General features: G+C 65.9%; 53 protein-coding genes (2 of these 53 only partly in view). 23 read left to right on the top strand and 30 right to left on the bottom strand.

Annotated elements, in window-relative coordinates:
- Together BHE01S_RS24790 and BHE01S_RS24785 are read left to right on the top strand one after the other, a co-directional pair.
- On the top strand, positions 1 to 599 hold the 3' portion of the coding sequence (locus tag BHE01S_RS24790) for an ArnT family glycosyltransferase (RefSeq protein WP_042268667.1). 1,156 nt of this gene lie to the left of the window's left edge; the window shows 599 of its 1,755 coding nt (coding positions 1,157–1,755); its start codon lies beyond the left edge, outside the window; its stop codon occupies positions 597 to 599.
- 7 nt (positions 600 to 606) lie between these two features.
- Entirely contained in the window at positions 607 to 1,974 is a 1,368-nt protein-coding gene (locus tag BHE01S_RS24785) for an MATE family efflux transporter (protein WP_245639847.1), read from the top strand.
- A gap of 44 nt (positions 1,975 to 2,018) precedes the next feature.
- Here the strand turns inward: BHE01S_RS24785 and lipA are convergent, their stop codons facing one another.
- From lipA to BHE01S_RS24755, 6 genes are all read right to left on the bottom strand, one after another.
- On the bottom strand, positions 2,019 to 3,017 hold the full coding sequence (gene lipA / locus BHE01S_RS24780; protein ID WP_042268665.1) for a lipoyl synthase: 999 nt from the start codon (positions 3,015 to 3,017) through the stop codon (positions 2,019 to 2,021).
- Between the two features lie 2 nt (positions 3,018 to 3,019).
- Positions 3,020 to 4,141, bottom strand: coding sequence for an acetoin dehydrogenase dihydrolipoyllysine-residue acetyltransferase subunit (locus tag BHE01S_RS24775; RefSeq protein ID WP_042268664.1), 1,122 nt, complete (start codon positions 4,139 to 4,141; stop codon positions 3,020 to 3,022).
- A gap of 4 nt (positions 4,142 to 4,145) precedes the next feature.
- Positions 4,146 to 5,150 (bottom strand): alpha-ketoacid dehydrogenase subunit beta, encoded by a 1,005-nt coding sequence (locus tag BHE01S_RS24770; RefSeq protein ID WP_042268663.1) that lies wholly within the window; start codon positions 5,148 to 5,150, stop codon positions 4,146 to 4,148.
- A 46-nt stretch (positions 5,151 to 5,196) separates the two neighbouring features.
- Complete coding sequence (locus BHE01S_RS24765) at positions 5,197 to 6,174, bottom strand: thiamine pyrophosphate-dependent dehydrogenase E1 component subunit alpha (protein WP_042268662.1); 978 nt, start codon at positions 6,172 to 6,174, stop codon at positions 5,197 to 5,199.
- A gap of 68 nt (positions 6,175 to 6,242) precedes the next feature.
- A complete protein-coding gene (locus tag BHE01S_RS24760) occupies positions 6,243 to 7,019 on the bottom strand; it encodes an SDR family NAD(P)-dependent oxidoreductase (protein ID WP_042268661.1) in 777 nt (258 codons plus the stop codon).
- Positions 7,020 to 7,068: 49 nt separating this feature from the next.
- Positions 7,069 to 8,136 carry an ATP-NAD kinase family protein gene (locus BHE01S_RS24755; protein WP_042268660.1) on the bottom strand — a complete coding sequence of 356 codons (1,068 nt, stop codon included), beginning with the start codon at positions 8,134 to 8,136 and terminating at the stop codon, positions 7,069 to 7,071.
- A 488-nt stretch (positions 8,137 to 8,624) separates the two neighbouring features.
- On the opposite strand from BHE01S_RS24755, the gene BHE01S_RS24750 reads away from it, so the two are divergent.
- From BHE01S_RS24750 to BHE01S_RS24740, 3 genes are all read left to right on the top strand, one after another.
- On the top strand, positions 8,625 to 10,649 hold the full coding sequence (locus tag BHE01S_RS24750) for a sigma-54-dependent Fis family transcriptional regulator (RefSeq protein ID WP_042268659.1): 2,025 nt from the start codon (positions 8,625 to 8,627) through the stop codon (positions 10,647 to 10,649).
- Between the two features lie 218 nt (positions 10,650 to 10,867).
- Positions 10,868 to 11,470: a ComEA family DNA-binding protein gene (locus BHE01S_RS24745; protein ID WP_042268658.1), complete on the top strand. Its 603-nt coding sequence runs from the start codon at positions 10,868 to 10,870 to the stop codon at positions 11,468 to 11,470.
- A gap of 118 nt (positions 11,471 to 11,588) precedes the next feature.
- On the top strand, positions 11,589 to 12,029 hold the full coding sequence (locus tag BHE01S_RS24740; protein ID WP_042268657.1) for a YidB family protein: 441 nt from the start codon (positions 11,589 to 11,591) through the stop codon (positions 12,027 to 12,029).
- A 111-nt stretch (positions 12,030 to 12,140) separates the two neighbouring features.
- On the opposite strand, the gene clpB is transcribed toward BHE01S_RS24740, so the two are convergent.
- Together clpB and BHE01S_RS24730 are read right to left on the bottom strand one after the other, a co-directional pair.
- A complete protein-coding gene (gene clpB / locus BHE01S_RS24735; protein ID WP_042268656.1) occupies positions 12,141 to 14,738 on the bottom strand; it encodes an ATP-dependent chaperone ClpB in 2,598 nt (865 codons plus the stop codon).
- 251 nt (positions 14,739 to 14,989) lie between these two features.
- On the bottom strand, positions 14,990 to 15,490 hold the full coding sequence (locus BHE01S_RS24730) for an Rrf2 family transcriptional regulator (RefSeq protein WP_042268655.1): 501 nt from the start codon (positions 15,488 to 15,490) through the stop codon (positions 14,990 to 14,992).
- A 210-nt stretch (positions 15,491 to 15,700) separates the two neighbouring features.
- On the opposite strand from BHE01S_RS24730, the gene BHE01S_RS24725 reads away from it, so the two are divergent.
- A complete protein-coding gene (locus BHE01S_RS24725) occupies positions 15,701 to 16,261 on the top strand; it encodes a group III truncated hemoglobin (protein WP_042268654.1) in 561 nt (186 codons plus the stop codon).
- Between the two features lie 111 nt (positions 16,262 to 16,372).
- Here the strand turns inward: BHE01S_RS24725 and BHE01S_RS24720 are convergent, their stop codons facing one another.
- The 6 genes from BHE01S_RS24720 to BHE01S_RS24695 all read right to left on the bottom strand — a co-directional run bounded on the left by BHE01S_RS24720 (position 16,373) and on the right by BHE01S_RS24695 (position 22,774).
- Entirely contained in the window at positions 16,373 to 16,858 is a 486-nt protein-coding gene (locus tag BHE01S_RS24720) for a molybdenum cofactor biosynthesis protein MoaE (RefSeq protein ID WP_042268653.1), read from the bottom strand.
- A gap of 16 nt (positions 16,859 to 16,874) precedes the next feature.
- Positions 16,875 to 17,132 carry a molybdopterin converting factor subunit 1 gene (moaD, locus tag BHE01S_RS24715; protein WP_042268652.1) on the bottom strand — a complete coding sequence of 86 codons (258 nt, stop codon included), beginning with the start codon at positions 17,130 to 17,132 and terminating at the stop codon, positions 16,875 to 16,877.
- 25 nt (positions 17,133 to 17,157) lie between these two features.
- Positions 17,158 to 18,435, bottom strand: a complete 1,278-nt coding sequence (locus BHE01S_RS24710) for a molybdopterin molybdotransferase MoeA (RefSeq protein ID WP_245639846.1) — start codon at positions 18,433 to 18,435, stop codon at positions 17,158 to 17,160.
- Positions 18,436 to 18,681: 246 nt separating this feature from the next.
- Entirely contained in the window at positions 18,682 to 20,133 is a 1,452-nt protein-coding gene (gene thrC, locus BHE01S_RS24705) for a threonine synthase (protein ID WP_042268650.1), read from the bottom strand.
- Between the two features lie 21 nt (positions 20,134 to 20,154).
- Positions 20,155 to 21,486 (bottom strand): homoserine dehydrogenase, encoded by a 1,332-nt coding sequence (locus tag BHE01S_RS24700; protein ID WP_042268649.1) that lies wholly within the window; start codon positions 21,484 to 21,486, stop codon positions 20,155 to 20,157.
- 49 nt (positions 21,487 to 21,535) lie between these two features.
- On the bottom strand, positions 21,536 to 22,774 hold the full coding sequence (locus BHE01S_RS24695) for a pyridoxal phosphate-dependent aminotransferase (RefSeq protein WP_042268648.1): 1,239 nt from the start codon (positions 22,772 to 22,774) through the stop codon (positions 21,536 to 21,538).
- A 570-nt stretch (positions 22,775 to 23,344) separates the two neighbouring features.
- Between BHE01S_RS24695 and BHE01S_RS24690 the strand changes: the two genes are divergently transcribed.
- The 12 genes from BHE01S_RS24690 (at position 23,345) to BHE01S_RS24635 (ending at position 36,724) form a co-directional block, all read left to right on the top strand.
- On the top strand, positions 23,345 to 23,719 hold the full coding sequence (locus BHE01S_RS24690) for an Mth938-like domain-containing protein (RefSeq protein WP_042268647.1): 375 nt from the start codon (positions 23,345 to 23,347) through the stop codon (positions 23,717 to 23,719).
- 166 nt (positions 23,720 to 23,885) lie between these two features.
- The gene (locus BHE01S_RS24685) at positions 23,886 to 25,589 is read left to right on the top strand and encodes a glycosyltransferase family 39 protein (RefSeq protein ID WP_042268646.1); all 1,704 of its coding nucleotides are present in this window, start codon (positions 23,886 to 23,888) and stop codon (positions 25,587 to 25,589) included.
- A gap of 109 nt (positions 25,590 to 25,698) precedes the next feature.
- Positions 25,699 to 26,070 (top strand): SMR family transporter, encoded by a 372-nt coding sequence (locus BHE01S_RS24680; RefSeq protein ID WP_028204911.1) that lies wholly within the window; start codon positions 25,699 to 25,701, stop codon positions 26,068 to 26,070.
- 134 nt (positions 26,071 to 26,204) lie between these two features.
- On the top strand, positions 26,205 to 27,377 hold the full coding sequence (locus BHE01S_RS24675; protein ID WP_042268645.1) for a DegT/DnrJ/EryC1/StrS family aminotransferase: 1,173 nt from the start codon (positions 26,205 to 26,207) through the stop codon (positions 27,375 to 27,377).
- Positions 27,378 to 27,558: 181 nt separating this feature from the next.
- Positions 27,559 to 28,665: a glycosyltransferase gene (locus tag BHE01S_RS24670; protein WP_084069174.1), complete on the top strand. Its 1,107-nt coding sequence runs from the start codon at positions 27,559 to 27,561 to the stop codon at positions 28,663 to 28,665.
- Complete coding sequence (locus tag BHE01S_RS24665) at positions 28,662 to 29,618, top strand: formyltransferase (protein ID WP_042268644.1); 957 nt, start codon at positions 28,662 to 28,664, stop codon at positions 29,616 to 29,618. Before BHE01S_RS24670 ends, BHE01S_RS24665 begins: the two co-directional genes overlap by 4 nt.
- On the top strand, positions 29,615 to 30,664 hold the full coding sequence (locus tag BHE01S_RS24660; RefSeq protein WP_052406078.1) for a bifunctional UDP-4-keto-pentose/UDP-xylose synthase: 1,050 nt from the start codon (positions 29,615 to 29,617) through the stop codon (positions 30,662 to 30,664). The genes BHE01S_RS24665 and BHE01S_RS24660 overlap by 4 nt, the downstream gene beginning before the upstream one ends.
- Positions 30,665 to 30,688: 24 nt before the next feature.
- The gene (locus BHE01S_RS24655) at positions 30,689 to 31,585 is read left to right on the top strand and encodes a polysaccharide deacetylase family protein (protein ID WP_042268643.1); all 897 of its coding nucleotides are present in this window, start codon (positions 30,689 to 30,691) and stop codon (positions 31,583 to 31,585) included.
- A 140-nt stretch (positions 31,586 to 31,725) separates the two neighbouring features.
- Positions 31,726 to 32,187, top strand: a complete 462-nt coding sequence (locus tag BHE01S_RS24650) for a peroxiredoxin (protein ID WP_042268642.1) — start codon at positions 31,726 to 31,728, stop codon at positions 32,185 to 32,187.
- A gap of 399 nt (positions 32,188 to 32,586) precedes the next feature.
- Positions 32,587 to 34,428, top strand: a complete 1,842-nt coding sequence (locus BHE01S_RS24645) for a PhoH family protein (RefSeq protein ID WP_042268641.1) — start codon at positions 32,587 to 32,589, stop codon at positions 34,426 to 34,428.
- A 234-nt stretch (positions 34,429 to 34,662) separates the two neighbouring features.
- Positions 34,663 to 35,781 carry a C40 family peptidase gene (locus BHE01S_RS24640; protein ID WP_042268640.1) on the top strand — a complete coding sequence of 373 codons (1,119 nt, stop codon included), beginning with the start codon at positions 34,663 to 34,665 and terminating at the stop codon, positions 35,779 to 35,781.
- A gap of 136 nt (positions 35,782 to 35,917) precedes the next feature.
- On the top strand, positions 35,918 to 36,724 hold the full coding sequence (locus tag BHE01S_RS24635; protein ID WP_042268639.1) for an SDR family oxidoreductase: 807 nt from the start codon (positions 35,918 to 35,920) through the stop codon (positions 36,722 to 36,724).
- 68 nt (positions 36,725 to 36,792) lie between these two features.
- On the opposite strand, the gene BHE01S_RS24630 is transcribed toward BHE01S_RS24635, so the two are convergent.
- From BHE01S_RS24630 to BHE01S_RS24585, 10 genes are all read right to left on the bottom strand, one after another.
- Positions 36,793 to 37,803, bottom strand: coding sequence for an inorganic phosphate transporter (locus tag BHE01S_RS24630; protein ID WP_042268638.1), 1,011 nt, complete (start codon positions 37,801 to 37,803; stop codon positions 36,793 to 36,795).
- A 10-nt stretch (positions 37,804 to 37,813) separates the two neighbouring features.
- Positions 37,814 to 38,440, bottom strand: a complete 627-nt coding sequence (locus BHE01S_RS24625; protein ID WP_042268637.1) for a DUF47 domain-containing protein — start codon at positions 38,438 to 38,440, stop codon at positions 37,814 to 37,816.
- 205 nt (positions 38,441 to 38,645) lie between these two features.
- Entirely contained in the window at positions 38,646 to 40,028 is a 1,383-nt protein-coding gene (locus BHE01S_RS24620) for a replicative DNA helicase (protein ID WP_042268636.1), read from the bottom strand.
- 168 nt (positions 40,029 to 40,196) lie between these two features.
- Positions 40,197 to 40,649, bottom strand: coding sequence for a 50S ribosomal protein L9 (gene rplI / locus BHE01S_RS24615; protein WP_042268635.1), 453 nt, complete (start codon positions 40,647 to 40,649; stop codon positions 40,197 to 40,199).
- Between the two features lie 27 nt (positions 40,650 to 40,676).
- Positions 40,677 to 40,952, bottom strand: a complete 276-nt coding sequence (gene rpsR / locus BHE01S_RS24610; protein ID WP_035526157.1) for a 30S ribosomal protein S18 — start codon at positions 40,950 to 40,952, stop codon at positions 40,677 to 40,679.
- A gap of 2 nt (positions 40,953 to 40,954) precedes the next feature.
- Positions 40,955 to 41,254: a primosomal replication protein N gene (gene priB / locus BHE01S_RS24605; protein WP_042268634.1), complete on the bottom strand. Its 300-nt coding sequence runs from the start codon at positions 41,252 to 41,254 to the stop codon at positions 40,955 to 40,957.
- Between the two features lie 34 nt (positions 41,255 to 41,288).
- Positions 41,289 to 41,660 (bottom strand): 30S ribosomal protein S6, encoded by a 372-nt coding sequence (gene rpsF / locus BHE01S_RS24600; RefSeq protein ID WP_027818337.1) that lies wholly within the window; start codon positions 41,658 to 41,660, stop codon positions 41,289 to 41,291.
- A gap of 219 nt (positions 41,661 to 41,879) precedes the next feature.
- Positions 41,880 to 42,806 carry a zf-HC2 domain-containing protein gene (locus BHE01S_RS24595; protein WP_042268633.1) on the bottom strand — a complete coding sequence of 309 codons (927 nt, stop codon included), beginning with the start codon at positions 42,804 to 42,806 and terminating at the stop codon, positions 41,880 to 41,882.
- On the bottom strand, positions 42,796 to 43,590 hold the full coding sequence (locus BHE01S_RS24590) for an RNA polymerase sigma factor (RefSeq protein WP_157025609.1): 795 nt from the start codon (positions 43,588 to 43,590) through the stop codon (positions 42,796 to 42,798). The genes BHE01S_RS24595 and BHE01S_RS24590 overlap by 11 nt, the downstream gene beginning before the upstream one ends.
- Before the next feature lie 124 nt (positions 43,591 to 43,714).
- Positions 43,715 to 44,623, bottom strand: a complete 909-nt coding sequence (locus BHE01S_RS24585; protein WP_042268632.1) for a LysR substrate-binding domain-containing protein — start codon at positions 44,621 to 44,623, stop codon at positions 43,715 to 43,717.
- A 322-nt stretch (positions 44,624 to 44,945) separates the two neighbouring features.
- Between BHE01S_RS24585 and gcl the strand changes: the two genes are divergently transcribed.
- From gcl to lysM, 4 genes are all read left to right on the top strand, one after another.
- Complete coding sequence (gcl, locus tag BHE01S_RS24580; RefSeq protein ID WP_042268631.1) at positions 44,946 to 46,730, top strand: glyoxylate carboligase; 1,785 nt, start codon at positions 44,946 to 44,948, stop codon at positions 46,728 to 46,730.
- Between the two features lie 113 nt (positions 46,731 to 46,843).
- Entirely contained in the window at positions 46,844 to 47,641 is a 798-nt protein-coding gene (gene hyi / locus BHE01S_RS24575; RefSeq protein WP_042268630.1) for a hydroxypyruvate isomerase, read from the top strand.
- Between the two features lie 59 nt (positions 47,642 to 47,700).
- A complete protein-coding gene (locus BHE01S_RS24570) occupies positions 47,701 to 48,606 on the top strand; it encodes a 2-hydroxy-3-oxopropionate reductase (protein WP_042268629.1) in 906 nt (301 codons plus the stop codon).
- Positions 48,607 to 49,049: 443 nt separating this feature from the next.
- A complete protein-coding gene (gene lysM, locus BHE01S_RS24565; protein ID WP_042268628.1) occupies positions 49,050 to 49,556 on the top strand; it encodes a peptidoglycan-binding protein LysM in 507 nt (168 codons plus the stop codon).
- Positions 49,557 to 49,655: 99 nt separating this feature from the next.
- Here lysM and BHE01S_RS24560 read toward each other — a convergent pair whose 3' ends face one another.
- The 6 genes from BHE01S_RS24560 to BHE01S_RS24535 form a co-directional block, all read right to left on the bottom strand.
- On the bottom strand, positions 49,656 to 50,684 hold the full coding sequence (locus tag BHE01S_RS24560) for an asparaginase (protein WP_042268627.1): 1,029 nt from the start codon (positions 50,682 to 50,684) through the stop codon (positions 49,656 to 49,658).
- Positions 50,685 to 50,733: 49 nt separating this feature from the next.
- The gene (locus tag BHE01S_RS24555) at positions 50,734 to 51,660 is read right to left on the bottom strand and encodes a CysB family HTH-type transcriptional regulator (RefSeq protein WP_042268626.1); all 927 of its coding nucleotides are present in this window, start codon (positions 51,658 to 51,660) and stop codon (positions 50,734 to 50,736) included.
- A gap of 102 nt (positions 51,661 to 51,762) precedes the next feature.
- Complete coding sequence (locus tag BHE01S_RS24550; RefSeq protein WP_042268625.1) at positions 51,763 to 52,818, bottom strand: sulfate/molybdate ABC transporter ATP-binding protein; 1,056 nt, start codon at positions 52,816 to 52,818, stop codon at positions 51,763 to 51,765.
- A 2-nt stretch (positions 52,819 to 52,820) separates the two neighbouring features.
- Positions 52,821 to 53,789, bottom strand: a complete 969-nt coding sequence (gene cysW / locus BHE01S_RS24545) for a sulfate ABC transporter permease subunit CysW (protein ID WP_042268624.1) — start codon at positions 53,787 to 53,789, stop codon at positions 52,821 to 52,823.
- Positions 53,786 to 54,685 (bottom strand): sulfate ABC transporter permease subunit CysT, encoded by a 900-nt coding sequence (cysT, locus tag BHE01S_RS24540; RefSeq protein ID WP_042268623.1) that lies wholly within the window; start codon positions 54,683 to 54,685, stop codon positions 53,786 to 53,788. The genes cysW and cysT overlap by 4 nt, the downstream gene beginning before the upstream one ends.
- 138 nt (positions 54,686 to 54,823) lie before the next feature.
- Positions 54,824 to 55,882, bottom strand: coding sequence for a sulfate ABC transporter substrate-binding protein (locus tag BHE01S_RS24535; RefSeq protein ID WP_042268622.1), 1,059 nt, complete (start codon positions 55,880 to 55,882; stop codon positions 54,824 to 54,826).
- A gap of 292 nt (positions 55,883 to 56,174) precedes the next feature.
- Between BHE01S_RS24535 and lexA the strand changes: the two genes are divergently transcribed.
- A protein-coding gene (lexA, locus tag BHE01S_RS24530) for a transcriptional repressor LexA (RefSeq protein WP_042268621.1) crosses the window boundary here: on the top strand, positions 56,175 to 56,765 show its 5' portion. The gene runs 60 nt beyond the window's last position; the window shows 591 of its 651 coding nt (coding positions 1–591); its start codon is at positions 56,175 to 56,177; its stop codon lies beyond the right edge, outside the window.

Raw genomic sequence — 56,765 nt, 5'->3', positions numbered from 1 at the left:
TGTGGCTCGTGTGGCTCGCGGGCATGACCGGTTTCCCGGCGCCGCTCGCGCGCAATCTCGCGCGCCTCGCGCCCGGCTTCGTGCCGCAGTTCAAGATGCTCTCGTTCGTCTGCGCGGTGGCCGTCACCGTGTGCTGGATGGCGCTCGTGCGCTGGCGCGTGGCGCGCCATCCGAAGGTGCTGTGGCGCAGCGTCGTGCTCTCGAGCGGCGGCACCACGCTCATGTGGGTGCTGCTCATGACGCTGTGGCTGCCGGTCGTCAACTACAGCCGGACCTACAAGGATGTAGCCGAGCAGATCGCCGCACACCTGCCCGCTGACTATCAGTGCATCTCGCCCGTACGTCTCGGCGACGCGCAGATCGCGACCTTCGCGTACTTCGGCAAGATGCACTTCGCGTTCAACGAGGACTGCGACGTGATCCTGCGCCAGGATACGCAGGACTACGGCGAGCCGAGCTCGATGCCGGACTACGTGTGGAAGCTCGTGTGGGAAGGCCGCCGCGCCGCCGACCGCGACGAGCGCTTCCGCCTGTACGTGCGCATCGACCGTCCGACCCCGCCTATCAAGAAGCATGTCTGGCGCAAGCGTCCCGACTGAGGCCGCGGTGACGACGACGCTCGCCGGCGACGTCCGGCGCATCGCCGCGCTGGCGTGGCCAGTGCTGATCGGCCAGCTCGCGATCATCGCGTTCGGCGTGATCGACACCGCGATGGTCGGCCGCTACTCGGCGCTCGACCTCGCCGCGCTCGGCCTCGGTTCGTCGATCTACGTCTCGGTCTATATCGCCCTCACGGGCATTCTCAGCGCGCTGCAGCCCGTTGCGGCGCAGCTCTATGGCGCGCGCAAGGACACGGAGATCGGCCTCGAGGTGCGCCAGGCGTTCTGGCTCGCGCTCGTGCTGATGGCGATCGGATTTACGATCCTCTACTTTCCCGGCCCCCTGCTCGACCTCGCGCACGCGCCCGAGGCGCTGCGCGAGCGCACCGTCGGCTATCTGCGGCTGCTCTCGTTCGGGCTGCCCGCGGCACTGGCCTTTCGTATCTACAGCTCGCTCGCCAATGCCGTGGGACGGCCGCGCCTCGTAATGTTCCTGCAGGTCGGCGCGCTCGTGCTCAAGGTGCCGCTCAACACGTGGCTCATCTTCGGCGGCCTCGGCGTGCCGGCGCTCGGCGGTCCGGGCTGCGCCCTCGCGAGCACCTCGATCAACTGGGCGCTCGCCTTGTGCGCGGCGCTCGCGCTCACGCGTGTAGACGTGTTCGCGCCGTTCGAAATCTTCAGGCACTTCTGCTGGCCCGAGTGGAAACGCCAGGCCGAGCTGCTCAAGCTCGGCATTCCGATGGGGCTTTCGTACCTGATCGAGGTGACGTCGTACACCTTCATGGCGATCTTCATCGCGCGCATGGGCACGACCACGCTCGCCGGACATCAGATCGCCGGCAACATCGGCGCGGTGCTCTACATGACGCCGCTTTCGATCGGCGTGGCGACTTCGACGCTCGTCGCCCAGGCGCTGGGCGGCGAGCGCCCGGCCGAGGCGCGTACGCTCGCGCGGCACGGCGTGGCGACGGCCGTGGCAATTGCCTGCTGCTACGGCGCGATCGTGTTCGTGCTGCGCCCGTTCATCATTGGCGGCTATACGCCGGACTCCTCCGTGGCGGTTGCGGCCATGCCGCTCGTCGCCATCGTCACCTGCTATCACGTGTTCGACGCGCTGCAGATCACCACAGCCTTCGCTTTGCGCGCCTATAAGGTCGCGGTCGTGCCGACCCTCATCTATGCGCTCGCGCTCTGGGGCGTGGGGCTCGGCGGCGGCTACGCGCTGGGCTTCGACGTGACCGGCACGATGCCCGCCTGGGCGACGGGCGCGCGCGGGTTCTGGCTCGCCAACATGGCGAGCCTCCTGATTGCCGGTGCTGGACTCCTGTTTTATCTCTCGCGGGTGAGTACGCGATTTTTGCGTGAGCGCGCGTAGCCCGTTGCCGCGAGATGCGCTCGGCGGTTAGTTGCAAACATGGCTCAATCCGCCTCGGCCTGCCGCGCCGCCTCCACGGTCTGGGCCGCATGATACGAGGAACGGACGAGCGGCCCCGCCACGACTTCGCTGAACCCCATCGCGAGCCCCGCCGCGCGCAACCCGGCAAATTCGTCGGGATGCATGTAGCGCTTCACCGGCAAATGAAACCTCGACGGTGCGAGATACTGTCCTATCGTCAGCACTTCTACGCGATGCTCGCGCAGGTCGCGCATGGTCTCGAGTAACGCTTCGTCGGTTTCCCCAAGCCCTACCATGAGCCCCGACTTCGTGACGAGCGCGCCATTGGCCGCTTTGGCGCGCGCCAGCAGATCGAGCGAACCGCGATAGTCCGCGCCCGGCCGCGCTGCGCGATAGAGCGCGGGCACAGTCTCGATGTTGTGATTGAACACGTCGGGCCATGCGTGTGAAAGCGCCTCGAGCGCGCGCGTGATTCGTCCACGAAAATCGGGCGTCAGCACCTCGACGCCGATCCCCGGCACACCCTTGCGCACCTGTGCGATGCAGCGCGCGAAGTGCGCCGCGCCGCCGTCGCGCAAGTCATCGCGATCGACCGATGTGATGACGACGTGGCGCAAGCCCAGCGCCGCAACGGCCGCCGCCAGGTGCGCGGGCTCATCCTCGTCGAGCGGCGCGGGCCGTCCGTGAGCGACATCGCAGAACGGGCAGCGCCGCGTGCAAAGGCCGCCCATGATCATGAAAGTCGCGGTGCGCTGCGCAAAGCATTCGCCGATGTTCGGGCACATGGCTTCTTCGCATACCGAATGAAGCCGGTGCTCGCGCAATACGGCCGCCACGCCCGCTACGGTCTCGCTCATGAGCGGCCGTGCACGCAGCCAGGGCGGCTTCGGCAAGACCGTGTCGCTGCCGGCGGGCGGCACGATTTTCACCGGAATCCGCGCGAGCTTCTCGCGGCTGCGCAGTCCCTCCTGACCGAGCGCCGTGCTCGACACGTGGGACGTGTGGAACGTGGCGGCCTCCATGCTCAGGCTCCTTCGTCGAAAAAGGCCTTGAGCAGGCGATTGACCTCCAGCGCCGCCTCCATCTGCACCATGTGCCCCTTGCCCGCGATCACCTCCACGCGCACCTGCGACGGCAACCCCTGCGCATGGCGCGCCGGTATGATCTGGTCGGACTCGCCCCAGATCACGAGCGCGCGCGGCGCGAGCGACGCTACGCGCGCGCGGAACACGCGCCGCTGCGCACCGCCTTCGAACGCCTGCCCGGCAATCTGGCCGAGCGCGGCCTGCACGCCTTCGAGCCGCTTGTACTTCACGAGATCCTCGACGAGTTGCCGCGTGACCAGCGCCGGATCGGCGAAAAGCTTCGTCACATGCGGCTTGAGCGCATTGCGGTTCGCCGCCGCGACGAAGCCCTCGATATACGCGCCGTCGATCTCGCTGCCCAGACCCGCGCTGGAGATCAGCGCGAGCGAAGCCACGCGCCCGGGCGCCTGCTCGGCCACCGCCATGGCCACCGCACCGCCCAGCGAGTGCCCGACGAGATGCGCCTGGTCGATCTTCTGCGCGTCGAGAAACGCGAGCACGCTTTGCGCAAGCTCGTCGAGGCTCCCGCTCTCGAGCGCCTTGCCCGACTCGCCGTGCCCCGGCAGATCGAGCGCCCAGACGGTGCGCTGCGCCGCGAGATCGGTGTGGTTGAAGAGCCAGTTGTTGAGATCGCCGCCAAAGCCGTGGATCAGCACGACAGGCACGCCCTCGCCTTCCCCCTGCTTCAGGTAGCGCACGGTCCTGCCGCCGATCTGCGACTTCTCCGGTTGCGGCCCCGCGTCGGCGTCGCCCGCCTGCGCAGGCACGAAGTCGCGCTGGAATTCGGCCACCGCGGCGTCGATATCCGCGTCGGCCGCTTCGGCATCGGCGACCACGCCCAGCAGCGCGCCCACCGGCAGCGTGTCGCCCTCCTGCGCGATCTGCCGCCGCAACACGCCCTCGAACGCGCACTCGACGCCTGACGCGATCTTGTCGGACTCGACGTCGAGCAGTTCATCGCCCTTGCTGACCTTGTCGCCGGGGGACTTGAGCCAGCCGTTCACCTGGCCCTGCTCCATCGACAGGCCCCATTTGGGCATCGTGATCATGTGAATCGGCATGACTTCAGCTCCTTGCTGCGCGCGCGGCTTCGGCGATCTTGTCTGCCGAAGGGATGTAGAGGTCTTCGAGCGATGCCGCGAACGGCACCGGCGTATGCGGCGCCGTGACCATGCCGACCGGCGCCTTGAGCTCCTTGAACGCTTTTTGGCCGACGAGCGCGGCGATGTCGGTTGCGATCGAGCAGCGCGGGTTCGCTTCGTCCACGACGACGACCCGGCCCGTGCGGCGCGCGCTTTCGAGAATCGTTTCCTCGTCGAGCGGCGACGTGGTGCGCAGATCGATCACGTCCGCCTCGATGCCGTCTTTCGCGAGCTTCCGCGCGGCGTCGAGCGCGTAGTGGACCATGCGGCCATAGGTGACGATCGTGACGTCGTCGCCATCGCGCACGATGTTGGCCTCGCCGAACGGAATCGAATAGGATTCCTCCGGAACGTCGCCTTCCATCGTGTAGAGCAGCTTGTGCTCGCAGAAAATCACGGGATCGTTGTCGCGAATCGCCTCGATCATGAGGCCTTTTGCGTCATAGGGCGTGGCGGGGCACACGACCTTCAGCCCGGGAATATGCGTGAATAGCGACGTGAGCATCTGCGAGTGCTGCGCAGCCGCGCGCAAGCCCGCCCCGTACATGGTGCGAATCACGACCGGCGTGACCGCCTTGCCGCCAAACATGTAGCGGAACTTCGCCGCCTGGTTGAAGATCTGGTCGAAGCACACGCCCATGAAATCGATGAACATCAACTCCGCGACCGGACGCATGCCGCATGCCGCCGCGCCCACGGCCGTGCCGATAAAGCCGCCTTCCGAAAGCGGCGTATCGAGCACGCGCCCGGGGAACTTGCCGTAAAGGCCCTTCGTCACGCCGAGCACGCCGCCCCACGCGTCCTGTTCGCCGGGCGCACCCGCGCCGCCCGCATTGTCTTCGCCCATCACGATCACGCTCTCGTCGCGGCCCATCTCCTGGGCCAGCGCTTCGTTGATGGCCTGCGAATAGGTGATTTTCCGTGCCATTTTCGTCTCCTTGATCTGGAATCCTGATTACTTGAGCGCACGGCGCTTAAGGGTACGACACGTACACGTCGGTGAGCAGCGCCTCAGCGGCCGGCAGCGGCGCGGCCTTGGCCTGCGTCACGGCATCGTCGATCAGCTGCTTCACTTCGGTGTCCACCTTGCGCAGATCGTCGCTGCTCGCGAGTTCGGCGCGCACCACGCGCTCCTCGAAGCGCTTGAGACAGTCCTTTTCTTCGCGCAGTTTCTGCACTTCGCCAGGCGCGCGGTAGGTTTGCGCGTCGCCTTCGAAATGGCCGAAATAGCGCGAGAGTTTCATTTCCACGAGCGTCGGGCCGCCGCCGCTGCGCGCGCGTGCGATGGCTTCGCCCAGCGCCTCGTGCACGGCGAAAAAGTCGAAGCCGTCGACAATCACGCCCGGCATGCCGAAGCCGTTCGCACGGTCCGCGATGTTGTCGGCCGCGACCGACCATGTGGAAGACGTCGCCTCGGCATAGCCGTTGTTCTCCGCGACGAAGATCACCGGCAGGCGCCACACGGAGGCGAGATTCATCGACTCGAAGATCACGCCCTGGTTCGACGCGCCGTCACCGAAGAAGCACACGCCCACGCCGCCGGTTTTCTTCTGCCTGGCAGCGAGCGCCGCACCGCAGGTGAGCGGCCCCCCGGCGCCCACAATGCCGTTCGCGCCCAGCATGCCCTTCGACAGATCGGCGATATGCATCGAGCCGCCCTTGCCCCGGCACGAGCCCGTGGCCCGGCCGTAGATCTCGGCCATCATCTCGCGCACGTCCACGCCCTTGGCAATGCAGTGGCCGTGGCCGCGGTGCGTGGTGGCAACGTAGTCGGCATCGTTCAGATGGCTCATCGTGCCGACTGCGGACGCCTCCTCGCCCGCGTACAGGTGCACGAAGCCTGGAATTTCGCCGGTCGCGAATTCGACGTGCAAGCGTTCCTCGAACTCGCGAATCGTGCGCATCGAGCGATACGCGGTGAGCAACTGCTCCTTGTTCAACTGAACTGACATGGTTGTCTCCTGAATGTACGACGCTGTACCGCTCTGGTTCAAGCCTGCTGCAGGAAATGCCAATGCTCCTAATGAAACGTAAAACCGCCGTCGACGTTCACCGACTGGCCCGTGACGTTGTCCATCGTCGCGAAGAACAGGGCGAGCCGCCCCATGTCCTCCGGCGTTTGCGCGCGGCCCTGCGGGATCAGCGTGATCTGATGGCGCTGCCAGGACGCTTCGACGCTCTCGCCCTCGTTCTTCCATTCGTCGGACAGCCGGTCCCACATATACGTGCGCACGATGCCGGGACATATTGCGTTCACGGTGATGCCTTCGCGCGCGACTTCCTTGGCGAGCGCGTTGGTGAAGCCGACCACCGCGAATTTCGAGGCGCTGTAATGCGCGAGATTCGGGAATCCTTCCTTGCCCGCGATCGAAGCGACGTTGATGATCCGACCGCGCTTTTGCGTACGGAAATGCGGCAACGCAGCCTTGCAGCCTAGGAACACGCCTTTCGCATTGACGCCCATGACGAAATCCCAGTCCCGCTCGGTTAATTCGGATACCGGATTAATGGAAATCACGCCGGCGCAGTTCACGAGAATATCGAGACCGCCGAATTCCGAGAGCGCCTGCGAGACCAGCCCTTCGAGCTGAACGGCCTGGGTGACGTCGACCTTGGCGAAGGCGGCGCGTCTGCCCAACGCCCGTATTTCATCCGCAGTCGCGGCAAGCGGTTCTTCGAGCAGATCCGCGAGCAGCACGTCCGCGCCGGCCTGCGCGAGCGTGAGCGCAATGCCGCGGCCGATGCCGCGTGCGCCGCCAGTCACGATCGCGACCTGGCCTTTCAAGGGTGTGTCCATACTGATGTCTCCTTCTTTCGGTTACGAGTGGTGGAAGCAAGCCAGATCGCTAGGCACGCGCGGCGGCCTCGCGCAGCAACTGGTGCGACGCCGCATAACGCAGCGTGCGCGCGACATCGACGGTCAGCGGACCGTTCCAGTCGAGCGTGACTTCATAGCGGTCGCCGCGCGCCGGTTCGATCTCACGCTCGCCGTCGAACGCGAGCGTGCCGTGGTCCGCTTCGAGTGACAGCGCCACGCCGACTTCGAGGCGCTGGCAGGTGCGCATCGTCAGGCGCTCGACGCGGCCCGGCGCAATCGGCGCCAGCAACGGGACGCCCACGCCGCTGCCCTCGGGCGCGCCCGCCTGCGCGAACGTCATATGCAGGCCGTGTGCCGCGTCGCGCCCGACTGGCGCCCACGCCCCGCCAATCGACGAGAGACCGATGCCGTCGGGCGGCGCAAAGGTCAGAAAAAGCGATTCGATATCCGAACTTTCCGAAATCGCGCGCGCACCGATGAACAGCTGACGCGCCACGCAAATGTCGACCAGCGCGATTTCCTCGCGCCCGCGCGACGGCCCTTCCACGCAGCGCGCGACGAGCCGCTTGTTGCGCGAGAGCGCCGCCTCCGCGGGCACCGCGCCGGTCGCGACGAGCGCGCCAGCGAGGCCCGCGACGGTGGCCTCGCGCAGTTCGGGAAAGGCGTTGTTGGTGCCCGTCGAGAGCGCGAGCAGCGGCGTCGTGCCGCAATGCGCCGCGACGGCGCGATGGGTGCCGTCGCCGCCCAGCACCGCGATCAGCGCAACTTCCTCACGCACCATGTAATCGACGCCGGCGTGCGTATCGGCAACGCTTTCGCTCACGGGCAGATCGACGAACACGACCTCGGGCCAGGGCTCGTGCGCGGCAATGGCCGCGTGCGTCTCGATCGCGCGCAGGAGCAGCGCGGCCACGCCGGTGTTGTCGCGCAGCGTGAGCACGCGCGCCACGCCGAGCGCGCCCAGGCCCGCGAGCAGGCGCACCACCATGTTCGCCTTCTCGGCCGTGGGAAAGACGGATGCATGCGAAGTGAGACGGCGGATGTCGCGGCCCGATGCGGGGTTCGCGATCACGCCTACGGTCACGGGCGTCGTCACGGGTCTTGTCTCCTGATGGCGTCGCACCTTGAATTGCCGTGCGCCGCTTCTGCCGGCAGACTCTGCAAGCGTCATGCCAATGACGCCGACGGCGCGATGCTTCCGCGTAGAAGGCCGCGTGACGGGGTTCCGCGGCGGTTCTGCGACAATCGCGCGCCGTGGCGCCGGCGCGATTGGCGTCGCGCGCGGCGTCTCAGCCGCCGTCTCGCGCGGGCAATGCGCCGGTCGCGCCGGCCGCCGCCCGCGCGACGCAAAGCGTGCATCGCCCCGCGTGGCGTACCCGAGCGGCGAGCGGGCACCGCTGTCCACCGCGCCGGAATGCGCGACGCGACACGCTGAGACGATCGTCTCAGCTGTCTCGCATGCTGCGCTGCGGTGTGATCGCGCGCAAAGGATGTGCTACAAAAGACTCCCGCCGAACGCTTTCCGGTCCGACGTAACCCGACCTTACCCCGACGCTCTTTGCGAGCCATCGTCTGGAACCGCTCATGCCCTACGCCCTTGCGTCTACCCGGCACGCCGAGCGCGTGCGCGGCGCCGTAGAAGGCCGGCTGCCCGCGCCGGCCGATTCGCCGCGCCTCGTCTCGTCGTGGCAGCGCTCGTTCGAACGCTATCAGCTGGACCCCGGCTCCGTGATCGGCCCGCGCGTGCTGAGCGCCGCCGAGCTGCGCGAGATCCGCGATCGCGAAGAGTCCTTTTTGCGCGCCTCGGGCCAATGTCTCACGCGGCTGCACGACATGGTGCGCGAGGCCGATTACTGCGTGATGCTGACCGACGCGCACGGCGTGACCATCGACTACCGCCTCGACCGCGAGCGGCGCAACGACTTCAAGCACGCGGGGCTCTATATCGGCTCGTGCTGGTCCGAGAGCGAGGAAGGCACCTGCGGCATCGCGAACGTGCTCACCGATCTTGCGCCCATCACGGTGCACAAGACCGACCATTTCCGCGCCGCGTTCACCACGCTCACGTGCAGCGCGGCGCCGATCTTCGCGCCGGGCGGCGAGCTGATCGGCGTGCTCGATGCGTCGGCCGTGCAGTCGCCCGACAACCGCGAGAGCCAGCGCATCGTCAACCAGCTCGTGCGCCAGAGCGCCACGCTCATCGAAGACGGCTATTTCCTGCATCGCCTCGCGTCGTGCTGGATACTCTTCGGTCACCAGAATCGCAATTACGTGGAAGCGCAACCCGAGCTGCTGATTGCCTTCGACGAGAACGGCAACGTGGTCGCCGCGAACCGGCGCGCGCGCGAATGCGTGCCTTGTCTGGACGGGCCGCGTCACATCGACGAGATCTTCGATTCGTCGCACGTGCAGTTGCGCGACATCGGACGCATCGAAACCATCGCCGCGCTGCGTCTGCGCGCGAACGGCTCGATGCTGTACGCGCGCATTCGCGCGCCGCTCGGAGCCAGCGGTTACGGCGGACATAATGGACACAGCGCACGCAGCGGCCACGGCGGGGGCGCCGCGCATGGCGCCATGCCGCTGCGGCGCGACGCCGCCGACGCGCACGAAGACGACCGCAGCGCGCTCGGCCCCTTCCTGCGCAGCGCCGACGCGCGCGTGGCCGAGAACGCGCGCATCGCGCAGCGCGTGGCGGGCAAGCGCCTGCCGATCCTGCTGCTCGGCGAAACCGGCGCCGGCAAGGAAGTGTTCGCACGCGCCATTCACGACGCCAGTGCGCGCCGCAATCGCCCGTTCATCGCAGTGAATTGCGGGGCGCTGCCCGAGTCGCTGATCGAGAGCGAGCTGTTCGGCTATGCTCCGGGCGCGTTCACCGGGGCGCGCCGGCACGGCGCGCGCGGCAAGATCGCAATGGCCGACGGCGGCACGCTCTTTCTCGACGAGATCGGCGATATGCCGCTCGCGCTGCAGACCCGCCTGTTGCGCGTGCTGGCCGAGGGCGAAGTCCTGCCGCTCGGCAGCGAAACGCCGGTGCGCGTCGACCTCGACGTGGTCTGCGCAACGCACCGGGACCTCGCGCGGATGGCGAGTGCGGGCGCGTTCCGCGACGATCTCTACTACCGCTTGAGCGGCGCCGTGCTCACGCTGCCGCCGCTGCGCGAGCGACGCGACATCGCGATGCTCATCGACACGGTCTTCGCGGAAGAAGCGCAGGCCGCCGGCCGGCCGCTCGCGCTCGACGCCACGCTCGCTATGCGGCTCGCGAAATTCGCGTGGCCCGGCAACCTGCGGCAACTGCGCAATGCGATGCGCTACGCATGCGCCGTATGCGACACCGTGTTGGTCGAAGCGCGGCACCTGAGCGCCGACCTCGCGGCGAGCCTGCCGCAACACGCGCCGCACGTGGCGCCCTGCTCCCCAGCCGCTATTCCGCCAGCGACGCCAGCGCCGCCGCTCTCCGACGAGGACGAGCGCGCACGCATCGTCGCGGCACTCACGGCCCACCGCTGGCGTCCGAACGCCGCCGCGCAGGCGCTAGGCATCTCGCGCGCGACGCTCTACCGGCGCATGGCGAAGCTCGCCATCGTCGGGCCTCATCGCATTTGAGCCGGCCTGAACTGAAAGCCGCGCGTTTCGCGTCGCCCGATGGCACAAAAGTATTAAATATTGTGCGGTGCGATTTACTTGCCACACGTCGGCCGGTATAAATCGAGCGCCCGCGATCCACGGATGCGCCATCTGGCCTATTCTTGTACCGCAGCCCCCTTCGCTGGATGCGTCGTCCGTTCCCGGCTCACAGAAATGCCCTCAATGGAGTGATTGCCATGCTCAAGAAGCTGCTGATGCTGTTCCTCGCAATCGGCCTGTCGCTGTCCGCCGTGCTCGCCGCAGCCGTGGAAGTGAACACCGCCGACCAAACTGCGCTCGAATCGGTCAAGGGTATCGGCCCCGTCCATGCCAGGGCGATCATCGACGAACGCACGAAGAACGGCCCGTTCAAGGACGCCGACGACCTCGTGAACCGCGTCAAGGGCATCGGCCCGAAGTCGGTGCAGAACCTCGAGGCGGCAGGGCTCACGATCAACGGCTCCTCGGCGCCGCCGGCGGGCAAGACGGCTAGCGCGCAAAGCAGCAAAAGCGGCAGCAGGAGCGCCGCTGCCAAGAGCGCCGCACCCGCCGCGACCACGGCCAATCCGATGACGGCGCAGACGCCGGCGGCCGCGACCCCGACGCAAGCCGCCTCGGAAACGGCGGCCGGCAAGGCGAAACACAAGAGCAAGAAGGACAAGGCAGCCGCGGCAGCCAGTGCGTCCGAAGCAGGCTCCGCTGCGGCTGCGCCGGCCTCGGCATCCGATACGAAAGCGAAAAAACCGAAGAAGTCGAAGAAGGACAAGGCAGCTTCCGCCGCGGCCGCTTCCGGCGCCTGATTGCCGCCAACGTCCGGCGCGTGCAAGCCGCGCACCGGAGTTCGAATCGCGGCGCCGCGTGCGCCGTCCGACTTACCGGCCGCGTCCCCCGGCGCGGCCATCATCCAGAGAGATCGTCATGAGTCTGCTAGATACCCTCGGTTCCCTGCTCGGTTCGCAGTCGCAGCAGCAAGGCGGCGGCCAGGCCCAGCTCCTCGCCGCGGCGATGGAGTTCGTCAACAACCAGCCCGGCGGCCTGAACGGCCTCATCGAGAAGTTCCAGCAAGGCGGCCTCGGCGACGTGGTGCAGTCGTGGGTCGGCAACGGCGAGAACCAGCCCGTTTCGGCAGATCAACTGCACAACGTCCTCGGCTCGGACGTCGTCTCGGGTCTCGCGCAGAAGGTCGGCATGCAGCCCGACCAGGTGAGCGGGCTGCTCGCCCAGGTGCTGCCGCACGTGGTCAACGCGGGCACGCCGAATGGCGAAGTGCCGCAGGGCGGCCAGATCAACGCCGAGAGCGTGCTCGGCACGCTTGGCGGGCTTGCGTCGCTGTTCGGCGGCGGCAACAAGCAGGCGTAAGCGTTTCTTTGCAGGCGTGAAAAAAGGGCAGCGGATCGCTCCGCTGCCCTCTTCGTTTCGGCTGAGCGCGCGCCTGCCGCCACGCGCCTCACCCGAGGCTTGCTGCTCGCCTTAGTGCACCACGCGCTCGAACACGAACTTGCCGTCGTGCACGTCGACCGGAATCACATCCTTCGGTCCGAACTTGCCGGCGAGGATCAGCTTGGCGACCGGGTTCTCGATCTCCTGCTGAATCGCGCGCTTGAGCGGCCGTGCGCCGAACAGCGGGTCGTAGCCGACCTTGGCGATCTGGCCCAGCGCCTCGTCCGACACCATGAGCTCCATGTCGAGCTTCTCCAGACGCTCGCGCAGACGCTGCAGCTGGATCTTCGCAATCGACTCGATATTCGAGCGATCGAGCGCATGGAACACCACGACCTCGTCGATCCGGTTCAGGAACTCGGGGCGGAACTGCTGCTTCACTTCGTTCCACACGGCGTCCTTCACGGCTTCCTGCGGCTCGCCCGCCATCGCCTGAATCAGGTGCGAGCCGAGGTTCGACGTCATCACGATCACGGTGTTCTTGAAGTCGACGGTGCGGCCCTGGCCATCGGTCATGCGGCCGTCGTCGAGCACCTGCAGCAGCACGTTGAACACGTCCGGGTGCGCCTTTTCGACTTCGTCGAGCAGGATCACGCTATACGGCTTGCGGCGCACGGCCTCGGTCAGATAGCCGCCTTCTTCGTAGCCCACGTATCCCGGCGGCGCGCCGATCAGGCGCGCCACGCTGTGCTTCTCCATGAACTCGCTCATGTCGATGCGGATGAGATGATCTTCCGAATCGAACAGGAAGCCCGCCAGCGCCTTGCACAGCTCGGTCTTGCCCACCCCCGTCGGCCCGAGGAACAGGAACGAGCCGTACGGCCGGTTCGGGTCCGAGAGACCGGCGCGCGAGCGGCGAATCGCGTCGGCAACGGCCGAAATGGCCTCATCCTGGCCCACCACGCGCTCGTGCAGCTTCTCTTCGATCTGCAGCAGCTTTTCGCGCTCGCCCTGCATCATGCGCGAAACCGGAATGCCGGTCGAACGCGACACGACTTCCGCGATTTCCTCGGCGCCCACGAGCGTGCGCAGCAGGCGCAACCGCGTGGGATTGTTCTGCTCGTTCGCCTCGGCCAGCGTCACCTGCTTGAGCTGCGCTTCGAGTTCCGGCAGCTTGCCGTACTGCAGTTCCGCCACCTTCTCGAGCTTGCCTTCGCGCTGGAAGCGATTGATCTCCGCGCGCACGCGGTCGATCTCTTCCTTGATCTGCGCACCGCCCTGCACCGCGGCCTTCTCGGTGGTCCAGATCTCTTCGAGGTCCTTGTATTCGAGGCTCAGTCGGTCGATCTCTTCCTCGATCAGCTGCAGACGCTTTTGCGACGCTTCGTCCTTCTCCTTCTTGACGGCCTCGCGCTCGATCTTCAGCTGGATCAGGCGGCGATCGAGCTTGTCCATGGCTTCGGGCTTCGAGTCGATTTCCATCTTGATCTTCGAAGCGGCTTCGTCGATCAGATCGATGGCCTTGTCGGGCAGGAAGCGGTCGGTGATGTAGCGATGCGAGAGCTCGGCCGCCGCGACGATCGCCGGATCCGTGATTTCCACGCCGTGGTGCAGTTCGTACTTCTCCTTCAGGCCGCGCAGGATAGCGATGGTCGCCTCGACCGACGGTTCATCGACAAGCACCTTCTGGAAGCGGCGTTCGAGCGCGGCGTCCTTTTCGATGTACTTGCGATATTCGTCGAGCGTCGTTGCGCCGATGCAGTGCAGCTCGCCGCGCGAGAGCGCCGGCTTGAGCATGTTGCCCGCGTCCATCGCGCCTTCGGCCTTGCCCGCGCCGACCATCGTGTGAATTTCGTCGATGAAGACGATGGTCTGCCCTTCGTCCTTGGCGATGTCGTTGAGCACGGCCTTCAGGCGTTCCTCGAACTCGCCGCGATATTTCGCGCCGGCGAGCAGTGCGGCCATGTCGAGCGAGAGCACGCGCTTGCCCTTGAGCGTTTCGGGCACTTCACCGTTGACGATGCGCTGCGCGAGCCCTTCGACGATGGCCGTCTTGCCCACGCCCGGTTCGCCGATCAGGACCGGATTGTTCTTGGTGCGGCGTTGCAGGATCTGGATCGAGCGGCGGATTTCGTCGTCGCGGCCGATCACGGGGTCGAGCTTGCCCGAACGCGCGCGCTCGGTCAGATCGACCGTGTACTTCTTGAGCGCTTCGCGCTGGCTCTCGGCGTCCTGGCTGTGCACCTGGGCGCCGCCGCGCACCGCGACGATCGCGGCTTCGAGCGCCTTGCGCGTCAAGCCGTGCTGGCGCGCGAGACGCCCCGCTTCGCCCTTGTCCTCGGCAACGGCGAGCAGGAACATCTCGCTCGCGATATACGTGTCGTTGAGCTTCTGCGCTTCCTTGTCGGCCTGATTGAGCAGACCCGTGAGTTCGCGGCCGATCTGCACGTTGCCGTCGGTGCCTTGCACCTGCGGCAAGCGGTTGATGGCGTCGTTCAGCGTGTTCTGCAGCGCCTGGACCTGCACGCCCGCACGCGACATGAGCGAGCGCGCGGAGCCGTCCTGCTGCGCGACGAGCGCCGCCAGCAGGTGAACGGGTTCGATGTACTGGTTATCGTGGCCCACCGCGAGGCTTTGCGCGTCGGCGATGGCTTCCTGGAACTTGGTGGTGAGTTTGTCGATTCTCATTTGATGCGAGGCCTCCAGATTTCTAGACTGTCACCAAATTTGAGGGGGGACGCGCCGGTTTCAAGCGCTTTGGCGTCATTTTTTCCGATTTCCGGGATTCGGGCGCGGGCAGCGTCCAGCGTCAATGTGTTCAGGGCGTGAGAAAACCGGGAAAGCCTGCGAGGCGGCCGCTGCCGCACGAGCCGACGCGCCACAGCTGAGTGCCGCGGTGCGAAAAAGAAAAAAATGAAGAGGTGCTGCTGACGTGCCCTTCAATGCTCGCGCGAAGACGCGGCTCGAGCCGCCTGGGCGCGCGGCGTGAACTGGATCGGCGCGAGGCCGAGCAGGCCGGTCAATTCGCCTGCCGGCTGCGCCAGCTCGCCGATGGTATGGCGGTCGAGTTCCGCGAGGAACGCGTCGCGCGCCGCCGCCAGTGCGTGCTTGAGCCGGCACTGCGGCTCGATGACGCAGCTACGCCGGTCGCCGTGTTCGTCCGGAAAACAGCCGACGAGCGAAAAGTCGCTTTCGGTCTCACGAACGACTGCACCAACGCTCAGATCGAGCGAAGCCGGCGCGAGCCGCAAGCCCCCATTGCGCCCGCGAACGGTGTCGACCCAGCCAAGCTCGCCAAGGCGCTGCACGACTTTCATCAGATGATTCTTCGAAACGCCGTAGGCGTCCGAAATCTCCTGGATCGTGGCCAGGCTGTCGCGACGCAGAGCGAGATACAACATCACGCGCAGCGAATAGTCGGTGTAGTCGGTCAGTCTCATGGCGATGGCAATGACGCAGAAGGTGCGAGTGACATAATTGCATACAATAACATGCAGCTAGCATGCAGGTTTTGCCCGGACCAGGTATGATTGCCACTTCGATGGTCACTTCGCAGTGCCTGGCAGCTTGCGTGCGGCCCACTGCCGCATCGTGCCGGCGCCCCGCCGCCGCCTACACTCCAGGCACTCCAGCTATCACCCAGGCTCCAAATGATTCGTCCCGACACCCGCCCCACTGCCGCGCTGCATGCCCAGCCGACCGAAGAGAACATCCGCGAACTCGTCTACGCGTTCTACGACCGCGTACGCAGCGACGCCATGCTCGGTCCGGTGTTCGACGGCGTGCTCGCCGGACGTTGGGACGAACATCTGCCCAAGATGTGCCGCTTCTGGACGAGCCTCGTGCTCGGCACCAAAAGCTACCGCGGCAATGTGCAACAGGCGCATGATCCGGTGCCCGGTGTCGAGCCTCAGCATTTCAGCCGCTGGCTCTATCTATTCCTCGATACGGTTCAGGCCCGCTACGAGCCCGCGGCGGCGGTGCAGTTCATGGAACCCGCGCTGCGTATCGCGCAAAGCCTGCAACTCAGCCGCTTTGGCTGGGACTACACGATTCCCCCTGAGCAACAGGCGCTTCTCGATCGTGTAGCGCCGCGCAGGCACCCTGCCGGACACGGCCACGACTTGCCTGCGCGCCCGACCGGCGAGCCGTTTCCGGCGCGTTTCGTGGGCCGCCAGATGAATGTGGACGAGAACACGCCGGCAGAGTGAGGGCATCTGCTTCGATGCGATGTGCCGAAATAGGCGGTTAGTTGCGTTAGTTGGTTGAGCTGGATAGGTCACGGGTGAGCTGAATCCGGCTCCGCCGCGGCAGACGAACGCCTAGCTGCGCCCCTGCGAAGCATTTCCCGATGCCACCCCCCAGCGCGCCAGCGCCGTATCGTCACTCTCGCGGGCATCGACCCAGCGTGCGCCCTGCTCCGTCTCTTCCTTCTTCCAGAACGGCGCCTCGGTTTTGAGGTAGTCCATGACGAACTCGCAGGACGCGAAGGCATCGCCGCGATGCTTCGAGGTGGTCGCGACGAGCACGATCTGGTCGAGCGGCGCAAGCTTGCCCACCCGGTGCACGATCAGCACCTCGATGCCTGCCCAGCGCCGCTGCGCCTCTGCGGCGATCGCTTCCAGCGCCTTCTCGGTCATGCCAGGGTAGTGCTCGAGTTCGAGCGAGGCGATCGTGCTGCCGTCGTTCAGGTCGCGCACCGTGCCGACGAAGCACGCCACAGCGCCGATCGCCGGATTGCGCGCGCGCAACTGCGCAACCTCTGTCGTGAGGTCGAAATCTTCCGTTTGTACGCGCACGGTCATCATGTGTCTCCTGGCGCGCTCAGCCGCCCGTCACAGGCGGGAAAAACGCCACCTCGCAGCCCTCGGTGATGCGCGTGCGCGGATCCGTCATCACGTGATTGCAGGCCATGCGCAGCGCGCGGCCTTCCGCCAGCGTCTCGGCCCACACACCGCCGCGCGCGCGCAGCCAGCCGCGCACGTCGCCGACTGTCACGACGGCATCCGGCAGCGTGACCGTTTCGTCCGCGACGCCCAGCGCCTCGCGCACACTCGCAAAAAATTTCAACTGGATCTTCATCGCTCGGTGTTTCAAATAAGGCGTTTCAGTACAGCAATTCGGTGAAGGGAATAAAGCGCACGGTCTCGCCCGCGCTGATCGCATGATTGGGCGGATTATCGATGAGACCGTCGCCCCAGACCGTGGAGGTAAGGACCGCCGAACTCTGGTTCGGGAACAGGTCGAGACCGCCAGCCGGGTTCACGCGCGCGCGCAGGAATTCGTTGCGGCGGTCGCTCTTCGCCTGGGCGAAGTCGGCGCGCAGCGAGAGCGCGCGCGGGCTCACGTGCGTCGCGCCCGCGAGCCGCAGCAGAAACGGACGCACGAACAACAGAAAGGTGACGAAACTCGAGACCGGATTGCCCGGCAACCCGATGAAGAACGCCTCGCCGGCCGCCGCGTCCGTCGCCCCTTGCGCCCGGCGCACCGCGCCGAACGCGAGCGGCTTGCCCGGCTTCATGGCGATCTGCCACAGGTTGATGCGGCCTTCGGCCTCGACCGCGGGCCGCACATGATCCTCCTCGCCGACCGAGACCCCGCCCGAGGTTAGGATGAGGTCGTGGGCGGAGGCCGCCTCGCGCAGCGTCGCCCGCGTGACGTCGAGCTGGTCCGGCACGATGCCGTAGTCGGTGACTTCGCAGCCGAGGTTGCGCAAGAGGCCCGTGAGTGTGAATCGGTTCGAGTTGTAGATCGCGCCGGGCTTGAGCGGCTCGCCCGGCATCGTCAGTTCGTCGCCGGTGAAGAACACCGCGACCCTCACGCGGCGCACGACGGCGAGCGCGGCGCACCCGACCGATGCCGCGAGCCCGAGCGCCGCCGGCGTGAGGCGCGTGCCCGCCGGCAGGATCACCGTGTTCTTGCGGATGTCCGCGCCCTGCGCCGTGATCCATTCGCCCGCCTTGGGCGTGTGCAGAAAGGTGACGGCGTCTTGCGCGGCCTCGGTCTGCTCCTGCATCACCACGGCGTCCGCGCCCGGCGGCACCGTCGCGCCCGTGAAGATGCGCGCCGCCGTGCCCGCCGCAAGCGGCTGTGGCGCGTGGCCCGCGGGAATGCGCTGCGAAACCGGCAGATGGCGGCTGCCTTGCGCGAGATCGGCCACGCGCACCGCGTAGCCGTCCATCGCGCTGGTATGCATCGGCGGCACGTCGAGCGGCGAGACGACGTCTTCGGCGAGCACGCGGTTCAGCGCCTCGACCGTCGAAATCGTTTCAGCGCCGGCGAGCGGCTGCGCTGCGGCAAGCAGCGTGGCGAGGGCGTCGGCGGTGGAGAGCATCGGCGCGCGCGGCGCGGGCGCAGCGGAAGGCGGGGACGTAGGCGTGGACATCGAGGTCGTCTCGGACTTGGCGGTGAGGCCGCCAGCAGCGGTTGGTCTGCCGTTATTGTAGCGGCGCGACCGGCGCGCCGTGCCGCGTGCCGTGGATATCCCTGGCGTGCTGTGCATGCAATACGTGCGAGCGCGCAGGATCGGCGGGCGTGCTGCAGCGGCCGAGTCCGACCAACCCGCCGCCTGAAAGCTGATGCGATGTCGACGCGCCGGGACCGCGAGCCGATCCGGCCCCGGCTGCGCCGATCAATGCGCGGTGTGAGCGGCGATATAGTCCTTCACGCGCCGGGCGTCGGCAGGCACGACTTCGAAGCGCTGCGGCAGCGCCTCGATGCCTTCGAACGCCGCCGGACGTTCCGGCTCACGGTCCAGCGCTTCGCGGATCGTCTCGCCGAACTTCACCGGCTGCGCGGTTTCGAGCACGATCATCGGCACGCCCGGCTGCAGGTGTTCGCGGGCGACCTTCACGCCGTCGGCCGTGTGGGTGTCGATCATCGTCCTGTAGCGCGCGTAGATGTCGCGAATCGTGGCGATGCGGTCGTCGTGGCTGCTGCGGCCCGAAACGAAGCCGAACTGCTTCACGCGCGCGAAGTCGCCGCTCGCCACGAGATCGAAGCCGCCCTTCTCCTCGACGTCGCGGAACAGCTGCGTCACGCGCGCCGGATCGCGGCCGAGCAGATCGTAGACGAAGCGCTCGAAGTTCGACGCCTTCGAGATATCCATGCTCGGGCTCGTCGTGTGATACGTCTCGGCCGAGCCGCGCACGCGATAAATGCCGGTGCGGAAGAACTCGTCGAGCACGTCGTTCTCGTTGGTCGCGACCACGAGCTTTTCGATCGGCAGGCCCATCATGCGTGCGATGTGGCCTGCGCACACGTTGCCGAAGTTGCCCGAGGGCACCGTGAACGAGACGCGCTCGTCGTTCGACTTCGTCGCCGCGAAGTAGCCGGCGAAGTAGTACACGACCTGGGCCACGACGCGCGCCCAGTTGATCGAGTTGACCGTGCCGATCTTCTGCTGCGCCTTGAACGCGTGGTCGTTCGAAACCGCCTTCACGATGTCCTGGCAGTCGTCGAACACGCCTTCCACGGCGAGGTTGAAGATGTTCGGATCCTGCAGGCTGAACATCTGCGCCGTCTGGAACGCGCTCATCTTCCTGTGCGGCGAAAGCATGAACACGCGCACGCCCTTCTTGCCGCGCATGGCGTATTCAGCCGCGCTGCCGGTGTCCCCCGACGTCGCGCCGAGAATGTTCAGCTCCTGGCCGGCCTTCGCGAGCGCGTACTCGAACAGGTTGCCGAGCAGTTGCATCGCCATGTCCTTGAACGCGAGCGTCGGACCGTTCGAGAGCTCGAGGAGCGAGAGCTGCGCGCCGTTTTCCTCGCCCAGCATGGTGAGCGGCGTGATCCTGCTCGCGTCTTCGCCGTGGCGCACGTTGCGGTACGTCTCGCCGGTGTAGGTGCGGCGCGTGATATCGCGCAGGTCCTCGGCCGGAATGTCGCCGGCGAACTTCGAGAGGATCTCGAACGCGAGATCCGCGTACGAAAGGCCGCGCCAGCGCGCCAGTTCCTCCTTGCCGATCTGCGGATAACTGGCCGGCAGATACAGGCCGCCGTCGCGCGCGAGGCCGCCCAGCAGGATGTCGGAAAACGAATGATGCTCGCCGGCGCCCGCGCCGCGCGTAGATACGTAATTCATAGCCGCCGTTCCAGATTTGCCTTAGTTCAGTCCTTCCATGCGCAGCTTCGTGACCGGCGACTTCACCGTCGCGAGCTTTTCGATCTGCGCGATCGCCGCATTGACGTTCTTCTCGATCGTCTCGTGCGTGATCAGGATGATGTCGGTTTCCGCCTTGCCGTGCGCGTCGACCTGCTCGGCTTCCTTTTGCAGCAGCGCGTCGATCGAGATGCCGCTGTCCGCGAGGATGCGCGTGATGGCCGCCATCACGCCGGTCTGGTCCGCCACGCGCAGGCGCAGGTAATAGCCGCTCGTGACTTCGTCGATCGGCAGGATCGGCGTGTTCGAGAGACTGTCCGGCTGGAACGCCAGATGTGGCACGCGGTGCTCGGGGTCGGCCGTGTGCAGGCGCGTCACATCCACGAGATCGGCCACCACGGCGGATGCCGTCGGCTCGGCGCCCGCGCCCTTGCCGTAGTACAGCGTCGTGCCCACGGCGTCGCCGTGCACGACCACGGCGTTCATCGCGCCTTCCACGTTGGCGAGCAGGCGCTTGGCCGGAATCAGCGTGGGGTGCGTGCGCAGCTCGATGCCGCGGTCGGTGCGGCGCGCGATGCCGAGCAGCTTGATGCGATAGCCCAGTTCTTCCGCGTACCTGATGTCGATGGCGTCGAGCTTGCTGATGCCTTCCACGTAGGCGCGGTCGAACTGCACGGGCACGCCGAACGCGATCGCGCTCATGATCGTGGCCTTGTGCGCGGCGTCCACGCCTTCGATGTCGAAGGTCGGGTCGGCTTCGGCGTAGCCCAGTTCCTGCGCGGCTTTCAATGCGGTCGCGAAGTCGAGCCCGCGCTCGCGCATTTCCGAGAGGATGTAGTTCGTCGTGCCGTTGATGATGCCCGCGATGTACTGGATGCGGTTGGCCGTGAGGCCTTCGCGCAGCGCCTTGATGATGGGGATGCCGCCCGCCACCGCCGCCTCGAACGCGACCATCACGCCCTGGGCGCGCGCCGCTTCGAAGATCTCGGTGCCGTGCACCGCCAGCAGCGCCTTGTTCGCCGTGACGACATGCTTGCCGTTGGCAATGGCGCGCAGCACGAGATCCCTGGCGAGCGTCGTGCCGCCGATCATTTCGGCGACGATCGAAATCGAGGGATCGTCGACCACGGCGTTGAAGTCGGTCGTCAGATCGACGCTGCCGGCTTCACCGCCGAGCGCGGCCGCAGCCTTGGCCGGGTTGCGCACGGCGATGCGCGCCACCTCGATGCCGCGGCCCGCGCGGCGTCTGATTTCTTCCTGGTTGCGGCGCAGTACCGTGAAGGTGCCGCTGCCCACCGTGCCGAAGCCCAGCAGACCTACTTTGATCGGATCCATGCAGCGTGTGTTCGTCCAAGTGTTTGAAAAGGGAATGCGTGTGACGGGTTCAGGTGCCGTACCGCTGGCGATAGCCGTCGAGAAAACGCGCGATGCGGTTGATCGAATCGGTCAGATCGTCGACGTTCGGCAGGAACACCACGCGGAAGTGGTCCGGCTGCTTCCAGTTGAAGCCCGTGCCCTGCACGAGCAGCACGCGCTCCTGCAGCAGCAGGTCGAGGATGAACTGCTGGTCGTTCTCGATCGGATAGAGCTTCGGGTCGAGGCGCGGAAACATGTAGAGCGCCGCCTCGGGCTTCACGCAGGTCACGCCCGGAATGGCCGTGAGCATGTTGTACGCCAACTCGCGCTGGCGATAGAGACGCCCGCCCGGCTGGATCAGCTCGTTGATGCTCTGGTAGCCGCCCAGCGCCGTCTGGATCGCGTACTGGCCCGGCACGTTCGCGCACAGCCGCATCGAGGCGAGAATGCCGAGGCCCTCGGTGTAGTCCTTCGAGCGGCGGCGGTTCTCGCCCGTCATGCCCGAGAGGAACATCCAGCCCGCCCGATAGCCGCACGCGCGATAGCTCTTCGACAGGCTGTTGAACGTGACGGTGAGCACGTCTTCGGAGAGCGAGCCGAGCGCCGTGTGCGTCTTGCCGTCGTAGATGATCTTGTCGTAGACCTCGTCGGCGAACAGGATCAGGCCGTGCTCGCGCGCGATCGCAACGAGCCCGCGCAGCAGGTCGTCCGAATAGAGCGCGCCGGTCGGGTTGTTCGGGTTGATGACGACGATCGCGCGCGTGTTCGGCGTGATCTTCGAGCGGATGTCGTCGAGGTCGGGCATCCACGCATTCGACTCGTCGCAGATGTAGTGCACGGGCGTGCCGCCCGAGAGGCTCACCGCCGCCGTCCAGAGCGGATAGTCGGGCGCGGGCAGCAGCACTTCGTCGCCGTCGTTCAGGAGCGCCTGCATGGCCATGACGATCAGTTCGGACGCGCCGTTGCCGATATAGATGTCGTCGAGCTCGACACCCTTGATGCCCTTTTGCTGCGCGTAATGCATGATCGCCTTGCGCGCGGCGAACACGCCCTTCGAATCCGAATACCCCGAGGAGCCGGGCAGGTTCAGGATCATGTCCTGGATGACCTCATCGGGTGCGTCGAAACCGAACGGCGCGAGATTGCCGATGTTCAGCTTGATGATGCGATGGCCTTCTTCTTCGAGGCGCTTCGCGTGCTCGAGCACCGGCCCGCGGATGTCGTAGCAAACGTTCTGGAGCTTGTTGGATTTGAGAATCGGTTTCACGGCGGGCTATCGGTCAGAGAAGCGGTCAGAGAAGCGGTCAGAGAATCGTCAGGGCCACAGGCGAGTAAGACGCGGTAAAAGGGCTGGAACAGGCTGAAATGCCGTCGACCGGGCCGGCGGATGGCGCCTTGGCGGACAAGACAGGCAAGGGAGCCGGGGACGGCCCCGGCGGGACAAAAGCCGTGCATGGTCACGAGGGGAGCGCCGGGCGCACGCGCGACGCCTCGGAAAGCGTACGCTGACTGCCCGGGCACCCCAAAACCGTCCGGCAGCTTGTGGCTGCCCTCGCCCGATGCGCGGATGGCACGCTTCCCGGTCGCTTCCTGGTCTAGCGGTGGCCTACCGGTGGTCTACTGGTGGTCTACCCGCGGGCGCCGCCGCAGCGGCGGCTAAAAAGCTATAATTTAGCGGATTTTGACCAACTTCCGCAATGCGCAATCGGCCAGGAGGCGGGTCGCGAAGCGGGTGACAAGGCGGGCCGCAAGGCGGTTCGCGCCGCGGCCGGCGTCGGCACAGGATATGCGCCTCCTCGCTTGCGCACCCGACCTGTCCTTACCCCGGAACCCCGTTTTGAAACTACACCAGGACTCCAGCGCCGCGCTGAACACCGTGACCGGTTACGGCGCCGACTATGTCGAAGTGAACCTCGAACGCCATACGGGCAGCATCATCGTGATGCCCGAATCGCCGGTCACCCCCTGGCCGGTGCAGTCGTTCGACGCCCTCACGCCCGAACTCTTCGAGATGCTTCTTCCGCTGAACCCCGAAGTCGTCGTATTCGGCAGCGGAGAGCGGCTGCGCTTTGCGCACCCGCGCCTGACCGCGGCGCTCGCCGCGAAGCGCATCGGCGTCGAAGCGATGGACTTCAAGGCCGCCTGCCGCACCTACAACATCCTCATGGCCGAAGGCCGCCGCGTGGCGGCCGCGCTTCTGATCGAAAGCTGACGCGCCTTAAGCTTGCCATCAGGTCGCCGCACGGCGGCGTAGTACACTTGCGCGCCGCGTGCGTAGCGCGCCGTGTACGCGTCGCGCTGGCCGCGCGCGGCCAGCGCGCGCTTCGCACCCCGACCGCAATGACCGCAACGACTGCAACAAGAACAGGCTGAAATCCATGAACGATACGCCACCCAGGCTACCGCTCAACCGCAGCGCGATCCTGCTCCTGATCCTCGCCCTCGCCGTGATCTGGTTCCTGCCGCTCGGCTGGCGCCACCTGCTGCCGAGCGACGAAGGCCGCTACGCCGAAATGGCGCGCGAAATGCTCGCAAGCGGCGACTGGATCACGCCGCGCTACAACGGCTACAAGTACTTCGAAAAACCCCCGCTGCAAACCTGGATGAACGCGCTCACGTTCGCGTGGTTCGGCATCGGGGAATGGCAGGCGCGCCTCTACACGGCGCTCACCGGCTTCGCGGGCGTGCTGCTGATCGGCTTCACCGGCGCACGTGTGTTCAATGCCGCCACGGGCTTCTTCGCCGCGGTCGTGCTCGCCTGCGCGCCGTACTGGAACCTGATGGGCCATTTCAACACGCTCGACATGGGCCTGTCGTTCTGGATGCAGCTCACGCTGTGCGCGCTGCTGCTCGCGCAGCGTCCGAACCTGCCCAAAGCGAATGCGCGCCTGTGGATGTGGGTGTGCTGGGCCGCCATGGCGATGGCGGTGCTGTCCAAGGGCCTCGTCGGCCTGATCCTGCCGGGTGCCGTGCTCGTGCTCTATACCGCGATTACGCGCGACTGGGCGCTCTGGAAGCGCCTCTATCTCGTGAGCGGCCTGATCCTGTTCTTCGCGATTGTGGCGCCGTGGTTCATCCTCGTGCAGCAGCGCAACCCCGAGTTCTTCAACTTCTTCTTCATCGTCCAGCAGTTTCAGCGCTACCTCACGCCCGCGCAGAACCGCCCAGGCCCCTTTTACTACTTCGTGCCGGTCATGCTGGTGGGATTCCTGCCGTGGCTTTCGGTGAGCGTGCAGAGCGTGCGCCATGCGCTGCGCACGCCGCGTCAGCCCAACGGGTTCTCGCCCGTCATGCTGATGCTCGTGTGGACGGTGTTCATTTTCCTGTTCTTCAGCGCCTCGCACTCGAAGCTCGTCTCCTACGTCCTGCCGATCGCACCGCCCGTTGCGCTCGTCATCGGCATGTATTTGCCGCTCATGACGCGCGCCCAGTGGAACAGGCACCTCGCCGGCTACGCGGTCCTCGGCGTCGTGCTGATGGCAGGCTCGTTCGTGCTCACGCGGTTCGGCGACGCGCGCAATCCGAACGCGCTCTACCGTGAGTTTCAGGTCTGGGTGTTCGCCGCGGCCGCGGTGGCCTTCGTCGTCACCATGGTCGGCCTGCGCCTGAACCGGGCGAAGCGCACGCCCGAAACCGGCGCGCGCGCACCGGCGCTCGCGCTCGGCACCGCGTGGCTGCTTCTCGCGACCATTGCGGGCACGGGCCACGACGTGTTCGGCACCCTGAGTTCCGGCGCGCCGCTCGCGCCCGCGGTGCGCGCCGCCGTCGCGAAGCTGCCGCCCGGCACGCCGTTCTACTCGGTGGGCGTACTCGACCACACCATGCCCTTCTACGTGCGCCATACGATGACGATGGTCGAGGTCACCGACGAGCTGGCCTTCGGCATCTCCGAGGAGCCGCAAAAATGGGTGCCGACCATTGCCGACTGGGAGGCGCGCTGGAAGTCCGACCGCTATGCGCTCGCGCTGATTCCGGTGAAGCGCTACGAAGAACTGGCCGCGCAGGGCCTGCCGATGCAGGTGATCGCCCGCGACGCGCGGCGCGTGATCGTTGAAAAACCCGTTGAAAAGCCGCAGTCCTGAGCGCTTCCCGGCCCCAATTGACGCATGCGCGATAATTGGGCCGGGCCGCGCAGGTACACGCCGCCCGGCCCCCGCCACAACCCGATAACCTGTTGAACCGCCCTTTCCGATGAATCCGATTTCCCTCATCTGCATCCTTGCCGGCGTCGGCCTCAACGCGTGTGCGCAACTGTTGCTGAAAGCGGGTGTCAATGCCGTTGGACACTTCGAATTCAGCCGTGCGAACATCTTGCCCATCGGCTTGAAGCTCGCGACGCAAGTGCCGATTCTCGGCGGGCTCACCTGCTACGTGTTCAGCGTGGTCGTGTGGATCGTCGGGCTCTCGCGCGTGGACGTCTCGATCGCCTACCCGATGCTCTCGCTCGGCTACGTGGTCAATGCATTCGCCGCGTGGTATCTGTTCGGCGAGGTGCTGAGCGTGCAGCGGCTCGTGGGTATCGGCATCATCCTGATCGGCGTGTTCGTGCTCGCGCGCAGCTGACGCGCCGCGGCCCACGCGCCTGGCGCGACTGCTTGCAGCGCGGCGCCTTGCGCCCATATAAGCATTTCGTAAGATGCGCCGCGGCAGCCTTGTTGCCCGGCCCCACTTTCTGACGAGCAAAGAGCAAAGCACTCATGACCCAGTCATCCCCGCAGTCGGCCCTTCCGTTCCTGCCGTTCGTGCGCCCCGAAATCGACGAGGAAACCATCCAGGGCGTCGCCGAGGTGCTGCGCTCGGGCTGGATCACGACCGGCCCGCAGAACCAGGCGTTCGAGGCGGCGCTCTCCGAATACTGCGGCGGGCGTCCCGTGCGCACCTTCAACTCGGGCACGGCGACGCTCGAAATCGGCTTGCGCCTTGCCGGCGTGGGTCCCGGCGACGAAGTCATCACCACGCCCGCCTCATGGGTCGCGACCAGCAACGTGGTCTATGAAGTCGGCGCGACGCCGGTGTTCGCCGACATCGATCCCGTCACGCGCAACATCGACCTCGACAAGCTCGAAGCGGCCATCACGCCGAAGACGAAAGCCATCATCCCGGTCTTTCTCTCGGGCCTGCCCGTCGACATGGACCGGCTCTACGCAATCGCCCGCCAGCACAGGCTGCGCGTGATCGAGGACGCCGCGCAGGCGTTCGGCTCGAGCTGGAACGGCAAGCGCATCGGCACGATCGGCGACATCGTCTCGTTCAGCTTCCACGCCAACAAGAACCTCACGTCGATCGAAGGCGGCGCGCTCGTCCTCAATGACGAGGCCGAAGCGGTGCTTGCGCAGAAGTACCGCCTCCAGGGCATTACGCGCACGGGCTTCGACGGCATGGACTGCGACGTGCTCGGCGGCAAGTACAATCTCACGGATGTGGCGGCGCGCGTCGGGCTCGGCCAGCTCAAGCACATCGAGCGCTTCATCCGGCAGCGCCGCGAGCTTGCGCGGGCTTACTTCGCGGGCTTCGAAGGCGGCGCGGCGGTCAGGCTCGGCGTCGGCCTGCCGCTCGCCGATTTCGCCAACAGCAACTGGCACATGTTCCAGATCACGCTGCCGCTCGAGACGCTCGCGATCGACCGCGCCGGTTTCATGGGCGAACTCAAGGAGCGCGGCATCGGCTCGGGCGTGCATTATCCGGCCATCCACCTCTTCACGCTCTACCGCGAGCGCGGTTTCAGGGCGGGCATGTTCCCGCACGCGGAGCGCTTCGGCGCGAGCACGGTCACCCTGCCGCTCTTCACGCAGATGACCGAAGCCGACGTGGTGCGCGTATGCGGCGCGGTGAACGAGATCTGCGCAAAGTTTGCAAAGTCGTCGGTATAGAGGCAGTCACGCCAGTCGGGGACCGGGTGAAGCCGCCCTGGCGGGCATGGGACCAGCGTAAGCGCCAAAATGCGCCAAACCTGGTCGACACAGGGGAAACGCAGGCGGACGGCGCAGCGCACGCGCCGCCGATTTGCGCACGCAGTAAACCGAAGCATCCAATAACGGAATCGACGCACACATGAGTCAAACGGAACAAGGCACCTTGACCCCGGACACGCCGGAAGTCTCGGTCATCATTCCGGTCTACAACGAGGAAGCTGGCCTTCCCGCGCTGTTCGCGCGCCTGTATCCGGCGCTCGACGAGCTCGGCACCTCGTACGAAGTGATCTTCATCAACGACGGCAGCCGCGACCGCTCGGCCGCGATGCTCGCCGAGCAGTTCCGCGCGCGGCCCGACACCACGCGCGCGATCCTGCTCAACGGCAACTACGGCCAGCACATGGCGATTCTCGCGGGCTTCGAGCAGGCGCGCGGCGAGATCGTCATCACGCTCGACGCCGACCTGCAAAATCCGCCCGAGGAAATCGGCAAGCTCGTCGAGAAGATGCGCGAAGGCTACGACTATGTCGGCACCATCCGCAAGCAGCGCCAGGACAGCCTCTGGCGGCGCAAGGCTTCGCAGGCGATGAACCGTCTGCGCGAGCGCATCACGCGCATCAAGATGACCGACCAGGGCTGCATGCTACGCGCGTACGACCGCCGCATCATCGACACGATCAACCGCTGCGGCGAAATCAACACGTTCATTCCGGCGCTCGCCTACACGTTCTCGCAGAACCCGGTCGAGGTCGAGGTGGCGCACGAGGAGCGCTTCGCGGGCGAATCGAAGTACTCGCTCTATAGCCTCATTCGCCTGAATTTCGACCTCGTGACGGGCTTCTCCGTCGTGCCGCTGCAGTGGCTCTCGTTCATCGGCGTGATTCTCTCGCTCGGCTCGGCAGGCCTCTTCCTGCTACTGCTGATTCGCCGCTTCGTGCTCGGCGCGGAAGTGCAAGGCGTGTTCACGCTGTTCGCCATCACGTTCTTCCTGCTCGGCGTGATCATCTTCGCGCTCGGTCTGCTCGGCGAGTATATCGGCCGCATCTACCAGCAGGTGCGCGCGCGTCCGCGTTACCTGATCCAGACGATCCTCGAGGAGCGCCATGGCCGCGCCGTCGCCGATACGCCGCGCCAGGACTTCATGCAGGCCGCCGCGTTCGCGCAACCGGCCGAACCCGCGCGGGCGGCAGGGGCGGCGGCAAGGCCCGCCGCCACGAACCCGGCCAACGAAGGAGCCGGCCAATGAAGCCGCGCGCCGTTGTCTTCGCGTATCACAACGTGGGCGTGCGCTGTCTGCAGGTGTTGCTCGCGGGCGGCGTCGACGTTGCGCTCGTCGTTACGCACGAAGACAGCCCGACCGAGAACATCTGGTTCGGCAGCGTGAAGTCGGTGGCCGAGGAACATGGCATCGAGGTCGTCACACCCGCCGACCCGAAGAGCGCCGGGCTGCGCGCGGCCGTTTCCGCGGCGCGCCCGGACTTCATCTTCTCGTTCTACTACCGGCACATGCTGCCCGTGGACCTGCTCGCCCTCGCCGGGCGCGGCGCCTACAACATGCACGGCTCGCTCCTGCCGAAATACCGCGGCCGCGTGCCGACGAACTGGGCCGTGCTCAACGGCGAAACCGAAACGGGCGCGACGCTCCATGAAATGGCCGCGAAGCCCGACGCGGGCGCGATCGTCGCGCAAACTCCGGTGCCGATCCTGCCCGACGACACCGCTGCGCAGGTCTTCGACAAGGTGACGGTCGCCGCCGAGCAGACGCTCTGGCGCGTGTTGCCCGCGCTGATCGCGGGCGAGGCGCCGCATCTGCCGAACGATCTCACCCGAGGCAGCTACTACGGCGGGCGCAAGCCGGAGGACGGCCGCATCGATTTCGGCGAGAGCGCGCAGCACGTGTACAACCTGATCCGCGCCGTCGCTCCGCCCTATCCCGGCGCGTTCACCGACATCGGCAACGGGCGTTTCGTGATCGCCCGCGCGCGTCTCGTGCGCCCCGGCTCGCCAGACGCCGAAAGGGTCCGCCCCCTCGCCGGATTGCCCGTCGGCATCCACGTAAGCGATAATGCACTTTTCGCCGTCTGCGGCGACGCACGCGCCATCGCGATCCACGAACTGCGGCATGTGCATGACGGTCAGGAGACCGTCATCAGCCCCGCCGCGTTCTCCGAACTCATTTCATCTGTCCCCCGTCCATGACCAAAAAAGTTCTGATCCTGGGTGTGAACGGCTTTATCGGCCACCACCTCTCCAAACGCATCCTCGAAACCACGAACTGGGAAGTGTTCGGCATGGACATGCAGACGGACCGCCTCGGCGACCTCGTCAAGCATGAGCGGATGCACTTCTTCGAAGGCGACATCACGATCAACAAGGAGTGGGTCGAGTACCACGTCAAGAAGTGCGACGTGATCCTGCCGCTGGTCGCCATCGCGACGCCCGCCACCTACGTGCAGCAGCCGCTGCGCGTGTTCGAGCTCGACTTCGAAGCGAACCTGCCGATCGTGCGTTCGGCCGTGAAGTACCGCAAGCACCTCGTCTTCCCGTCGACGTCGGAAGTCTATGGCATGTGCGCGGACGAGCAGTTCGACCCGGACGCGTCCGCCCTCACCTACGGCCCGATCAACAAGCCACGCTGGATCTACGCGTGCTCCAAGCAGCTCATGGACCGCGTGATCTGGGGCTACGGCATGGAAGGCCTGAACTTCACGCTGTTCCGTCCGTTCAACTGGATCGGACCGGGCCTCGACTCGATCTACACCCCGAAGGAAGGCTCGTCGCGCGTCGTGACGCAGTTCCTCGGCCACATCGTGCGCGGCGAGAACATCAGCCTCGTGGATGGCGGCGCGCAAAAGCGGGCGTTCACCGACATCGACGACGGCATCGAAGCGCTCATGAAGATCATCGAGAACAAGGACGGCGTCGCCACCGGCAAGATCTACAACATCGGCAACCCGACCAACAACTTCTCGGTGCGCGAACTCGCGCACAAGATGCTCTCGCTCGCCGCCGAATTCCCCGAATACGCGGAATCGGCGAAGCAGGTGCAGCTCGTCGAGACGTCGTCGGGCGCCTACTACGGCGCGGGCTATCAGGACGTGCAGAACCGCGTGCCGAAGATCGACAACACGAAGCAGGAACTCGGCTGGGCGCCGAAGTCGACCTTCGACGAAGCGCTGCGCAAGATCTTCGAAGCGTACCGCGGCCACGTGGCCGAAGCGCGTGCGCTCGTCGAGCAACACTAAGCGTCAGAGAAAGGTCCTCGCCACTTGGCCCGCATCGTCCTGAAAATCGACGTCGACACGCTGCGCGGCACGCGCGAAGGCGTGCCGAATCTCGCGCGCATCTTCGACCGCTACAAGGCGCGCGCCACGTTCCTGTTCAGCCTCGGCCCCGATCACACGGGCTGGGCGCTGCGCCGCGTGTTGCGGCCAGGCTTCCTCAAGAAGGTGTCGCGCACGTCAGTGGTCGAGCACTACGGCGTGAAGCAGCTCATGTACGGCGTGCTGCTGCCGGGCCCGGACATCGGCGTGGAGGCGGCGGCCGAAATGCGCGCGATTCACGAAGCCGGCTTCGAGTGCGGCATCCATACGTGGGATCACGTGTACTGGCAGGACAACGTGCGCAAGCGCGACGCGCAATGGACCGCGCGCCAGATGCAGAAGAGCCACGACCGCTTCACGCGGATCTTCGGCACGCCGCCCGTCACGCACGGCGCGGCGGGCTGGCAGATGAACGAGGCCGCCTTCGAGCAGATCGACGCGTGGGGCATGCGCTACGCCTCCGACGGGCGCGGTCATTCGCCCTACCGTCCGGTAGTGGCGGGCCGCACGCTGAACCACGTGCAGATGCCCACGACGCTGCCCACGCTCGACGAGGTGCTCGGCGTGGACGGCGTCGATACCGATACGGTCGCGGCATGGATGCTCAAGCGGACAGAAAACAATCCGCACGACCAGGTCTTCACGCTGCACGCCGAACTCGAAGGCCAGAAGCTCGCACCGGTGTTCGAGCAGCTGCTCGCCGGCTGGCGCGCGCAAGGCCATACGTTTGCCACGATGGGCGACTACCATGCGACGCTGGACCCGGATTCGCTGCCATCGTACCCTGTCACCTGGGGCGAGATCGCCGGCCGCTCCGGCCAGCTGATCGTGCAGCCCGACTGAATCCGCCGCCCGCGCGCCGCTCAGTGCGAGGACTCGCGCCCGCGCAACACCCCTCGCCGCGGGCGGCACGCCGTCCCGGCAACGGCGCCGCGCGCAGCGGCAATGCCAGCCAATAACAAAGGGAGAGCCACGTGCCTGACGTGACCATCGCAGTCGACCACCCCGTTCCGGACTTCACCGCCCCCGCTACCGGCGGCGACTTCACGCTTTCGAGCCTGAAGGGCAGCAAGGTGGTGCTGTACTTCTATCCGAAAGACAACACGCCGGGCTGCACGACCGAAGGCCTGCAATTCCGCGACCTCTATCCGAAGTTCAAAAAGGCCGGCGCGCAGATCGTGGGCGTATCGCGCGACAGCGTGCGTTCGCACGATAACTTCAAGGCGAAGCTCGAACTGCCGTTTACCTTGGTATCGGATGCCGACGAAGCGCTGTGCACGCTCTTCGACGTCATCAAATTGAAGAAAATGTATGGCAAACAGGTACGGGGGATCGAACGCTCGACCTTCCTTATCGACGCGGCTGGCGTGCTGCGCCAGGAGTGGCGCGGCATCAAGGTCCCGGGCCATGTCGAGGACGTTCTGGAGGCTGTACAAGCGCTTTGAGGAGCGTTATATTGGGCTGCAATGAGTGCCTGTCCAACCCTTTTTACGTCGCGTTGCGGCGGTACCGCAGCCGGTCATGGCATGACCGGAAGTGCGCATCCGAGGCAACGGGACAACACCGAAATGAAGCCGCTTGCCTCGTCATCCGGGGCGGCGGCTTTTTTGTTTGTTTCATGCTGTTCTCTCCCGTTTTTCTCCCCGTTCGCGCCGGCTTTGCGACCCGGCGCGCGCAAACGTCAAGGAGCTGATCGAAAACCAGGCGAACCGGCATTTTCTGACCTGAGCGCGCACCTTGCGCAGTAACGACGGGGGCCTACCCGGCACCCGCACGCACCGCCCGAAAGCGCGCCTTACTGGGTAACCCCGCGACCACTCGACCCGATTTTTTCGAGGGACACCATGCCTTTGCCTACTCCCCCCAGCAAGCTCGGCAACCTGCTGCCGCCCGAAGAATACAAGGCGCGCGCCCGCACGACGCGCAGCACACGCAAGGCCGCGAGCGAGAACGACGCTGCCGACGTTGCCGAATACGGCCCCGGCAGCGTTGCCGAGCCGATGACGCAGGCCGCCAACGCCGCCACCACCTTGCGCACGGTGCCGCTTTCGGGCGCCAGCGCCGAACTGGCGGCGCTCGAACCGGTCGCGCCGGCGCCCGCGCGCAACAAGCGCAACAACAGCAGGCCAGTCACGGCCGCGCTGCTGCAGCCTATCGAGGCCCGCACCGGCGCCGACGAGACACCCGTTGCGCGCGGCGGCAAACCCGCCTCGGCAAAAGCCTCCGGCGGCGCTGCTGCGCCGGCTGCGCGCGCCGGCGCGAAAAAACGCGTGCACCCCGAAGAGAGCACCGAAGTCCAGAAGCTCTTCGTGCTCGACACGAACGTGCTGATGCACGACCCGACCTGTCTGTTCCGTTTCGAGGAACACGACGTCTATCTGCCGATGATGACGTTGGAAGAGCTCGACAACCACAAGAAGGGCATGTCGGAAGTCGCGCGCAACGCGCGCCAGGTGAGCCGCACGCTCGACCAGCTGGTCGCCAATGCAGGCCCGATCTCGGAAGGCATTTCGCTTGGCCGCCTCGGCAGCCGCGAAGCGCTCGGACGCCTGTACTTCCAGACCACGCTCACGCATATCGATCCGGTCGACGGCCTGCCCCAGGGCAAAGCCGATAACCAGATCCTCGGCGTGGTGCGCGCGCTGCAGCGCGACCGGCCGGATCGCCTCGTCGTGCTGGTGTCGAAAGACATCAACATGCGCATCAAGGCCCATGCGCTCGGCCTGCCCGCGGAAGACTACTTCAACGACCAGGTTCTCGAAGACAAGGACCTGCTCTACTCGGGCGTGCGCGCGCTGCAGCAGGACTTCTGGTCGAAGCACGCCAAGGGCATGGAGTCCTGGCAGGACACCAAGACCGGCACGACGTATTACCGCGTGACAGGTCCCGAATGCCTCTCGATGCTCGTGAACGAGTTCGTCTATCTCGAGCCGCAGAACGGCGAACCGGCGTTCCACGCGATCGTGCGCGAGCTCAACGGCAAGACGGCGCTCCTCCAGACGCTGCGCGACTATGGCCACCACAAGAACAACGTGTGGGGCATCACGGCGCGCAACCGCGAGCAGAACTTCGCCCTGAACCTGCTGATGAATCCGGAGATCGACTTCGTCACGCTGCTCGGCCAGGCCGGCACGGGCAAGACGCTCGTCGCGCTCGCGGCAGGCCTCGCGCAAGTGCTCGACGAGAAGCGCTACAACGAGATCATCGTCACGCGCGCGACCGTGCCGGTTGGCGAGGACATCGGCTTCCTGCCGGGCACCGAAGAAGAAAAGATGCAGCCGTGGATGGGCGCCTTCGACGACAACCTCGAAGTCCTCCAGAAAACCGACGACGCCGCCGGCGAATGGGGCCGCGCCGCGACCCAGGAGCTGATTCGCTCGCGCCTGAAGGTCAAGAGCATGAACTTCATGCGCGGCCGCACGTTCGTGGACAAGTATCTGATCATCGACGAGGCGCAGAACCTCACGCCGAAGCAGATGAAGACGCTCGTCACGCGCGCGGGTCCGGGCACGAAGATCGTGTGTCTCGGCAACATCGCGCAGATCGACACGCCGTATCTGACCGAAGGCAGTTCCGGCCTCACCTACGTGGTGGATCGCTTCAAGGGCTGGGCGCACAGCGGCCACGTGACGCTCGCGCGCGGCGAGCGCTCGCGGCTTGCCGATTACGCGTCCGATATCCTGTAATCCATCGGCTGGGCGCCGCCTGCCGGGGGCGCCTGTGCACGTGGCGAGGACCGCATCCGGGGAACCGGATGCGGTCCTTTTTTATTGCCCGGGCGTCCCTCAGGCACAACAGTTGGCGCACGAACTTCAAGTAAGTTGTGAAGAATTCTTGCGAAAGCCCTGACGGGCGGGCTACCATCCGCCCATGATCCGTTTTCCCGAAGGCGCACGCGTCGCGCGCGCCGCATTCGCTTCATGCGTCGACTCTGGCTTGCGCTTCTGATCGCAGTCCTGCTAGCCGCGTGCTCCAGCGCGCCGCAAAAGATATCGCGCAGCGGTTCGTCTGCCGGCGAGAACGCGTGGCGCACGAGGCCGCCAGGCTTTCCCAATTTCGTCGATCACAGCGTGGGCCGCGAGGAAATCTCGATCCAGGCGATGGGGCTCGTGGGCATTCCGTATCGCTGGGGCGGCAATACGCCCGATAGCGGCTTCGATTGCAGCGGTCTCGTCAAATACGTGCTGGCGCGCTCGGCCTCGGTGGACCTGCCCCGCACCACGGCCGAAATGAGCCTGCGCGGCGAAACGATCGAGCCCGACGAGATCGCCGCCGGCGATCTCGTCTTCTTCAATACGACCGGACGGCCGCATTCGCACGTCGGCATATACGTCGGCAACCTGCGCTTCGTCAACGCGCCTTCGACCGGCGGCACGGTGCGACTCGACTATCTGACCAACCCCTACTGGGCGAAGCGCTTCGACGGGATCCGCCGCATGGCACCGCCCAAACGCACGCCTTTCGAGACGCCGACCTGGCAAGCGTCCGCGCCCGCCGAACGCCTGCCCGGCGCGAACGCCACGCCGCCGGCTGCTGCGATGGCAAGCGTCGCGCCAGCTGCGGCGGCCCAGCCCGCGCCGCGAGCCGCGGCCGCAAGTCAGAACCGCATGGTCGCCGCGCCGCAGCCGGCCTATGCGGCAACGCCGGCCACTTCCGCGGCGGTTTCCGCCGCCCCAGCCGATGCATTCGAGCCGCCGCCCGCCTCGCCCGGTGCGGCGCAAATGCAGGCGCGCGACTCGGGCGCGCTCGCGCCCGCGGTTACACCCGGCAACAACGCGCCGGCCTATGCCACGGGCCCCGCAGCCAGCGCACCGCGCGACGCCATCGATGCCGCCGCCGACGCCTTCGAGCCGCCCCCGCCCACGGCAAGCGCGGCGGCGCGCCAGGCCGGCCAGCTGGGTTCGACGCCGATCCAGGCAGCGTCGCCGGCCGCAGGTGGCGCGCAGATCATACGCGCGTCGACAGCCGGCTCAGCCCCCCCCGCCCCGACCCAGTCCAGCGACGACCCCATCGCGCGCTTTGCCAACAGCGGCGATTGAAGCGGCCCCGCGGCGGCGCCGAGCGGCACGTTGCCCCTGGCCGGACGGCGAGTCTTGCTCCCAGCGGTTTGCGCCGCCCCGCGCCTCTGCTATCGTCTTGGGACCGTTTTTCATACTTTCGCGCAGCGAGGCGACGATGGATCTTGGACTGAGCAAGAAGGTGGTACTCGTGACGGGCGGCAGCAAGGGCATTGGCCTTGCCTGCGCGCGCGCCTTTGCGCAGGAAGGCGCCCGCGTGGCGATCGTCTCGCGCGACCCCGCCAATCTCGCGCGCGCCCGCGAGCAGCTGGCAAGCGTCGGCCTGCACGTGCACCTCACGCGCGCGGACCTGCACGAAGCGCACAGCGCTGCCGACGTGGTCGAAGAAGTTTCCACCGCGGTCGGCCCCATCGATATCCTCATCAACAGCGCGGGCGCGGCACGCCGCTACGACCCGGAAACGCTCGATGCGGACGCGTTCAGGGCCACGATGGAGGCGAAGTATTTCCCCTACATCTACCCGCAGCAGGAAGTGCTGCGCCGCATGGTGCAGCGGATCAAGTCGGGCGAGAGCATGGAGCCCGGGGCGATCGTCAACATCATCGGAATGGGCGGCAAGTTCGCAAGCGACATCCATATCGCGGGCGGCGCGGCCAACGCGGCGTTGATGCTCGCGACCGTGGGCCTCGCGCACTACCACGCGCGCTACGGCATCCGCATCAACGCGATCAACCCCGGCGCCACGCTAACGGAGCGGCTGCAGGAGGCCGTTCAGCTGGAGGCCCAGCGCACGGGCGTCGGCACGCAGGAGGCGTTGGCGAGCGGCGAGTCGAAGGTGCCGCTCGGGCGCTACGCGAAGCCGGAGGAAATTGCCGATGTCGCGCTCTTCCTCGCGAGCCGGCGGGCGAGCTACGTCACCGGCGCGCTCATTCCGATGGATGGGGCGAGCACGCCGCTGATCTGAACTGAGGCACATGTCAGTGCGCTGGCAAGGCCTCGAAAGCACTGCGGCGCCCGGAGGCGCCGCAGCTTTTACATGAAGCGGTGACCGAGCCACCACGCGGCCGCGGCCAGCGTGGCCGAGGCCGGTATGGTCAGCACCCAGGCCCAGACGATGTTGCCCGCCACGCCCCAGCGCACCGCGCTGAGCTTCTGCGTCGCGCCGACGCCGACAATCGCGCCGGTGATCGTGTGCGTGGTCGAAACAGGAATGCCCATCCACGAAGCCGTGAAGAGCGTGAGCGCCCCGCCCGCCTCAGCGCAAAAGCCTCCCACCGGCTTGAGCCTGGTGATCTTCTGACCCATCGTGCGCACGATGCGCCAGCCGCCGAACAGCGTGCCGAGCCCCATCGACAGATAGCAGCCGCCAATCACCCAGATGGGCGGCGCGTCCGCGCCGATCGCCGAGTAGCCGGTTGCAATCAGCAGCATCCAGATGATGCCGATGGTCTTCTGCGCGTCGTTGCCGCCGTGCCCGAGGCTGTAGAGGCTCGCGGAAAGCAGCTGCAGGCGCCTGAAGCGCCGGTCGACCTTGCTTGGCGGCGTGCGGAAGTACAGCCACGACACCGTGAGCATGAACAGCGAACCCAGGATGAAGCCGAGCAGCGGCGAGATGAAGATGAACGCCACGGTCTTCATGAGGCCGTCGAAATTGAGCGAGCCCCAGCCCGACTTCGCGAGCGCCGCGCCCACGAGACCGCCGATCAGCGCATGCGACGAGCTCGACGGGATGCCGTAGTACCAGGTGAGCACGTTCCAGCCGATCGCGCCCATCAACGCGCCGAACACCACGTAGTGGTCGACGATATCGGGGTCGATGGTGCCCTTGCCAACTGTCTGCGCCACCTTCAGGTGGAACACGAAATAGGCGATCACGTTGAACATGGCGGCGAACGCCACCGCCTGCTGCGGCTTCAGAACACCCGTGGACACGACCGTGGCGATGGAATTCGCCGCGTCATGAAAACCGTTCATGAAGTCGAAGACGAGCGCGATGGCGACCAGCGTCGCGACCGCCCAGAGAGCGAGTTGTATCGATTGCATCGCAGTTCGCTCAGGCGTTCTCTAGCACGATGCCTTCGATGATGTTCGCGACATCCTCGCACTTGTCGGTGATCGCTTCGAGCAGTTCGTAGATCGCCTTCAGCTTGATCAGCGTCTTGACGTTGTCTTCCTCGCGGAAGAGCTTCGAGATGGCGGAGCGCAACAGGCGGTCGGCGTCGGATTCGAGGCGGTCGATGTCCTCGCAGGCCTTCAGGATCTCGCGCGCCTGCTTCATGTCGGAGAGGAGCCCCACGGCCAGCTGCACGCGCTCGGCCGTGGCCGTCACCACATGCGCCAGCTGGCTCGCCTCGGCGGTCACGGCTTGCACGTCGTAGAGCGAAATGGCCGTGGCGACGTCCTCCATGAGGTCGAGGCAGTCGTCCATGGTCGTGATCAGCTTGTGGATCTCGTCGCGGTCGAGCGGCGTAATGAAGGTCTTGTGCAGCAGGTCGATCGCCTCGTGCGTGAGCTTGTCAGCGGCCTTTTCGGAGGCCTGCACATTCTGCTTGTGGACCTCGGCGTCAGCGAGGTTATCGATCAGGAGTTCGAGTTCGCGGCTTGCGGAAACGATGCATTTCGCATGCGCATTGAAGATTTCGAAGAACTTGCCTTCGGTGGGCATGAATCGACCGAACATTGGTATCCCGGAAATTGGTCTCGGATTGCCGTCACGAAGCGGTAACTTCGCGGCAACTACGCTGCATTTAAGCGGCAAAATAGGCGACAGAGCTGGCTGTCATAAAACGGCAATATTGTATCGTCAGGCGAGCGCTGCCGCATGGATCGGCAGCCGCCAACGCGGCATTTGCGCCACTTTGGCGCAAGCCGCGCAACGCTTCGCGTTATTCGCCGTAGAAGGTCTGCGCCCCGGCAAAATTATCGAACTTCGTGTATTGACCGTGGAACGTGAGGCGAACGGGTCCGATCGGACCGTTACGCTGCTTGCCGATGATGATTTCGGCCGTGCCCTTGTCGGGACTGTCCGGGTTGTAGACTTCGTCGCGATAGATGAACAGGATGACGTCCGCGTCCTGTTCGATTGCGCCCGATTCACGCAGGTCCGACATTACCGGCCGCTTGTTCGGACGCTGCTCCAGACCGCGGTTCAGCTGCGAGAGCGCGATCACCGGTACGTCCAGTTCCTTCGCCAGGCTCTTGAGCGAGCGCGAAATTTCCGAAATTTCGGTCGCGCGGTTCTCGCCCGACGACGAGCCGCTCATGAGCTGCAGGTAGTCGATGATGATGAGCCCGAGCTTGCCGCACTGGCGCGACAGACGCCGCGCGCGCGAGCGCAGTTCCATCGGATTCAGGCCGCCGGTTTCGTCGATGAAGATCTGCGCCTCGCTCATTTTCTGCACGGCGTGCGTGAGCTTCGGCCAATCCTCGTCGGTCAGGCGGCCCGTGCGCATGCGGTGCTGATCCAGACGACCGACCGACCCGAGCATACGCATGATGAGCTGCGTGCCCGGCATTTCCATCGAGAACACCGCCACCGGCAGACCATACTCCACGGCCACATACTCGCCGATGTTCATCGAGAAGGCGGTCTTACCCATCGACGGGCGCCCGGCCACGATGATCAGCTCGCCGCCGTGCATGCCCGAGGTCATGCGGTCGAGGTCCATGAAGCCCGTGGGCGTGCCCGTGACGTCGCTCGGGTTGGCCGTGTGATAGAGCGTGTCGATGCGCTCCACGACCTGCGTGAGCAGCGGCCCGATCTCGAGAAAGCCCTGGGTGCCGCGCGCGCCGTCTTCGGCGATCGAGAACACCTTCGACTCGGCCTCGTCGAGCAGCTGGCGCACTTCCTTGCCCTGTGGGTTGAAGGCGTCGGCGGAAATTTCGTCGGCGACGGAAACGAGGCGGCGCAGCACCGCGCGGTCACGCACGATTTCCGCGTAGCGGCGAATGTTCGCGGCGCTCGGCGTGTTCTGCGCGAGCGCGTTCAGGTATGCGAGGCCACCCACGTCATCCGCTTTGCCCGAGGTGCCGAGCGCCTCGTACACCGTCACCACGTCGGCCGGGCGCGTGGCGGCGATCAGCCGGCCAATGTGCTCGAAGATGATGCGGTGATCGTAGCGATAGAAGTCGCTTTGCGAGAGGAAGTCGGCAATCCGGTCCCATGCGCCGTTATCCAGCAGCAGGCCGCCGAGCACCGATTGCTCGGCTTCGATCGAATGCGGCGGGACTTTCAGCGAGTCGAGTTGGGGATCTTTCGGAGCGTTCATGGAGGGCAATTATCGGACAAGGGGATGCCTCGAACAAGCTTGAAAACTTGCAACGCGCGTCCAGGCCGCGCACAACAAAAAAGGCAGAAGCCCTGCGGCTCCTGCCCTTCCTGAGGTCTTGCGTCAAATGCGGTGTCAAACCGCGCGGCCCGCGGGGGCCGTGGGGACTTAGGCGTGCTCGCCCAGCACCGACACCGTGACGTCGACGAGGACGTCGGTGTGCAGCGAGACCTGCACCGGGTGGTCGCCCACCATCTTCAGCGGGCCTTCCGGCAGACGCACTTGCGCCTTTTCCACTGCGAAGCCTTGCTTCGTGAGCGCAACGGCGATGTCCGCGTTCGTGACCGAACCGAACAGGCGGCCGTCCACGCCGGCCTTCTGGCCGATCTGGACGGTCAGGCCGTTCAGCTTTTCGCCTTCGGCTTGCGCGGCTGCCAGCTTTTCGGCGGCGACCTTCTCGAGTTCTGCGCGGCGGACTTCGAATTCAGCGATTGCGTCCTTCGTAGCACGGCGTGCCTTCTTGTTCGGGATCAGGAAGTTACGTGCGTAACCGTCCTTCACCTTGACGATGTCGCCGAGGTTACCCAGGTTGACGACTTTTTCCAGAAGAATGATCTGCATTCTATTGCTCCTTATCGCGTCGTCTTGTTAGGCCTTGTGCTGGTCGGTGTACGGCATCAGCGCGAGGAAACGCGCGCGCTTGATAGCCGTGTCCAGCTGACGCTGATAGTGGGCCTTCGTACCCGTCAGACGAGCCGGCGTGATCTTGCCGTTTTCGCCGATGAAGTCCTTCAGCGTATCGAGGTCCTTGTAGTCGATCTGCTCGACGCCTGCAGCCGTGAAGCGGCAGAACTTCTTGCGCTTGAAGAGCGGGTTTTGTTGCTGACGACGCTTGTCGAATTTCTTACCAGTCGGGCGGGCCATGGTTAGTCCTTTCCTGTGCCTTGCATTTCGGTGATGTGAAACACCAGGGTTCGCGCATTGCGGTGCTTTTTCGCCAGAAAACCGGTGAAGAGCGCTTCCACGCCCATCTCACAGCTTTCCACGAGACCGCAGACCTTGCCGGCCGCCACCGCGGGCATCGTGAGTTCGACGAAGCGGGGAATGCCGGCTTCGACGACCTCCGTGCGGTGCTGCAACGTAACGCTTGCGATCGGAACGCCGGCGGGGGTGTACCGCACCGGTTCGCGTTCGACGACGCTCGCGGTAAGTTGAAGCCTGTTCACGCGGAGTTGCCTGAATCCTGATGGCTTACGTTAATTAAGCCTGCGCTTCGGTCGGCTGGGCAGCCGCCTTCTTGGCTTCTTCGCGCTGCACTTCCTTCATCATCGGCGACGGGCCGGTTTCGGCCTTCTTCATCTTGACGATGAGGTGACGCAGAACGGCGTCGTTGAACTTGAACGCGTGTTCCAGTTCGTCGAGCGTGGTCTGGTCGCATTCGATGTTCATGCAGACGTAGTGAGCCTTCGCGAGTTTCTCGATCATGTAGGCCAGTTGACGACGGCCCCAGTCTTCGATGCGGTGGATCTGGCCACCGTGCGAGGTGATCGTGCTCTTGTAGCGCTCGATCATGGCGGGCACCTGCTCGCTCTGATCGGGGTGCACGATGAAGACGATTTCGTAATGACGCATGTGTCACTCCTTGTGCTGACTTTTGGATAGAAGCCACCCGGGCGTCGGAACCGGTGTGGCAAGTGAGAAGCCGAAGATTGTAGCGCGAATAGGTTGCGCACGCAAGATAGATCCTGCGTGCGGTCGATGAATCGGGCGTGTTTTCAATGACTTGCGCAGCGAGGAGCACCCTGGAGGCACGCCTGAAGGCGCTCCCAAGTGCGCGTCTGAGACGGCGGCCTAGCCCCCTGCCGCCTCGCTCGCGCCGCCCGCGAGACGGGCGTCGAGCGCCGCGCGCAGGCCGTCGAGCGCATCCGCGCCGGCGTCGCTCACCGCCCACCAGGTCATGCCCGCCGCCTGCCAGCGCAGGAGCGCGTAGCCTTCGCTCGAAGCCGGCGGCGCAGCGCCCGAGACGGCGGGTCCGCTCGCGCCTGGCGGAAATACGTAGACGTCGATCACATGCTTGCCATGATGATAGACGAGCACGGCGACGCGTTCGCGCCCCACATAATCGAGACGTCCGCCCGCCAGCGCAAAACCCTGCTGCGCCAGATCGAAGACGGGCGGCGCATAGTCGATGCGACCGTTGAACCACGGCTTCACGGTATGGCGGTCCGTCGAGATCACGTCGATATCGCGGCCCGAGATCTGGGCGCGCACGTGGCTCGACACGAGGTCGTCGACGAAGGCCGTCTCAGCGGCCGGGCGGCGCAGATGCAGTGTGGCGATCACCGCCAGCGCGCCAAGGATCAACACCGCGCAACCGAACCACGCGAGCGTGGCCGCGTGCGGACCCGCGCCGACGGACTCAGTGCCCCAGCCCCGGCCGCCCGCGTTGCCTCGCGCCCCGCCGACGCTGGCTGGCCACCCGTTGCGCAGCCACGCGCGCCAGCCGCCCGATTTGCGCGCGGGGGCTGGCGAAGGCATTGCCTTCGCAGGCGGGATATCCGTCGCCGGCAATGCCGCGGCAATACGCGCAGCGAGCCCAGCCGGCGCCCGGTGGTATGGCGCGGAACGGATCATTCGGGAGATGGCCTGCGCATCGTCGGCGACACGGCGGCACGTCTCGCAGCCTGCGAGATGCTCGCGCACACGCCATTCGTCGGCAGCGGAGAGTTCGCGGTCGACGCTCGCGTCGACCAGCGGGCGCGCTTCGTTACAGTTCATCTGGCGCCTCCGTCGTTCGGCCTTCGGTGCGGGAGCAAGGGCGCAACGGCGCTCCGCCGTCGGCGGCCGGCTCCTCGCGGAACCGACCGCCGTTTCCCCGGCCGGATGGTCTCCTGGCTTGACTGCTTCCCCCGACTCCTGCCCTGTCGTCCGCGCAGCCGTGGGCGGGGACAACCGGATCGTTTGCCGTCTCGTTGACTGCAGTACGCGCCGCTGCCTGCTCGCGCTCGCCGCCGCGGTACCCCGCCAGCAGCGTCGCCAACCGCCTGCGCCCACGTGCGAGCCGCGACATCACCGTGCCGACCGGCAGATCGGCGATCGCCGCGATCTCGCGGTAGCCCAGCTCCTCCAGCTCGCGCAGCACCAGCACTTCCCGATACTCGACCGGCAGGCGCCTGAGCGCATCCTGCACGTGGCGGGCGTCTTCGGCGCGAATCGCGAGCGTCTCGGGATCGACGCCGCCCGTTTCCCAGCCCTCGAGCGGCGCGTCGTCGCGCAACTCGTCGAACGGCGCCACCTCTTCCGCACCCGCGCGCCGCCGCCATTCGTCGTACCAGACGCGCCGCACGATCGCGAGCAGCCAAGGGCGGGCCTCGTCGCCGCGAAAGGCATCGAAGAAGCGGAACGCGCGCAGAAACGCCTCCTGGACGATATCTTCCGCGTCGCCCGGGTTGCGCGAGAGCCAGCGCGCGAGGTTGTAGGCCGCATCGAGATGCGGCAGCGCCAGCGCCTGAAAACGGCGGCTGCGCCCTGCCTCATCCTGCTCGTACGCGGATTCGCCCACGTCGTCCCCTCGCTTCTTCGTCTGGCTTGCGCGACCGTGGCCGCATACAGGCACTACCGAAGTTCGGGCCAGTTTATTCCCGCTGCGCGCGCACGAAAACGAAAAATAAATTCGCCGCGCGCGATTACGCGCCGGCCCAGTACCCCGGCCGCGCGTAGACCTCCTTGAGATAGTCGATGAAGTAGCGCACGCGCGCCGGCACGTAGCGCTGCTGCGGATACACCGCGAGGATGTCGTAGTCGGGCAGCGCGTATTCGTCGAGCACCGTTTCGAGTTCGCCGCGTGCAAGCTGGGCGTCGATCTCCCAGGTCGAGCGCCAGCCGAGGCCGAGGCTCTCGGTCACCCAGCGGTGCAGCAGCTCCCCGTCGTTGCAGTCGAGCGTGCCGCCCACGCGCACGGTGACGAGCTTGCCGCCGCGGCTGAAGTACCAGCCGCGGTTCTGGCCGCCCTGCAGGTTGAACGCTAGGCAATTGTGGTTCGGCAGGTCTTCGAGCGTTTTCGGGCGCCCGTGCTTGCGGAAATACTCGGGTGTGCCGCACACCACGCGCCGGTTCGTGGCGAGCTTCACGGCGACGAAGTTCGGGTCCACCGCGCCGCCGATGCGGATCGACAGGTCGTAGCCCTCGCGCACCAGATCGACCACGCGGTCGGTGAGATTGAACGACACCTGGAGTTCGGGCTTGTCGGCGAGAAACGCGGGCGCGAGCGGCGCGACGTGCTTGCGCCCGAACGCGGCGGGCGCCGAGACGATCAGATGGCCGCTCACCACCTGGCGTCCGGCGGACAGCTCGTTTTCCGCCTGATCCCAGTCGGCGAGCAGGCCGCGGCAGCGCTCGAGAAAGGCCGCGCCCTCCTCGCTCACCACGAGCCGCCGCGTGGAGCGGTAGATGAGCTTCACGCCCAGGCGCCTTTCCAGCGCGTCGATACGCCGCCCGAGGATCACCGGCGAGACGCCTTCCTCGAGCGCCGCCGCCGCGAGGCTGCCCGCGTCCGCGACGCGCACGAAGGTTTCGATCTGCTTGAAGCGGTCCATTGCCTGTCTCCTGTCGGCAGCACTTGGCGCTTTAGCGCTTAGTGATGCCCCATGCAAAGCTGTCGGCAGCACCTGGCGCTTTAGCGCTTAGTGATGCCCCATGCAAAGCTGTCGGCAGCACTTGGCGCTTTAGCGCTTAGTGATGCCCCATGCCGCGCGCCGCAGGCGCCGGCGCAACCGTTGCCCCAGCGCCCCACTGGCATTCCATACTTTTTGTTTCGGAATAAACGACCTGAACTGATCTTATCAAACCTTTCCTGCGCCCCTAAAGTGGCCTCAACGCATCGCCATCCCTCGCATACGAGACATTCAGGAGACAATCATGGCCAAAATGAGAGCCGTCGACGCCGCCGTTCTGGTGCTCGAAAAGGAAGGCATCGATACCGCCTTCGGCGTGCCGGGCGCCGCCATCAATCCGTTCTATTCGGCGATGAAAAAGGCCGGCGGCATCACTCACGTGCTGGCGCGCCACGTCGAAGGCGCCTCGCACATGGCCGAGGGTTATACGCGCGCCACGCCGGGCAATATCGGCGTGTGCATCGGCACCTCGGGCCCCGCGGGCACCGACATGATCACGGGCCTCTACTCGGCCCAGGCCGATTCGATACCGATCCTCGCGATCACGGGCCAGGCGCCGCGCGCCCGCCTCTACAAGGAAGACTTCCAGGCCGTCGACATCGAGTCGATCGCCAAGCCCGTCACCAAGTGGGCCGTCACCGTGCGCGAGCCGGCGCTCGTGCCGCGCGTGTTCCAGCAGGCGTTCCATCTGATGCGCTCGGGCCGTCCGGGTCCGGTGCTGGTCGACCTGCCGATCGACGTGCAGCTTGCCGAAATCGAATTCGACATCGACACCTACGAGCCGCTGCCGGTCTACAAGCCGAAGGCGACGCGCAAGCAGATCGAAGCCGCGCTCGACCTGCTCAACGCGAGCGAGAAGCCGCTGATCGTCTCGGGCGGCGGCGTGCTCAACGCGGCAGCCGAAGACCTGCTCGTGCAGTTCGCCGAAACGGTCGGCGTGCCCGTGATCCCGACGCTCATGTCGTGGGGCGCGATTGCCGACGACCACCCGCTCATGGCCGGCATGGTCGGCCTGCAGACCTCGCACCGCTACGGCAATGCCACGATGCTCGCCTCGGATTTCGTGCTCGGCATCGGCAACCGCTGGGCGAACCGCCATACCGGCAGCGTCGAGGTGTACACGAAGGGCCGCAAGTTCGTGCACGTCGATATCGAACCGACGCAGATCGGCCGCGTGTTCGGCCCGGATCTCGGCATCGTCTCGGACGCGAAGGCCGCGCTCGAGCTGTTCGTCGAAGTCGCGCAGGAATGGCAGGCCGCAGGCAAGCTGAAGGACCGCAGCGCATGGGTGGCCGACTGCCAGCAACGCAAGCGCACGATGCTTCGCAAGACGCACTTCGAGAACACGCCGATCAAGCCGCAACGCGTGTACGAAGAGATGAACAAGGCGTTTGGCCGCGACACCTGCTACGTGAGCACCATCGGCCTTTCGCAGATCGCCGGCGCCCAGTTCCTGCACGTGTACAAGGCGCGCAACTGGATCAACTGCGGCCAGGCGGGTCCGCTCGGCTGGACGATTCCGGCGGCGCTCGGCGTGCGCGCAGCCGATCCGACGCGGCCCATCGTGGCGCTCTCGGGCGACTACGACTTCCAATTCATGGTCGAAGAACTGGCCGTGGGCGCGCAGTTCAAGCTGCCGTACGTGCACGTGGTCGTCAACAACTCGTATCTCGGCCTGATCCGCCAGGCACAGCGCGCGTTCGACATGGACTTCTGCGTGCAGCTCGCGTTCGAGAACATCAACGCGCCTGAAGTGAACGGCTATGGCGTCGATCACGTCACGGTCGCCGAAGGCCTCGGCTGCAAGGCGCTGCGCGTGTTCAAGCCGGAAGAGATCGCCCCGGCGCTCAAGCAGGCCCAGGCACTCTCCGCCGAGCACAGCGTGCCGGTTGTCGTCGAAGTGATTCTCGAGCGCGTGACCAACATCTCGATGGGCACCGAAATCGACGCCATCAACGAGTTCGAAGAACTGGCCGAAAAGCCCGAGCACGCGCCGACTGCCGTCAGCGCGGTGAATGCCCTCGACTGAGCGCACTCGAGCCCGCCTCGCCGCAACACGGGCAGCGCGCACGGCACCGGCGCGCGGCCTGGCTGATTTACCGCCTGACTTCTTTTACTGACCGACCAGCGAGACCCAGCATCATGCCAAAATTCGCCGCGAACCTCACCATGCTGTTCAACGAAGCGCCCTTCCTCGACCGCTTCGCAGCGGCCGCACAAGCGGGCTTCGACGCCGTGGAGTTCCTGTTCCCGTATCCGTACAATGCCGCCGAGCTGGCCGAGCGTCTGGAGCTCAACGGGTTGAAACTCGTCCTCCACAACCTGCCTGCGGGCAACTGGGAAGCGGGCGAACGCGGCATTGCCTGCCTGCCCGAGCGCCGCGGCGAGTTCCAGGAAGGCGTGGGCCGCGCGATCGAATATGCGAAGGCGCTGAAGGTGCCGCAACTGAACTGTCTCGTCGGCATTCCGACGGCAGGCGTCGATCGCGAAACGGCGCTCGCCACGATCGTCGATAACCTGCGCTTTGCCGCCGGCGAACTCAAGCGCGAAGGCATCCGCCTGCTGGTGGAGCCGTGCAACTCATACGACATTCCCGGCTTTGCGCTGAACCGCTCGGCACAAGCGCTCGATGTGATCGAAAAGACCGGCTCGGACAACCTGTTCCTGCAGTACGACATCTATCACATGCAGCGTATGGAAGGCGAACTCGCGGCGACGATCAAGAAGCACTTCGCAAAGATCGCCCACATCCAGCTCGCCGACAATCCGGGCCGCAACGAACCCGGCACGGGCGAAATTAACTACCCGTTCCTGTTCGATCTGCTCGACACGCTCGGCTACGAAGGCCACATCGGCTGCGAGTACAAGCCGCGCACGACGACCGTCGAAGGCCTCGGCTGGCTGCGCAGCGCCATGCAGCGCACCGCCGAACTCGCCTGAGCCCGTCATCGCACGCAACGGCGCGCACATTCACGCATTCGCCTTAACGGAGACACAAGATGGCAAAGATTGGCTTTATCGGACTCGGCATCATGGGCGCGCACATGGCGCGCAATCTCATCAAGGGCGGCCACACGCTCGCCGTGAACGGCAAGTACCCGGTACCCGACGACCTGCGCACGCAAACCGAAGTCGTCGCCGATTCGACGGCGGTCGCAAAGGCGTCGGACATCGTCATCGTGATGGTGCCGGACACACCCGATGTCGCCAATGTCCTGTTCGCCGACGACGGCGTCGCCAAGGGTCTCTCGGCCGGCAAGCTCGTAATCGACATGAGCTCGATCTCGCCGCTCGAAACCCAGCAGTTCGCCAAACAGATCAACGCGCTCGGCTGCGACTATCTCGACGCGCCGGTCTCGGGCGGCGAAGTCGGCGCACGCGAAGCCACGCTCTCGATCATGGTCGGCGGCCCGCAAAAGGCGTTCGATTTCGCGAGGCCCCTGTTCGAACTGATGGGCAAGAACATCTCGCTCGTCGGCGACAACGGCGCGGGCCAGACCACCAAGGTCGCCAACCAGATCATCGTCGCGCTGAACATCGAAGCCGTGGCCGAAGCCCTGCTCTTCGCAGCCCGCTCGGGTGCCGACCCCGAGCGCGTGCGCAAGGCCCTGATGGGCGGCTTCGCTTCGTCGCGCATTCTCGAAGTGCACGGCGAGCGCATGACCAAGCGCACGTTCAACCCGGGCTTCCGCATCGAGCTGCACCAGAAGGACCTGAACCTCGCGATCGACGGCGCGCGCAAGCTGGGCATCGCGCTGCCGCATACCGCGAGCGCGCAGCAGTTCTTCAGCGTGTGCGCCGCGAACGGCGGCAAGGCGTGGGACCACTCGGCCATGATCCGCGCGCTCGAGATCATGGCGAACTTCGAGATCGCCGAGCCGCAAGCGCAGGTGAAGGCGGCTTGAGTTTGCGCCGTAGCAGGACGGCGGTACGCGCGACACAACGCGCGGGCCGCCCGCAGAACCGGATCACGCATATCGGCTCGCGCTGACATTCAAGCACACGAGCCTCCCGTGGGGCGCTTCGCGGCGGCGGCAACCGCCGCGAGGCAAATCGGTGCCGCTCTGGGCTGAGGGCGGCCAGTGGGGTCCGAAAGCGGCGCCCGGTGACGGCGGGGAAGCCTTGGTCGGTCAGACGTCGTCATCGGGTGTCCGCGTGTCGGATGCCCGTTTTTCTTTGCCTTCTTTTTTCTCTCCTCCCGGTTACACACGCCTTGACGCTATCCCGATGAACGGCTTCGCGGCCGCGTTTGCACAATTGTGCTTTCATCTGCCTGTCACGCAGACGGGTCAAGGTGGACACGACGCGTGAGCACCGAGTCATTTCCAGCACGTGAGGAGAGTGATCGATGGGCATTATCAATTTCATCAAGGAAGCAGGCGAAAAACTGTTCGGCACGGCGGCAGCGCCTGCCGCCGCGGAGCCCGCTGCCGCACCGGCAGACCCCGCCGCGAATCCCGCCGAACTGAACCAGAAGGCCGGTGACGCGATCGCCACCTATATCCGCTCGCAAGGCCTCGACGCCGACAACCTCGGCGTGACCTACGACGGCGTCTCGCACACCGTGACCGTGACCGGCAACGCCGCCGACCAGCCGACCAAGGAGAAGATCCTCGTCGCGGCCGGCAACGTGCAGAACGTCGACAAGGTCGACGACCAGATGAGCGTGACGAATCCCGCGCCCGAAGCGCAGCACCACACGGTCGTCGCCGGCGACAACCTCTGGAAGATCGCCGAAAAGTACTACGGCAGCGGCGCGAAGAACGACGCGATCTTCGAGGCGAACACGCCGATGCTCAAGAGCCCGGACAAGATCTATCCGGGTCAGGTCCTCGTGATTCCGCCGCTGCAGTAAGCGCGGCAACACGCAAACGCCGCCAGACGCGGCCAGAAAAGAAACGGGCCTGGCGGTGAGCGATCTGCCAGGCCCGTTCTTCGTTGTGCGCAGCCAGCCTCAATACGTGTCGAACACGTCCTGCAGCCCCGCCTTGTCGGTCGTGCCCGCCGCCAGCGCGAGCAGCAGCAGCACGCGCGCCTTGTACGGGCTGAGCGTGCCCGACGACACGAAGCCGAGCGTATCGTCTCTCGCCGCGCCGTTGCGCATCACGTGACCCGAGCCGACGCGCGAGGCGCGCACGACGGCCACGCCCTTGGCGGCCGCCTCGGCCAGCGACTGCTGCAACGCGCCGTGAATCGAGCCGTTGCCCGTGCCGGCCACGACGAGCCCATCCACGCCGGCGGCAACGAGGGCTTCGACAGCCGCACGCGACACGCCCGCGTAGCTCGTCACGATCTCGACCTGCGGCCATTGCGCCGAAGCCGTGAAAGGCGTTCCGACCGTATGCGCCCGCAGCGCGCGGCGCTGGAATTCCACGCGGCCGTCCTGCACCCAGCCCAGCGCGCCGATCTCCGGCGACTGGAATGCATCCACCGCGTAGGTGCTGACCTTCGCGACGTCGCGTGCGCAATGAATCCGGTTATTGAACGCCACCAGCACGCCCTGCCCGGCCGCCGCCTCGCTCGCGGCAAGCGTGACGGCATTGAGCAGGTTGAGCGGGCCGTCGGCGGAAAGCGCCGTGGCGGGACGCATGGCCGCCGTCAAGACGCACGACTTCGTGCTCTTCACCGTGAGATGCAGCAGGTACGCTGTTTCTTCCAGCGTATCCGTGCCGTGCGTGATCACCACGCCGTCTACTGCGTCGCTTGCGAGCAGTTCGTTCACGCGCTGCGCGAGCGTGGTCCACAGCGCGAGCGACATGTCCTTGCTGTCGATGCTCGCGACCTGCTCGGCGTGGATGTGGGCGATGGCGTCGAGGCCCGGCACGGCGGCCAGCAGCTGCGCGACGCCGATCACGCCGGCCTGGTAGCCGGCGGTGTTCGCGGCGTCGGCGGCGGAGCCCGCGATGGTGCCGCCCGTGGCGAGCACGGCGATGCGCGGCAGCGCCTTTGGCGCCGCCGCGCAAGAGGAAGTGGAAGTATTCATGGCGGCGATTTTAAGCGATCCGCCGCCACCGGGAAAATCAACGCGTCTTTCAGGTTGCCTCGCGCAACTGGCTCGCGATCTGCTGCTCGTTAAGCTGCGGCGCGAACATTTCGATGAGCCGGTACGCGTACTGGCGCAGGAACGCGCCCTTGCGCAGGCCCACCCGGGTCGTGCTCGCCTCGAAGAGATGCTCCGTGTCGAGCGCGACGAGTTCGCTGTCGCGCTTCGGGTCGTAGGCCATCGCCGCGACGATGCCCACGCCCATGCCGAGTTCGACGTAGGTCTTGATCACGTCAGCGTCGATGGCGGTCAGCACCACGTCGGGCACCACGCCCGCTTTCGCGAACGCCTGGTCGATATGCGAGCGGCCCGTGAAGTCCTGGTCGTAGGTGATGACCGGATACTCCGCGACGTCTTCGAGCGTGAGATTTTCGCGGCCCACGAGCGGATGCGTCTTCGGCACGACCACCACGTGATGCCACGAGTAGCACGGAAACGTCACGATATCGGGGAAGCGGTCGAGCGCTTCGGTCGAGATGCCGATGTCGGCCTCGCCGTTGATGATCATCTGCGCGATCTGTTGCGGATTGCCCTGGCGCAGCGCGAGGTGGACTTTCGGAAACACTTCGCGGAACCGGTGCACGACCTTCGGCAGCGCATAACGCGCCTGTGTGTGCGTCGTCGCGACCACGAGGTGACCGCTGTCCTGGTCCGCGAACTGGCGCGCCACGCGGCGCAGGTTCTCGGCGTCGAGCAGCATGCGCTCGATCAGCTGATGCACGGCCTTGCCCGGCTCCGTGAGGCCGGTCAGGCGCTTGCCGCGGCGTATGAAGATGTCCACGCCGAGTTCGTCTTCGAGATCCTTGATCTGCTTGGAGACGCCCGACTGCGACGTATACAGCACGTTCGCCACTTCGGTCAGGTTCATGTTCTGCCGCACGGCTTCGCGCACGAAACGCAACTGCTGAAAATTCATGGTCTTCCCTCCGGGACAGCTGACCGATTATTCGTTTTTGTCGATGTGAGCACGGTTGCGCGCATTGCGCCGCGATTTAAACCGCGAATTCAAGCTACGAATTCAAGCCGGGAATACGCGCAGCCCGCGCGGCACTGCCGTCACGCCCTCGCCGACCGCAAGCCCCAGCGCGCGCCACGACTCGCGATCGAGCTCGGCTTCGAGCGCGCCGCCCGTGCGGCTTTCCAGCTCCACGCGCACTGAGCCGCCCAGCGTCACCACGCGGCGCACGTCGACGACGATGCCGTCGCGGTGATCGCTCGCCTCGCGGTGCAGCACGAGGTCGTGCGGCCGCACGTAAGCGAGCGCCGGGCCTGCGAAGCTCGCGTGCACCGGGATCGGCTGCGCCGCGCCCTCGGCGACGAAACCGCGCGCATCCACGCTGCCGCGCAGCCGGTTCGCAGCGCCCAGGAATTCGTAGACGAAGGCCGTCTGCGGATGATCATAGACGTCCTGCGGACTGCCTACCTGCTCCACGTGCCCATGATTCATCACGACGATGCGATCGGCCACCTCGAGCGCTTCTTCCTGGTCGTGCGTGACGAAGATCGTCGAGATGTGCAGGTCGTCGTGCAGGCGGCGCAGCCACGAGCGCAACTCCTTGCGCACCTTGGCGTCGAGCGCGCCGAACGGCTCGTCGAGCAGCAGCACCTTCGGCTCCACGGCGAGCGCGCGCGCCAGCGCGATGCGCTGACGCTGGCCGCCCGAAAGCTCGGACGGATAACGCTGCGCGAGCCAGTCGAGCTGCACGAGCTTGAGCAGCTCATGCACCTTCTCGCGGATCACGGCCTCCGAAGGCCGCTCGCCGCGCGGCTTCACGCGCAGGCCGAACGCCACGTTCTCGAACACCGTCATGTGGCGGAACAGCGCGTAATGCTGGAACACGAAGCCCACCTGGCGCTCGCGCGCACCCACCTCGCCCACATCCTGGCCTTGCAGCACGACCTGGCCCGAGTCGGCGTATTCGAGGCCCGCGACCACGCGCAGGAGCGTGGTCTTGCCACAACCGGAAGGCCCGAGCAGCGCAACCAGTTCGCCCGGCGGAAAGTCGAGCGAGACATTGTCGAGGGCGGTGAACTCGCCGAAGCGCTTTTGCAGATTGCTGACGGTGATGCCCATGGTTACTGCTCCCCTGCTTGAATCGGTTGGCGCACGCCGCGAGGCGCTGCGTGTTGTGAAACGGGTTGCATGGCCACGGGTGACGGGCCGGCGTGGGCGGGAATCTCATCCGCGCCGCGCAACTCCCCCGCAAGACGATGCTCCGCGAGCAGCTTCAGGCCAAGCGTGACGAGCGCGAGCAACGCGAGCAGCGAGGCCACGGCAAACGCCGCCGCGAAGTTGTACTCGTTGTAAAGGATCTCGACGTGCAGCGGCATCGTGTCGGTCTGGCCGCGAATATGGCCCGACACCACCGAGACCGCGCCGAACTCGCCCATCGCGCGGGCATTGCAAAGAATCACGCCGTACAGCAAGCCCCAGCGGATATTGGGCAGCGTCACGCGGCGAAACATCTGCCAGCCCGAAGCGCCCAGCACGTGTGCCGCCTCTTCTTCGTCGTTGCCCTGCGCCTGCATCAGCGGAATCAGTTCGCGTGCGACGAACGGGAACGTCACGAAGATCGTGGCGAGGACGATGCCCGGCACAGCGAAGATGATCTGCACGTCGTGGTCTTCGAGCCACGGCCCGAGCCAGCCCTGCGCGCCGAACAGCAGCACGTAGATGAGCCCCGAAATCACGGGCGAAACCGAAAACGGCAGGTCGATCAGCGTGGTGAGCAGCGCCTTGCCGCGAAACTCGAACTTGGCGATCGCCCACGAGGCCGCGAGGCCGAAGGCCAGATTCAACGGCACCGCGATCGCCGCGGTGATGAGCGTGAGCTTGATCGCGGAGAGCGCGTCGGGATCGACGAGCGACGTGAAATAGAAGCCGATGCCTTTCGACAGCGCCTGCCAGAACACGGCGACGAGCGGCATTACCAGAAAGAGCGCGAGAAACGCGAGCGCGATGCCGGTCAGCAGCCAGCGCACCCACGCGGCTTCGGTGACCGGGTCGGGCCGGCGCGTGCTTCGTTGTTGTGCCAGCGCGCTCATTGCGCCCCTCCCGCGACGGCTGCGCCCACCACGGCATTCGGCGCGCTGCCGGCCGTTACACCCCGGCTCGTGCGGCGTTGCAAATACCACTGCAGCGAGTTGATGAGCAGCAGCATGACGAACGACACGCAGAGCATCATCACGGCAAGCGCCGTCGCGCCCGCATAGTCGTATTGTTCGAGCTTCGTGATGATGAGCAGCGACGTGATTTCCGACTTCATCGGCACGTTGCCGGCAATGAAGATGACCGAGCCGTACTCGCCCAGTGCGCGCGCAAACGCGAGCGCAAATCCTGTGAGCAGCGCCGGCAGCACCGCGGGCAGCACGACGCGGCGGAACGTGAGCCAGCGCGAGGCGCCGAGGCACGCGGCCGCCTCCTCCTGTTCGCGCTCGAAGTCCTCGAGCACCGGCTGCACCGTGCGCACGACGAACGGCAAGCCGATGAAGGTCAGCGCCACGAGCACGCCGAGCGGCGTGAAGGCGATCTTCAGGCCGAGCGGCTGCAGGAACTGGCCGATCCAGCCATTGCCCGCATACACGGCAGCGAGTGAAATGCCTGCCACGGAAGTCGGCAGCGCGAACGGCAGATCGACGAGCGCATCGATCACCCGCTTGAACGGAAACGTATAGCGCACCAGCACCCACGCGAGCAGGAAGCCGAATACCGCGTTGATCAGCGCCCCGCCGAGCGCGGCGGTGAACGTGAGCCGGTACGAGGCGATTACGCGCGGCGACCACACGGCGCGCACGAACTGGCTCCAGTCGAGTGTCGCCGTCTTGACAAAGGTGGCGGCAAGCGGAATGAGCACCACGAGGCTCAGGTACGCCACCGTGATGCCGAGCGTCAAGCCGAAGCCAGGCAGCGCACTGGGCTTGCGCAATCGTAACGTTGTCATGCTCGTCGTCCAGACATGGGTTGCGCGATTCGTGCGTAGCCGATTCGCGCCGAAAAGCGCGCCCGCAGGCGCGCTTCGTTGTTATGCGGCCGCGTCGCCAGCGGACCGCTTGCTGCTTGACTGCTTTATTGCGGCTCTTTATTGCGGCTGATAGATCGAGTCGAACACGCCGCCATCCGCGAAGTGCGTCTTCTGCGCGTTGGGCCAGCCGCCGAACGTGTCGTCGACCGTGTAGAGCTTGAGCTTCGGAAACTTCGCCGTGAGCGCCGCCGGGACCTTGTCCGAACGCGGACGGTAGAAGTTCTTCGCGGCGATCTCCTGACCCTCTTCGCTATAGAGGAACTGCAGGTAGGCCTCGGCCTCCTTGCGCGTGCCCTTCTTGTCGACGACCTTGTCCACCACGGCAACCGGCGGCTCAGCCAGAATGCTCACCGAAGGCACCACGATCTCGAACTTGTCCGGTCCGAATTCCTTGAGCGACAGAAAGGCTTCGTTCTCCCATGCAATCAGCACATCGCCGATGCCGCGCTGCACGAAGCTGGTCGTCGCGCCCCGCGCGCCCGAGTCGAGCACGCCCGCGTTCTTGTAGAGCTTCGAGACGAAGTCCTTCGCCTTCTGCTCGTTGCCGCCCGGCTGGTGCAGCGCATACGCCCACGCCGCGAGATAGTTCCAGCGCGCGCCGCCCGAAGTCTTCGGGTTCGGCGTGACGATCGAGACGCCCGGCTTCGTCAGGTCGTCCCAGTCCTTGATGTGCTTCGGGTTGCCCTTGCGCACCAGGAACACGATGGTCGACGTGTACGGCGAGGCGTTGTCGGGCAGGCGCTTTTGCCAGTCCTTCGCGACGATGCCCTTGTTGGCGAGCGCGTCGATGTCCCATGCCAGCGCGAGCGTCACGACGTCGGCCTGCAGGCCGTCGAGCACCGAACGCGCCTGTGCGCCCGAGCCGCCATGCGACTGCTTGATGGTGAGCGTTTCGCCCGTCTTCGCCTTCCACTGCTTGATGAAAGCTTCGTTGATGTCCTGGTACAGCTCGCGCGTCGGATCATAGGAGACGTTGAGCAGCGATGTATCCGCGTGAGCGGTCACCGGCGCCAGTGCCGCCGTCGCCGTGACGCCGACGAGCGGCGCAACGCCGATGACCAGTTTTGCCGCCAGTGTCTTCAGCCAGCCCGCGCGCCCCGTTTGTGTCGTGCCCATCTATCTGTTCTCCGTTCTCGTGTGTGCTCGTTTGCGCCCGTTGGTGAGCTGCAGCTAACGATGGAGGCCAGTCTAGCGATCCGCTTACATTATTAAAAATGATGTTTTCTCATTTTTTAATACGCAAAAGTGGTAAGGACAGAGGAAGTCGCTGCTGGAGCGCGGTTTCGTCCGCGCAAGCACGGGAAAGCGGCCTGACGGCAACGCTCAGTCGACGAACTTCAAGTAACACTTGAAAAGTGGCGAGTACTGTATAAAAATACAGTTACCTGTTCAAACATACAGTGGCGCCATGACCAAACTCACCGCACGACAGCAGCAGGTTTTCGATCTGGTTCGCCGCGCCATCGAGCGCACGGGCTTTCCGCCCACGCGCGCCGAGATCGCGGCGGAACTGGGCTTCAGCTCGGCCAACTCCGCGGAGGAGCATCTGCGCGCGCTGGCGCGCAAGGGCGTGATCGAACTGGCTGCGGGCGCCTCGCGCGGCATCCGCCTCGTGCCGGGGCCCGACGACCTGCCGCACCAGTTCACGCTCCCGCACCCGAGCATCATGCAGCTTTCGCTGCCGCTCGTTGGCCGCGTCGCGGCAGGCAGCCCGATCCTCGCGCAGGAGCACATCTCGCAGAACTACATGTGCGACCCGGCGCTCTTCTCGAGCCGCCCCGATTACCTCCTGAAAGTGCGCGGCCTTTCCATGCGCGACGCCGGCATTCTCGACGGCGACCTGCTCGCCGTGCAGAAGAAGGCTGAAGCGAAAGACGGCCAGATCATCGTGGCGCGCCTCGGCGACGACGTCACCGTGAAGCGCCTGAAGCGCCGTCCGAACGGGCTCGAACTGATCGCCGAGAACCCCGATTACGACAATATTTTTGTCGAGGCCGGC

This window comes from Paraburkholderia heleia NBRC 101817 (assembly GCF_000739775.1).
Classification (GTDB): Bacteria; Pseudomonadota; Gammaproteobacteria; order Burkholderiales; family Burkholderiaceae; genus Paraburkholderia; species Paraburkholderia heleia.
The sequence above is the reverse complement of the archived record's forward strand: the minus strand, read 5'-3'. Positions and strand labels throughout refer to the sequence as shown.

Coding starts and splice junctions, on each gene's coding strand:
- lipA (WP_042268665.1), bottom strand. CDS start 3,017: ATGGAGGCCGCCACGTTCCACACGTCCCACGTGTCGAGCACGGCGCTC.
- BHE01S_RS24775 (WP_042268664.1), bottom strand. CDS start 4,141: ATGCCGATTCACATGATCACGATGCCCAAATGGGGCCTGTCGATGGAG.
- BHE01S_RS24770 (WP_042268663.1), bottom strand. CDS start 5,150: ATGGCACGGAAAATCACCTATTCGCAGGCCATCAACGAAGCGCTGGCC.
- BHE01S_RS24765 (WP_042268662.1), bottom strand. CDS start 6,174: ATGTCAGTTCAGTTGAACAAGGAGCAGTTGCTCACCGCGTATCGCTCG.
- BHE01S_RS24760 (WP_042268661.1), bottom strand. CDS start 7,019: ATGGACACACCCTTGAAAGGCCAGGTCGCGATCGTGACTGGCGGCGCA.
- BHE01S_RS24750 (WP_042268659.1), top strand. CDS start 8,625: ATGCCCTACGCCCTTGCGTCTACCCGGCACGCCGAGCGCGTGCGCGGC.
- BHE01S_RS24745 (WP_042268658.1), top strand. CDS start 10,868: ATGCTCAAGAAGCTGCTGATGCTGTTCCTCGCAATCGGCCTGTCGCTG.
- BHE01S_RS24740 (WP_042268657.1), top strand. CDS start 11,589: ATGAGTCTGCTAGATACCCTCGGTTCCCTGCTCGGTTCGCAGTCGCAG.
- clpB (WP_042268656.1), bottom strand. CDS start 14,738: ATGAGAATCGACAAACTCACCACCAAGTTCCAGGAAGCCATCGCCGAC.
- BHE01S_RS24730 (WP_042268655.1), bottom strand. CDS start 15,490: ATGAGACTGACCGACTACACCGACTATTCGCTGCGCGTGATGTTGTAT.
- BHE01S_RS24725 (WP_042268654.1), top strand. CDS start 15,701: ATGATTCGTCCCGACACCCGCCCCACTGCCGCGCTGCATGCCCAGCCG.
- BHE01S_RS24720 (WP_042268653.1), bottom strand. CDS start 16,858: ATGATGACCGTGCGCGTACAAACGGAAGATTTCGACCTCACGACAGAG.
- moaD (WP_042268652.1), bottom strand. CDS start 17,132: ATGAAGATCCAGTTGAAATTTTTTGCGAGTGTGCGCGAGGCGCTGGGC.
- BHE01S_RS24710 (WP_245639846.1), bottom strand. CDS start 18,435: ATGTCCACGCCTACGTCCCCGCCTTCCGCTGCGCCCGCGCCGCGCGCG.
- thrC (WP_042268650.1), bottom strand. CDS start 20,133: ATGAATTACGTATCTACGCGCGGCGCGGGCGCCGGCGAGCATCATTCG.
- BHE01S_RS24700 (WP_042268649.1), bottom strand. CDS start 21,486: ATGGATCCGATCAAAGTAGGTCTGCTGGGCTTCGGCACGGTGGGCAGC.
- BHE01S_RS24685 (WP_042268646.1), top strand. CDS start 23,886: ATGAACGATACGCCACCCAGGCTACCGCTCAACCGCAGCGCGATCCTG.
- BHE01S_RS24680 (WP_028204911.1), top strand. CDS start 25,699: ATGAATCCGATTTCCCTCATCTGCATCCTTGCCGGCGTCGGCCTCAAC.
- BHE01S_RS24675 (WP_042268645.1), top strand. CDS start 26,205: ATGACCCAGTCATCCCCGCAGTCGGCCCTTCCGTTCCTGCCGTTCGTG.
- BHE01S_RS24670 (WP_084069174.1), top strand. CDS start 27,559: ATGAGTCAAACGGAACAAGGCACCTTGACCCCGGACACGCCGGAAGTC.
- BHE01S_RS24665 (WP_042268644.1), top strand. CDS start 28,662: ATGAAGCCGCGCGCCGTTGTCTTCGCGTATCACAACGTGGGCGTGCGC.
- BHE01S_RS24660 (WP_052406078.1), top strand. CDS start 29,615: ATGACCAAAAAAGTTCTGATCCTGGGTGTGAACGGCTTTATCGGCCAC.
- BHE01S_RS24645 (WP_042268641.1), top strand. CDS start 32,587: ATGCCTTTGCCTACTCCCCCCAGCAAGCTCGGCAACCTGCTGCCGCCC.
- BHE01S_RS24640 (WP_042268640.1), top strand. CDS start 34,663: ATGCGTCGACTCTGGCTTGCGCTTCTGATCGCAGTCCTGCTAGCCGCG.
- BHE01S_RS24635 (WP_042268639.1), top strand. CDS start 35,918: ATGGATCTTGGACTGAGCAAGAAGGTGGTACTCGTGACGGGCGGCAGC.
- BHE01S_RS24630 (WP_042268638.1), bottom strand. CDS start 37,803: ATGCAATCGATACAACTCGCTCTCTGGGCGGTCGCGACGCTGGTCGCC.
- BHE01S_RS24625 (WP_042268637.1), bottom strand. CDS start 38,440: ATGTTCGGTCGATTCATGCCCACCGAAGGCAAGTTCTTCGAAATCTTC.
- BHE01S_RS24620 (WP_042268636.1), bottom strand. CDS start 40,028: ATGAACGCTCCGAAAGATCCCCAACTCGACTCGCTGAAAGTCCCGCCG.
- rplI (WP_042268635.1), bottom strand. CDS start 40,649: ATGCAGATCATTCTTCTGGAAAAAGTCGTCAACCTGGGTAACCTCGGC.
- rpsR (WP_035526157.1), bottom strand. CDS start 40,952: ATGGCCCGCCCGACTGGTAAGAAATTCGACAAGCGTCGTCAGCAACAA.
- rpsF (WP_027818337.1), bottom strand. CDS start 41,660: ATGCGTCATTACGAAATCGTCTTCATCGTGCACCCCGATCAGAGCGAG.
- BHE01S_RS24595 (WP_042268633.1), bottom strand. CDS start 42,806: ATGAACTGTAACGAAGCGCGCCCGCTGGTCGACGCGAGCGTCGACCGC.
- BHE01S_RS24585 (WP_042268632.1), bottom strand. CDS start 44,623: ATGGACCGCTTCAAGCAGATCGAAACCTTCGTGCGCGTCGCGGACGCG.
- gcl (WP_042268631.1), top strand. CDS start 44,946: ATGGCCAAAATGAGAGCCGTCGACGCCGCCGTTCTGGTGCTCGAAAAG.
- hyi (WP_042268630.1), top strand. CDS start 46,844: ATGCCAAAATTCGCCGCGAACCTCACCATGCTGTTCAACGAAGCGCCC.
- BHE01S_RS24570 (WP_042268629.1), top strand. CDS start 47,701: ATGGCAAAGATTGGCTTTATCGGACTCGGCATCATGGGCGCGCACATG.
- lysM (WP_042268628.1), top strand. CDS start 49,050: ATGGGCATTATCAATTTCATCAAGGAAGCAGGCGAAAAACTGTTCGGC.
- BHE01S_RS24560 (WP_042268627.1), bottom strand. CDS start 50,684: ATGAATACTTCCACTTCCTCTTGCGCGGCGGCGCCAAAGGCGCTGCCG.
- BHE01S_RS24555 (WP_042268626.1), bottom strand. CDS start 51,660: ATGAATTTTCAGCAGTTGCGTTTCGTGCGCGAAGCCGTGCGGCAGAAC.
- BHE01S_RS24550 (WP_042268625.1), bottom strand. CDS start 52,818: ATGGGCATCACCGTCAGCAATCTGCAAAAGCGCTTCGGCGAGTTCACC.
- cysW (WP_042268624.1), bottom strand. CDS start 53,789: ATGAGCGCGCTGGCACAACAACGAAGCACGCGCCGGCCCGACCCGGTC.
- cysT (WP_042268623.1), bottom strand. CDS start 54,685: ATGACAACGTTACGATTGCGCAAGCCCAGTGCGCTGCCTGGCTTCGGC.
- BHE01S_RS24535 (WP_042268622.1), bottom strand. CDS start 55,882: ATGGGCACGACACAAACGGGGCGCGCGGGCTGGCTGAAGACACTGGCG.